Raw genomic sequence first — 56,521 nt, 5'->3', positions numbered from 1 at the left:
CAGCACGCCGCTCATCAGAACCGGCTCGGTCACATCGAGCTTCGACTGAATGAAGAAGTGCAGCGCCGCCAGCGGGGCGATGACATAGACCGCCTTGTGGAGAAGGTTCCAACGCCTAGCGCCCAGGCGCTGAATGGCGCCATCGGTGGAGGTGGCACCCAGGACCACCAGCAGGACCACCGCAACCGCGCCGATTGTCAGGTACGCGCGCAGCACAATCTCGGAAGCCGCCCTCAGGGGCCCCTGGTCGATGATGAAAAGCAGCAGGTGGAGCAGGCCATAGCCGAGGGCGGCCAGGCCCAGGATGCGCCGCCCGAAGAACAGCTTCGGTGCCGCGAACAGCCGCCGCAGGGGCGTGACCGCCAGCGTCAGAACCAGGAAGCGGATGGCCCACAGGCCCGTGAAGTGAATGGCTCCGGTCCAGGGGCGCGCGCCCAGCCCTCCGCTCAGCACCAGCCCGCAAAGCCATGCAGCAGGCAGGAGCGAGAGCAGCAGGAACCCCGTCTTTTCCCGGCTGAAGGCGCCGGAGCGTTCATGAAAGAGCGACATGCGCGGCCTTTTGCGTGGAGCGAGAGAGAGCCCCTCCCCCCGATACGCCGCGCAGTGCGCCAATGTTACGGCCCCTCGCACACGATGGCGTGAGGCCGCGCCCTCAGGCGGCCAGGACTTCGGCAGCCGGCTCGCGCTCGGGCGCCTCGGTCAGCAGCAGCGCGGCGCCCAGGCCCACCATGCAAATCGCCGGCAGAAGGCCGATGGCCATGCGGAACGCATGGGGGTCGAGGGCGGTGCCGCTACCCTCGCCGAAGACATCCAGCAGGACGCCGAAGCCCCACTCGCCAAGCCCGCCGAGCAGCATGATCATCATATTCGTGGCGGCGATCGCCGTGCCCGTCACCTCCGGCGGATTGTGCTCCACCGCGGAGGCGAAGCACACCACCTGGGAGGTGGAGGCCAGCCCCAGCAGCAGCATGAGGCCGTACATGCCGGTGATCGAGACATTGGTGATGAGGGCGATGGCCAGGGTGACGGCGCAGGTGGCGACCGCCGAGCCCAGCAGCAGCGCACGGCGCGAGCGATAGCGATCCGAAACGAAGCCCGCGATGGGCCCGCCCACCAGCCAGCCCACATACATGACCGAGACGGCGGCCGCCGCCTGGTCCGCATCCGCCCCGGTGACCGCGCGGATGTAGTCCTCGCCCCACAGCGCGCCGAGGATGGAGAGCGGCATGTAAAGCGCGGCGCCCACGATACCGAGATACCAGCTCTGTGGATTGGACCACACCACCTTCAGGGCATCCAGCACATGGGGCCGCTTGCGCGCCGCGTTGCGGGCCTCCGCCTCGGGATGCGAGCGGACGATCAGCAGGATGAGCAGCATGATGAAGAGGCCAAGCCCACCCGCCGCGAGCAGTGCGCCGCGCCAGCCGATGGTTTCCACCATGAAGGCCGTGCCGGAATTGCCGATGATGGCGCCGGCCATGCCCAGAGAGGTGGTGAGGCCCGCGAGCAGCGCCAGCATGGAGCGCGGGAACCAGTCCGCCGCAAGATACATGGTGCCGACGAAGGCGAAGGCGGAACCCAGCCCCTGCAGGAAGCGCGCGGAGGACAGCAGCATGGGATGGGTGCCCATCACCTCCACGAATGCGCCGAGAGTGCAGATCAGCGCCGCGACCACCAGCGTACGCTTGGCCCCGAAACGGTCGATGACCGTGCCGGAGAAGAGCTGCATGGGCGAATAGATGAAGTAATAGGCCCCGGCCGCCGCCCCGAGCGCTTCCGCCGAAAGGCGGAAATTTGCCTGAAGCTCCGGCTCCATGGCCGAGGGGGCAACGCGCACGAAGAACTCGTAGAGATAGAAGAGCGCCGCGGTGCCCCAGACGATCCACCCCGTGAGCGTTGCCCGTTCGACATCCCGCCCACCAACCTGCTCATCGACAATCATGCCACGCCCCCAGCCCACTGACGGTAAGTCTAGCTCCGGGGGCCGACCTCCGCCAAGGGCAGAGGCGCCGGCCGCTCAGACCGCCACGGGCGCCCGGATGGACGGATGGGGATCGTAGCCGGCGAAGTGCACGTCCTCGAAACGGAAGGCGAAGAGGTCACTCACCTCCGGGTTCAACTCCAGGCGCGGCAGGGCGCGGGGCTTGCGGGTGAGTTGCTCGCGGGCCTGGTCAAGGTGATTCAGGTAAAGGTGGGCATCCCCCAGCGTGTGGATGAAATCGCCCGCCTTCAGCCCGCACACCTGCGCCACCATGTGGGTAAGCAGCGCGTAGGAAGCGATGTTGAAGGGCACGCCAAGGAAAACATCCGCCGAACGCTGATAGAGCTGGCACGAAAGCTTGCCTTCGGCCACCGCGAACTGGAACAGGCAGTGGCAGGGCGGCAACGCCATCTTCGGCACATCCGCCGGATTCCACGCGGTGACGATGAGGCGGCGCGAATCGGGGTTCCTGCGAATGTCCGCCACCACCTGGGCGATCTGGTCGATCACCCCGCCCTCGGGATTGGGCCACGAGCGCCACTGATGGCCATAGACGGGGCCAAGGTCCCCATTGGCATCGGCCCACTCGTCCCAGATAGAAACGCCGTGGTCCTTCAGGTAGCGGATGTTGGTGTCGCCGGCGAGGAACCACAATAGCTCATGCACGATGGATTTCAGGTGCAGCTTCTTGGTGGTGACGAGCGGAAAGCCTTCGTCGAGCCGGAAGCGCATCTGGTGCCCGAACACGCTGAGCGTCCCCGTCCCCGTGCGGTCGTCCTTGCGCGCGCCCTCGTGGAGAATGTGCTTCAGAAGGTCGAGATACTGCTGCATGATTCCCCAGAGCGCTTGTCCTTGCGCGCTTCCTTCACGCGAAGCGGTTGCCACTTCGCCCGGAAGCGCCCTATCCCCAGGCCCCCGGCCGAGACGCGCCAGCTTTACACCAACTCGCCCGCATCGCCACTGCCCGGAGGTGGGCGGCCCACAAGCGCGGGCCGGCGACAGCCCCATGCATGCCCTGTGTATGCCCTGTGCACGACTCGCCAATCTTCCCGCTTCCCCCTCTTGCAATGTGTGAAGAGCTTGCGTAGGTTCCGCGCTCTCTTCGGCGCCCCGCGCTGAAGCGCGTGCAGGTGTAGCTCAGTTGGTTAGAGCGCCGGTCTGTGGAACCGGAGGTCGGTGGTTCGAGCCCACCCACCTGTACCACCGCAAAACACCCATTACATGTCTGCGCATTTACGATTCGGCTTGTCTGGATCCGCATGACCCCGCCGCCTTGCCAGCCGGTTTCGCTGCGGGCACCTGTCACACGGGATGCGCCAGCGAGTCGGGCGCCTAGCGCTGCGGCCCCCTGCCCTTCGCAGCCACGGCAGCGGCCTCGTGGCGGAAGATGGTCACGATCTGGCGGCCGATATCTTCCGGCGACAGGCCTCCGGGCCGATACCACAGGCCCACATTGTTCAAGAGCGTGAGCAGCAGCAGCCGGTAGACGCCGGGGTCGATTCCCTCCGCCAGCGGCAGGTCCGCCACCAGGGCCACGAAGATCTGCTCGAAGGCGTCGCGCTTGGCGATGAGGCTTTCCTGCACATGGCGCGGCACCGCCAGGAAATCATTCATCAGCGGCATGGTGATGGATTGCGGGTCCAGCTGGATGCCCAGCATGGTCACGCAGGCCGCCTCCAGCCGCGCCCAGGGGTCGCTCTCCTGCTCGATGGCGGCGCGAATGCGATCCTCCGCCACCTGCAAGGCGGTGTCGTGGATCTTGATGAACAAGAGCTCCTTGGATTTGATGTAGTGGTAGAGCGAGCCGCCCAGCAGCCCCACCCGCTCGCCAATGTCGCGCACCGAGGTGGCGGCATAGCCGCGCTCGGCGAAAAGGCTGGCGGCCGCCTCCAGAATGGCGCGATGCCGCTCGCTGATCTCCCCCGCGAACAGTTCGCCGCCAACCCTGGTCGGCACGTCGCCTGATGCCGCCGCGGCCTTGCCGGACGCCCGCTGGGCCTTGGCCGCCGCGCCGTGGGCCTTGCCCGATGCCGTGCTGTCGCTCACCCCACACCTCGTGCTGCGGCGCCCGGCCAGGCCGCGCCCACCGCTTTGCGAACTCGCCCCGGCCGTCGCAGGCCGGCGGGTCGATCATCCATCCGTCTCTTCCCTTACCCCGCCCCGGCGCCGGAACACCAGCGCCTCAACACATTCGACCATGGTTGCGAAAGCCGCGTCGCGCTCGCCTCTTGCGGAGTGTAACAATCGTTTGATACATAGCGGAAGAGCGGAGATCACCAAACGTGGCGAGACCTCTGGCAGGCCCAGGAACCAAGCATCGGCGCAGCGCACCCGCGCGGCACCGGATGGCTGGGACATTTTGCCGGCAATGGTCCGCGCGCCGTGCTCCGCCCTCCTCCCCGCCATTTCGCGCTGCCGCAGGGCGCCGCCCGAGTGCGTCGTACTTCCGCGCGCCCCTTCAACACCAAGGACATGCCCATGGCCGCTTACGTGCCGCCCGTCGATGACGTCGCCTTTCTGCTGGGGCACGTCTTCAGCTTCGATCAGGCCATGGCCGATCTGCCGAGCTATCCGGAGGTGAACACCGAGCTGGCGGTGAGCGTGCTGGAGGAAGGCGGCAAGTTCTGCGCCGGCGTGCTGGAGCCCCTCAACCGCCCCGGCGACGAAGAAGGCTGTACCCTTTCCGGCGACAAGGTGACCACGCCCAAGGGTGTCGCCGAGGCTTATCGCGCCTTTGCCGATGCCGGCTGGTGCAGCCTTTCGGGCGATGCGGAATTCGGCGGCCAGGGCCTGCCTCGCGTGCTGCAGATCCTGCTCGACGAGATGCTGTCATCGGCCAATTTGTCGTTCGGCCTGTTCCCCGGCCTCACCCGTGGCGCGGTGGAGGCCATCGGCCATCACGCCAGCGCCGAGCTGAAGGCCACCTACCTGCCGAAGATGATCTCCGGCGAGTGGACCGGCGCCATGGCCCTCACCGAGGCCTCGGCCGGCACGGATCTCGGCCTGCTCTCCACCCGCGCGGCGCCCAATGGCGATGGCTCTTTCGCCATCACCGGCACCAAGATCTTCATCTCCTCGGGTGACCAGGATTTCGGCGGCAACATCATCCACCTAGTGCTCGCCCGCCTGCCAGACGCGCCCAAGGGCGTGAAGGGCATCAGTCTGTTCCTGTGCCCCAAATTCCTGGTGGAGGCGGACGGGAGCCTGGGCAAGCGCAACGGCATGAGCGTGGGCGCGCTGGAACACAAGATGGGCATTCACGCCCAGCCCACCTGCGTGATGAACTATGACGGCGCCACCGGCTGGCTGGTGGGCGAACCCGGCCGCGGCCTCAACGCCATGTTCACCATGATGAATGCCGAGCGCCTGTTCGTGGGCATCCAGGGCCTGGGCATCGCGGAAGCCGCGAACCAGAAGGCCGTGGCCTACGCCCGCGAGCGCCTGCAGGGCCATGGGGCCGATGGCACGCCGGGGCCGGTCGCCATCATCAACCACCCCGACGTGCGCAAGATGCTGCTGAAGGGCCGCGCCTTCGCGGAAGCCGGCCGCGCGCTCGCGGTGTGGACCGCCCTTCAGATGGACGTCGCCACCCATCATCCCGACGCCGCCGCCCGCCAGGAGGCGGACGCGCTGGTGGCCCTGATGACGCCGGTGGTGAAGGCTGCCTTCACCGATTTCGGCTTCGAGACGGCGGTGGCCTCGCAGCAGGTGTTCGGCGGCCACGGCTACATTCGCGAATGGGGCATGGAGCAGTATGTGCGCGATGCCCGCATCGCGCAGATCTATGAGGGCACCAACGGCGTCCAGGCCATGGATCTGGTGGGCCGCAAGATCACCATGGATGGCGGCAAGCTGCCTTTGCACTTCTTTGCCCTGGTGGAGGCTGATCTCGATGCCGCCTTGCCCCTGGCCGGCGCCGAGCTGGTGCGGCCGGCGGTGGATGCGCTGGCGCGGCTGAAGAGCGCCACCGCCCGCCTCGCCGAGCATGGCGGCGCCATCGAGGCCGGCGCGGCCGCCACCGATTATCTGCGCCTGTTCGCCCTCGTCTCCTTCGGCTGGATGTGGGTGCGCATGGCCGCTGCCGCATCCGCCCTGAACGACCAGGCGACCCCGGTGGCCAAGCGTAAGCCGGCGCTGGCGCGCTTCTTCATGGAGCGCATGCTGCCGGAGACGCTCGGCCTGGAAGCCGCGCTGGCCCATGGCGCGCCGTCTCTCATGACCCTTCCGGCGGACGCCTTCTGAGCGCCCGCCGAACGACACTCAACGACAACACCGAACACAACAGCTTTCAAACGGAGGAAAACCATGCTCGGAACCATGATGGATGTCCCGCTGCTGCTCTCATCCATTCTGCGGCATGCGGAGGCCTATCACTCCGACGGGGAGGTGGTATCGGCGACGGTGGAGGGGGGCCTCCACCGTTACACCTATGGGGAGCTGTCCAAGCGCACCAAGAAGCTCGCCAACGCGCTCGCCCGCATGGGCCTTGAGCCGGGCGACCGGGTCGGCACCCTGGCATGGAACGGCTATCGCCACATGGAGCTCTATTTCGGCGTCTCCGGATCGGGCTTCGTGTGCCACACCATCAATCCGCGCCTGTTCCGCGAGCAGATCGCCTACATCATCCACAATGCCGCCGACAGCGTGCTGTTCTTCGACCTCACCTTCCTGCCCATCGTCGAGGAGTTGGCCGGGCAGTTGAAGGACCTCAAGGCCATCGTGGCCATGACGGACGAGGCGCACATGCCCAAGTCCGAGGCGCTGCCGGGCCTTTTGTGCTATGAAACGCTGATCGCCGACGAGCCGGACAGCTTCGAGTGGCCCGCCTTCGACGAAAATACAGCATCCAGTCTCTGCTACACGTCCGGCACCACGGGTGACCCGAAGGGCGTGCTCTACAGCCACCGCTCCTGCGTGCTGCACGCCATGGCCATCACCATGCCGGACGCCTTCGGCTTCTCCGCGGCGGACGTGATCGCGCCCATCGTGCCCATGTTCCATGTTAATGCGTGGGGCCTGCCCTTCGTTGGCGCCATGGTGGGCGCCAAGCTGGTGCTGCCCGGCGCTCACCTCGACGGCGCCAGCCTTTACCACCTGTTCGAAGGCGAGAAGGTTTCCTTCACCGCCGGCGTGCCCACCGTGTGGCTCGGTCTGCTGGATTGGATGGACACGCACGGCCGCAGCTTCACCTCCCTGAAGCGGGTGGTGATCGGCGGCTCTGCGACTCCGCCCATCATGATCTCGCGCTTCCACAATATGGGCGTGAAGGTGCGCCACGCCTGGGGCATGACGGAAACGAGCCCGGTGGGCCTCGCCGCCGCCCTGAAGCCCAAGCACGAGGCGTTGGAGCCCGAAGCCAAGCTGGCGCTGGAATGCAAGCAGGGCCGCCCGCTGTTCGGCATGGAGTTCCGCGTGGCCGGCGCCGACGGCCAGCAGGTGGCGCGCGACGGCAAGAGCTTCGGCGCCATGATGGTGCGCGGGCCGTGGGTGGCGGCCTCCTACTTCAACACGCCGCACAGCCCCGCCCATGAGGAGATGCCCGGCTGGTTCAACACCGGCGACGTGGTGACCCAGGACGAGGACGGCTTCATCCAGATCGTCGACCGCACCAAGGACGTGGTGAAGTCCGGCGGCGAATGGATCTCTTCCATCGAGCTGGAAAACATCGCCCAGGCCCATCCCGCCATCCAGGAAGCGGCCATCGTGGCGAAACCCGATGCCCGCTGGGGCGAGCGGCCGGTTCTGGTGGTGGTGCTGAAGCCCGGCGCCAGCTTCACCCGCGCCGACATGCGCGCCCATTACGAGGGCAAAATCGCAAAGTGGACCATTCCGGACGATGTGGTGATCGTGCCGGAACTGCCGCACACGGCCACCGGCAAGCTCTCCAAGAAGGCGGTGCGCCAGATCATCCTGGAGCAGATCTCCGGCAATGGTCCCGAGGCCTTCATGAGCTGAGCTCACGGCAAGCCGGCACGCCCCCACGGGCGGGCCGGCTCACCGGCCGTTGCTCACCAAGGGCTGATCCGCGCCGGGCAGATGGAAGCGCTCCGCCACCACGCGAGCCATCATGTCCGCGTCCGGATTGTCTGGCCCGTAGGGCCCATGGGGCTCGCCCACGTCCCACAGCAGCGAATAAAGCCACAGGCCGCCCGCCTTCAGCCGCATGGCCGCATTGGCGAAATCCACCACATCGGTGAGCGATCGCTTCACGTCCCCATGCCAGGGCGGACCGGAGCGCAGGCCCAGGAAAACCGATGCCTGGGGGAAGTGATACTGGTAGGCCTCCAGCGCCCGTACCGGGTCATAGCCCGGCTTCTCGTCGAACGACATGATGTTGATGATGTCGATGGCCGCGCGCGCCTTGGGGTCGCGCGCCAGGGCGGCCACATAGCCGTGATTCCAGCCCACCGGCTTCTGCTGCGAATAGGGGCCGAAATAGGCGCCCGTATTATAGGCATCGAAGGCGAGGCGATATTTCGGGCGCGGGAACTTGTCGCGGAAGGTCTTGATGACGCGCACCAATTCGCCGTCCGTGTAGCACCACACGTCCTTGTTGGGCTTTACGAGGCAGTGCTTGTCCCCCTCCATGGAGGCGGCGACGCATTCATAGTCCACGTCGATGTCGCGAATGCCCATCTGTTCGAGGAACAGGCTGAGCGCGCGGAAATGGGTGCCGTTCATGCCCGCCCAGCCCTCGCGGTCATAGGGCTCGAAGCCGAGCTTCCCGCCCTGCTGCACGGCGAGCGCGATGCGAATGCCGGGACGGCGCAGGCGCAGCAGGTCCAGCGCGTTCTTCAGCTGGTGGCCCGTGCCCTGGAACTGGAGGCCGGTGGTCATGAAGACATCGTCGTCCAACCCCTCATAGGTCACCTGCGGGCGGGCGAAGCACAGGGTCACCGTGGAGACGTAGGGCGGCAGATTGGTGAGGTAGAAGACCTCCGGATATGCGGGATCGGGCTTCTCGTACCAGGAGTCCCAATGCACGTGGAATTCCTGCCCCGACGGCTGCGGCAGCGACATCTTTCCCGCGAGAACCAGGCTCAGCGTGCCACCAGACCCCACCGCCATCTGGCCCGAGGTGATGTCCACCACCTGCCCATAGGCCAGCGCCGGCACGTCAAGCATCAGGTCCGAACCCACCTGCCCCGTCACCACCAGAGCGCCGTCCTCGGAGATCAGCCGGAAGCTCTTGGCCCGGCCATCCTGGCGCACGGTGCCGAACCACAGCCCGGCCACCTGCTGCGCGCCCGCCGCGCCAGCCTTGAACGGCTCCAGCGGCAGGCGCACCCGCGCCATCAGCGGCGATCCCGCCGATGCCGGCCCTAAGAGTTCGAGGGTTCCCAGAGCAAAACGCGCCGCCGCTGAAGCCGCGTCGGAAACCGGCCCGCCACTGACCACCGAGATCGTCACCCCATGCCCTCCGGCTCGCGCCCGCATCGGCCCGTCGAAATGCGAGACGAACATAGGCAGCGCCGCCGGGGCGCCGCAAGCCGAAGCGGAAGCATCGCCGTTCAGGTCACCGAAGCTAGGCAGATGGTTGCATGGCGCAGCACGCTCGCGCGACACGCGCCAGAGTGCTACATTCGGACGCTCTTCCAGCATGAGCGCGGGCGCACACCGGGCAGGTTCGCACATGGCTCACTCGGATTCATCACGGCCGAGCCCGGCGCGGCTCACCCTCTCGCCGGCCACCGACACCGCTCACGGCCACGGGCCACGGGAGCCCGGCTGGATCGCCCGGCTGTGGTCTCGGGCGCTGGATTTCGGGCTTATTCTTTGGGTGGTGCGCATCCCCCTCGCCAGCGCCGGCCTGGGCTTTCTCATGATGTTGGCGCTGACCCAGGCCCAGGACACCCTGGTGGATGTCGCCATGGCGGGGGCACCCCTGGCGGAGCGCGCCGGCCTTTCACCGGCTATCCTTCGTCTCGTCGCGGCGATCTTCCTGCTTTGGGCAGTGCCCGTTCATTACGCCGCCCGGCTGCTGCTGGAAACCGACGAAGGCATTGCCGCCCTTGTCCGCCGGCGAGACCGCGCCGCCGCGCCGCCGCGCCGCGCGCGCCAGGACCCCGGCGTGTCCCCCTCCCCGGCCGATCTCACCCCACGGGACAAGGACGACGCCGGAACATCCGCTGACGCTCCGGCATCGGCGCCCGCCGAGCTGCCGGGGCGGGACCGCTGGACGCATTTCGTCATACGCCAGGTGCCGCGGCTGCTGGGGGCGCTGACCTTCGTGGCGTTCGCCATTGGGGCGCAGAGGGCCATCATAAACCTGCCCACCCTCGCGGACGCGGCGGTGGCCCAGGCGGCGCGCGCCCAGCTGGAGCTCATTACCCAGGTGATGCTGGTGTGCGTGGTGCCTTTCTTCCTCTATGCCGTGCTGCGCAGCCGGCTGACGCAGATCGGCCCCTTCCATCGGTTCGATGCCGCCGTGGGGCGCAGACTTGCTTTCCTCTTCCGCTGGCTCGGCATCGCGCCGCGCGCCGAAGATCCGGACGGGGAGCTTCATGCCACGGGCCGCCTGTTGCTGCTGTTCTATGCGGTGCTGGTGTTCGCTGTCCTGATCGCCAATCCGCTGTGGCTGGCGCGCGCCTTGCCGCTGGCCATGGCGGTGCCGCTCATTCTCGGGGGCTGGGTGCCGCTGCTCGCCTATCTCTCCTCGCTGGGCAGGCGCCTGCGCTTTCCCATCATCACCGCGCTGCTGGGGCTGAGTGTCGTGGCCGTCTACCTTTATGGAGACAACCACCGCGTGCGGACCGTGATGGCGGAGGAGCCCTCCTACCGGCGCACCAGCCTCAACACGGCCCTGTTCCTCTGGATGCGGGCCAATGGTTGCGAGACCGATCCCGGCGCCTGCCCCCGCCCCATCATCATCGCGGCGGCCGGCGGCGCGAGCCGGGCGGGCTTCTTCACAGCCAGCGTGATCGGCCATTTCCTGGACCTGCCCAGGCTCGAGGAGCCTTTCACCCTCACGCGCGCGGACGGTTCGAAGCTGGTGCGCGCCGCTTTCGACGATCGGCGCATCAGCCCGCAGGCGGCGCGCACCCTGGCGGGCGTGGACGTGGCCAACCGCATCTTCGCCATCTCCGGCGTCTCCGGCGGCGCCTACGGAGCGGCGGTCGCCGCCGCCGCGCTCGGTTCACGGGACGGGCACGCGACGCCCTGCGCCGCCGGCCCGCAGCCCTATTGGTTCGGAGGCAATGTCGGCACCTGGCAGGACTGCCTGGAAAGCCTGACCAGCGGTGACTACCTGACGGCCACCTTCTTCGGCCTCGCCTTCCACGACCAGGTGCAGGCCTTTCTGCAAGACCGCGCGGCCCTGCTCGAGCAATCCTGGGAGCAGCGTTTCGCGGACATCGCGACGGCCGGCCCCGCCGCGGCGCCGCACCGCCTCGCCATTCCACTGCTGACGGCGGAGCGGGACCCCGCGGTGTGGGTGCCGTTCCTGGTGCTCAACGGAACCTCGGTGGAAACCGGCCAGCGGATCATCACCACCGACCTCCAGCCGGTCTATGCGGCCCGGGGCTCCTGCCCGAGCGGCGGAGAGCGGGTGGAATGCCCGCTCTTCACCCACGTCATCGACTTCCACGGCCTGTTACGTGCGGACCTGGACGTGCGCCTGTCCACGGCAGCGCTGAATTCCGCGCGCTTCCCGGTGATCTCGCCGCCGGGCTCCATCCATCAGGCCGGCGCCGATATCGTGGACCGGCTGGTGGACGGCGGCTATTTCGAGAATTTCGGGGCCGAGAGCGCGCTGGAGCTGGCCCAGGCGATCGTGGACGTGGAACCGCGACTGGCGCCCTTCATCCTCGTCATCTCCAACGACCCCCAAAGCGCCCTCACGGAGGAACGCACCGCCCGCGGCGTGGTGGTGCCCGATGCGGACGAGCATGTATGGCTGCCGGAGGTGACGGGCCCCATCGGCGCCATCTCCACCGTGCGGGGCGGTCGCGGACGGCTGGCCGTGGCATCCGCGGAAAGCTGGCTCCGGCAGCGCTTCGGCGCCCGCTGCGGCACCAATCTGGCGCACATCAAGGTGTGGCCCGAGGCGCTGGATGGCACATGCCCCATCGGCGCAGCCAGCCCACAGAAGATCCGCGAGGTTTCCATGAGCTGGTGGCTCTCCAAGCCGCTGCAGATGAACCTGCGCGAGCAGTTGGAGCGGACCCACGACCGCTGCAACAACGACGCGGCCGTCGCCGCCGTGTGGCAGGCGATGGTAACACCCTCCTCAAGCTGCCTCGCGCCCGGCGACTGAGCCGTCAGCCCTCATCCACCCGCTCGGCCTTGAAATGCCAGCGGCCATAGCGCCAGGGGCGATACCAGCGGCCCTCCGCCGGCAGCGTCGGCGGCACCGGATCATAGCCATGCCCGCCCCAGGGGTGGCAGCGGCACAGACGCGCGGTGGCCATGAACAGGCCCGGCCACGCGCCGTGGCGGGAAATGGCCTCGTCCGCATATTCCGAGCAGGTGGGCAGATAGCGGCACTGCCGCCCCATGAAGGACGACAGCGTGTAGCGATAGGCCAGAATGGGCAGCCGCAGCACCAGGCGCGGCAGCCGGCCGATCATCCGCAGAACGCCACGCCCCGCGCCCCGCGGGCTGGACCAGGGCAGGTCGTCGAGAGTGCCCCGCCGCTGCGGCCCCTCACTCTGCGGCACTGTTCGCCGCCCCGGCCCGCGCGGCCTCGATCTGGTCGATGCAATCCACCACCGCGTCGAAGGTGAGCATGGTGGACGCGTGCCGCGCCTTGTAGTCGCGGATGGGCTCCAGCACCTTGAATTCGTCGAACGCGCCCTCCGGCGGCGGGCCGTTCTCCTTCAGCATCTTGAGCATGGTCTGGCGCAGCGCGCGCAGGTCCGCCGCCTTGGCGCCGACCACGTGGCGGGCCATGAGCGAGGAAGAGGCCTGCCCCAGGGCGCAGGCCCGCACCTCATGGGCGAAATCGCTCACCGTGTCGCCGTCCATGGCGAGGTCCACCACCACTGTGGAGCCACACAGGCGCGAATGGGCCTTGGCGGTGGCCTGCGGGGCCTGAAGGCGCCCTAGCCGTGGAATCTCGGCCGCCAGGGCCAGGATGCGCGCATTGTAGATATCGTTGATCATGGGCTCGAACCCGCCGGCCATGCCGGTCCCGTACGCAAACGTGATCGGCGCGCGACACCGCTGCCCCCGCGCCGGATGCTCATGCGCTCTATATAGCGCTGCGTCGGGCGCCGGTAAGGCCCCCGCCCCGGCGGTGAGGCGCTTGTGTGGGGCACCGCTTGCGCGGAAGCCCGGGCGGCCCCATGATAAAGCTTCGCCTGGAAATGCTCCAGGCTGGAGGGTACGGACGGCATGGCCGCCGCCGCAAGGCGGGGCGCGGTTGAGGAAGGCACCCGCGCATGCGTAGCCGACGACCGGTGACACTCCTGCCATCCGGCGGATCGCCAAGGCAGGTCGAACGGAGTTGTGTACGTCATGGACGCGGTGGTGAAATTGTTCAAGGCGCAGGCGGAACACGAGGAACGCGAGCGCCAGTCCCGGGCGCGCCAGTCCCAGGCGCACCCGTCCCAGGGCCAGAAGGCGAAGAAGGCGACCGAGGATGGTCAGGCCGCGCCGCTCATGGCGTTTCCGCCCCTGCCCGACGGCAGCCCCCGCCCCTCCCGCGCGGAGGCCGAGGCGGCCGTGCGCACCCTGCTCGCTTACATGGGCGAGGACCCCGCCCGCGAAGGCCTGCTGGACACGCCCAAGCGCGTCATCAAGGCGTATGACGAGCTGTTCGCGGGCTATCGGGAAGGCAGCGACGATCTGCTCGACCGCACCTTCGGCGAGATCGGCACCTTCGACGACATGGTGCTGGTGAAGGATATTCCCTTCTATTCCCACTGCGAGCACCACATGGTGCCCTTCTACGGCAAGGCCCATGTGGCCTATTTCCCGGTGGAACGGGTGGTGGGCCTCTCCAAGATCGCACGGGTGGTGGACACCTTCGCCAAGCGCCTGCAGACCCAGGAGCACCTGACCTCCCAGATCGTCACCACCTTGGATGAGGGCCTGCGCCCCCGTGGCGTGGCGGTGATGATCGAGGCCGAGCACATGTGCATGTCCATGCGCGGCATCACCAAGGCCGGGGTCACCACCCTCACCAGCCAGTTCACGGGCGTCTTCCGCGACGACCCGGCCGAGCAGGTGCGCTTCATGACCATGGTGCGCGCCAACAAGGCCTGAAGCGCAAGACAGCCTTTGCTTTCATTCGGGGCCGCGCCGCAAGGGGCGGCCCCATTGCTTGAAGAGCCCTCCCCATGACCTCGCCCGCCGCCCGGCCCGCCGCCCCCTTCGCCGCCCCCGCCTCCGGCGCAGCCCTCGAGGAAGGCACGCAGCTCACCCCCAGGTTCGACGCCAACGGCCTCATCACCTGCGTGGCCGTGGATGCCGAGAGCGGCCAGGTGCTGATGCTCGCCCACATGAACGCGCAGGCCCTGGCGCTCACCATGGAGACCGGCGAAGCGCACTATTTCAGCCGCTCCCGCGGCCAGCTGTGGAAGAAGGGCGAGAGCTCCGGCCACACCCAGAAGGTGCTGGAAATGCTGGTGGACTGCGACCAGGACGCGGTGGTGATCAAGGTGGAGATGGGCGGCACGGGCGCGGCCTGCCACACCGGCCGGCGCTCCTGTTTCTATCGCACCGTCCCGCTGGGCACGGCGCCGGGGCCGGACACCCGGCTCGCCTTCACCGGCGACACCCCGCGCTTCGACCCCGCCCAGGTCTACGGCAAGCCGCACGACCACTGAGCGCTCAAGCGCCGCCACCGCGCCGGGAGCGGGAACCGCGCCGAACGACGCGAAGGCGCCCGGGCGGCGCGCCTCGCCCGCCATCACATCTGCGTGCCCCGCAGGCAGGGGCGCGGGGCCCACGCACCGGCGCCGTGGCGTGAAGCGGCAAGGGCAATGTTTGATCTTACGCTACGGCATAAGAACATCTCACAGCCACGGTTCCGACATCCACACGTAGTATTCTCTTGCCAATAGGTGGTGCGCGCCGGAACCGGCGTGGGGCTGGGGGCATTGCTAAGGCATAGTCCGCGTGTCGACGCGGACTGACTGCGAGGCGAGCATGTTTCATCCGTTCCATCGCCGCACTGAGGGGGCCTTCGAGCCCGCCGAGTCCAAGCTGGACGACATGGGGGCGGGCACCGCCGCCACACCTGATTCCACCCTGCGGCCCGACCTCGACGCGGCGCCCCCGCGCCGCCCCCAGCGGGAGCAGAAGCCCGCTTTGGGCCTTGCCCTGGGCGGCGGCGCCGCGCGCGGCTTCGCCCATATCGGGGTGCTGCGGGTGCTGGAGAAGAATGGCATTCGTCCGAGCATCGTCACCGGAACATCCATCGGCGCGGTGGTGGGCGGCCTGTGGGCGTGCGGCCGGCTGGACGAGTTGGAGGAATGGGCGCTCAGCCTCACCAAGCGGCGGGTGCTGGGCATGCTCGACTTCGCCTTGGGCGGCGCCGGGCTCATTGGCGGGCGCAGGCTGGTGGACCTGATGCGCGAGAAGGTCGGCAATGTGGCCATCGAGGACATGCCGATCATCTTCGGCGCCATCGCCACCGAACTCGGCTCCGGCCATGAGATCTGGCTCACGCGCGGCGATTTCGTGGACGCCCTGCGCGCCTCCTTCGCCCTGCCGGGCATCTTCACCCCCGCCCATGTGGGCGGCCGCTGGCTCATGGATGGCGCGTTGGTGAACCCCATTCCGGTCTCGCCGGCGCGGGCGCTCGGGGCGCGGCTGGTGGTGGCGGTGAACCTGAATTCGGACGTGTTCCGGCATGGCACCGTGGTGCAGGACCACGGCGGCGTGGTCGGCCATGTGGCCGATGCGGCGATCACCGGCAAGCGGCGAAACCTCATGTCGCGGCTGAGCCCGGACCGGCTGCGGCGCCATTTCTTCACCGCCCCGGCTGATGACGGGCCGCGCGGCCTGTCCACGGTGATGATCGACGCCTTCAACATCACCCAGGACCGCATCGCCCGCTCGCGCCTTGCGGGGGACCCGCCGGATTTCGCGCTGACACCAAAGCTCGCCGCCATCGGCCTGTTCGATTTCCAGCGCGCCTCCGAAGCCATCGCCGCCGGCGCCGAGGCCGCTGAGCGCAATCTGGAAGAGATCGCCGGCGCCATGGCGGCGCTGAAATAGCGCTTCCGAGCAGATGAACGCCGCCCGAAAAGGCTGATGCGGGCGGCGCGGGACGCTATCGGTCGTGCTCGGGGGTTTTCGAGCGACGCCATCGCGTGAAGAATGGGCTCCAACGCAGTACAGGTGAGCATGTCCCCGATTCCGTGAACCGGGGGCATGCTCTCATCCGGAAGATCTCATGTTCTACGAGCCCGCCCGCAATGACCACGGCCTGCCCCACTCGCCGCTGAAGGCCATCATCTCCCCGCGGCCCATCGGCTGGATTTCTTCCCTCTCCGCCAGCGGCACCGCGAACCTCGCGCCCTATTCCTTCTTCAACATGGTGAGCGAGCAGCCGGCGATGGTCATGTTCTCGTCGGTCGGGCGCAAGGACAGCGTGGCCAATATCGAGGCCACGGGCGAGTTCGTCTGCAACCTCGCCACGCTCGACCTCATCGATGCGGTCAACGCCACCTCCGCGCCGCTCCCGCCCGGCGAAAGCGAGTTTACCGCCTTCGCCATCGCCACCGCGCCGTCCCGCCTGGTGAAGCCGCCGCGTGTGGCCGCGAGCCCCTGCGCGCTCGAATGCGTCTATGTGGAGACCATCCGCCCGCGCGGGCGGGACGGGGTGGAAACGAACAATTACATGGTCATGGGCGAGATCATCGGCGTTCATATCGCCGACGAGGCGATCACCAATGGCCGGGTGGACACCGCGCAGCTGCAGGTGCTCGCCCGCTGCGGCTATCTGGACTATGCGCCCGTGGACCGGCTGCTGCCCCGCCCTCGCCCCAAGGCGTGATCTCACGCAGCGCGTCAGCCGCGCGCGCGGCGCGAGCCGGCCGGGAGCGCGGAGGCTGACGGCCGTTCAAGCGCCATGCTTCTGCCGCGCCCCAACGCGGCGGCTCCGCCGTTCCCGGCAACGGGCATGTCCGCGCGCCACGCGGCCGCATCCACTTTGCTTGAAAAGGCCTTAATACACGAACTGCTCGCGCAGGATCCGCTCTTCCAGCCCGTGGTCGGGATCGAACAGCATGTCGATGGAGGAGGAGGTGTCGAGCCGGGCGGAAACGGCGACGATGTCGCGGACCTCATAATGGTCGGCGGCCGCGCTCACCGGGCGCTTGTCTGCCTCCAGCACGGCGATGTCGATGCGCGCCTTGTCGGGCACCAGCGCGCCGCGCCAACGGCGGGGACGGAAGGGCGAGATGGGCGTGAGGGCGAGCAGCGCGGTGCCCAGCGGCAGGATCGGCCCGTGCGCGGACAGGTTATAGGCGGTGGAACCCGCCGGCGTTGCCACGATGACGCCATCGCAGATGAGCTGGTCGAGGCGCACCTTGCCGTCGATGGAAATGCGCAGCTTGGCCGCCTGATAGGTCTGGCGCAGCAGCGACACCTCATTGATGGCCGGCGCGCGGTGGCGCGTGCCGTGCCGGTCCATGGCCTCCATCACCAGCGGATGGATCCGCACGTGCTGGGCGGCGGCCAGCCGCTCCACCAGATCATCCTCGCGGAAGGTGTTCATGAGGAAGCCGACGGAGCCACGATGCATGCCATAGATGGGCAGGCCCCGATCCCGGAAGCGGTGCAGGGTCTGGAGCATGAGCCCGTCGCCGCCAAGCGCCACGATCACGTCCGCATCCGCCTCGGACACGCCGTTATAGCGCGCGTTCAGCCGCGCGCATGCGGCATCCGCTTCGGGTGACTGGCTGGAGACGAAGGCTATCCGGGCCATGGACGGAGAGGGAGTGTTCATCAGGACGGTCACGCCCGCTGATCCATGTCGCCGCGCCAAAGTGTGGCGCTTGGTCTTCGTAGCCGCCCGGGCCAGCCTTGTCGAGGTGCCGCAGGGGCGCCATCATCCGCCAACCGCCGGGGAATGCGATGGATCTCAAGCTCGTCTACACCACTCTGCCGTCCCTCGCCGTGGCCGAGGAGCTGGCCCGGACCCTGGTGGAGGAACGCCTTGCCGCATGCGGCAACATCCGCTCCGCCCAGGTGGCCATCTATGAATGGGAGGGGCGCATCGAGCGGGCGGAGGAGGTGATTCTCCTTCTGAAGACCACCGCCGAGCGCGCGCCAGCCCTCGTTGAGCGCGTGCGCGCACGCCACCCTTACGAGGTTCCGGCCATCCTGGTGCTGCCGGTGGAGGCCGCCGACGCGGCGTTTTCCACATGGGTGGGGCAGCAGACGGCGAATGCGGCCAAATAATGTTGCCCGCTTGACGCCAAGGGCTGCCATCCTGGGTACTCCTATGGGGACACCAAGGAAGGACGAGAGGACATGGGCGGCCCTTTTCCCGGCCTTGCGCGCTCACGGGCGGCGGGGACGTGCGCGTGTTTCGTCGTCGGCGTCATCTCCCTTGCGGCATTGAGCGCGCCCGCCCATGCGCAATCGCAATGGGATTCGGTCATCTCGAATTCCAATTGGTATGTGCCCGTCGGCAACATGCTGGCCTACGGCTCCTCCAGCACCAGCTTCGCCGACCCGTTCCCGGTGGGTGACCAGACGCTCTGGACCCTCGGCACCTCCACCAATGGCGTGTTCTCCGGCAGCAGCTCGGCGGAACTGGCGATCGGCCCGATCACCTCGGCATCATCGATGAACATCCAGGGCACGGTCTCCGCCTCCGGGCAGATCACCATGCTGTTCACGGACCCGACCACCGGCCTTGTCACGGTGGGGCTGGGCATGATGCGGGAAGAGGGCGGCGTCACCGCCATGGAAATGCAGATGATCACCGGCACCACCATGTTGGTGACCCATTGGGCCTACATGCTGCCCTACGACCCCTCCACATTCACCCCGCCCGCGCCGGCGCCCGTGCCCTCCAATGCCTCGCCCCAATGGACGTGGACGCAGGGGACGCCCTGGCGCATCGTCAGCCCCAGCCTGTTCGGCACGGCGGCGCCGGGCCGCCTCGTCATCACCAACTACCAGAGCGGCTATTTCTGGGGCCGGGGCGTGGCGGCGAATGGCGATGCCTTCACCTTCCTCGGCTCCATCACCCCCGAGGGCAAGGTGCTGCTCAGCACCCTGCCCGATGCCAGCGCCACCCTCACCAGCCTTTACGGCGACATCACCGGCGCCTCGACCGGCGCGCAGATGGATGTGGGGGTCTATGATTCCACCGGGGCCTGGACCGGCGAAGCCGCCGCCATCTCCCTGATCCAGCCCTATGTGCCGACATTGATCGCCACCGGCAATCCGGCACCCGTTGGGGCCGCCACCACCCTCTACCGGGTGGGCAGCACGCCCGCCGGCCTGTTCGGCCCCCTCGCCCCGGCCATCGCGGCGCTCGACAGCCTTTCCGGCCCGGCCCTCTCCGTCGCCCTGAGCCAGACCCTGCCCGTGCTCGCTGGAAATGCCGCCCGCGCCACCTATGACACCCAGCGGGGCCTGCAGCAGATCGTGACCGAGCGCCTCGCCGCAGACGGGTCGGCGGATGCCGTCAATGCCTGGCTGCAGCCCTTCGGCGCGGTGGCGAACCAGGCCACGCAGGCCGGCTATTCCGGCTTCAGCGCCAGCGGCGGCGGCTTCGCGGCCGGCGTGGACCGCGAGGTGGCCAATGGCCTGCGCGTGGGCGGGCTGTTCGCCTATTCGAGCACGTCCCTCTCCGGCAATGCAGTGGGGGCACCCGCCAGCCTCGACGTGTCGAGCTACGCCCTGGGCCTTTATGGCAGCTACGCCGCCCTGCCCGGCCTTACCCTGGACATGCAGCTAGATGGGGCCTTCAACGCGAATTCGGAAAACCGGCTGGTGAACATCGGCGGCGGCACCGCGTCCGCCGACTATGACGGCACCACCTTCCATGCCGGCGCCGGCCTGCGGCAGAGCATCGCCGCCAGTGCGGAGCTGGAACTGCAACCGGTGGCGCGGCTCGATTATGCGCGGGTGGACGCCCAGTCCTATACCGAGACCGGAGCGGGGGCGCTGAATCTTGCGGTCGCCTCCCAATCCTATGAAGAGCTGATGCTCAGCGGCGGGCTGCGCGGCCGCTACAAGCTGTCGAGCCCGGTGGGCCTCACCGCCTATGCGGGCGTCGGCTACAACCTGCTTGATACGGGCGCTCAGGTCACCGCCTCGTTCCTGGGCGGGGGCGGCGATTTCATCACCGAGGGCGCCTCGCTCTCGCCCTGGCTGTTCACCACCGGCGTGGCGCTGGTGAGCACGGCGCTGGCGGATTTCGACCTGCGCGTGGGCTACGATTTGCAGGCAAGCCCATCCGGCTTCGTGAACCAGATGGGCTCCTTCAGCCTGCGCATGCGGCTTTAGGAGTGACGCAGGCAGGCTTAAGACGAGCCCGCGCCCACGGCATCAGGACACCGGATCCCACAGCACCGGCACATAGCGGTAGCCCTCGCCTTCCTTGGCGAGGTGGGCGGCGCCCGGGAATGGGAAGTGATAACCCGCCACCTTCATGCGGTCGGCCACGAGGCGGTCATAGGTGCGCCGGCGCACATCGGCGGCCTTCGCCGGGTCCATGTCGAACATCACGTGCCAGGACGGATTAGCCACGAACAGCGCCGGGATGTTGGTGATGTCCGATTGGATGAAGAGCGCGTCGGCGCCCGACACCAGGTCGAACGAGGTATGGCCCGGCGTATGGCCTGCGGTGGCGACGCTGGTGAGGCCCGGCGCCACCTCCTTGCCCCAGGCATAGCGCTCCACCTTGCCCTCGAACGGCTTGAACACCCGCCGCGCATTCTGGAAGCTGCCCTTCAGCGCCTCCGGGGCACGGCTCGCCTGGCTATCATCCATCCAGAACGCCCATTCCGCCTCGGGCACGAACACCTGCGCCTTGGGAAAGGCCGGAATGCCATCGGCCGCCAGCAGGCCGTTGATATGGTCGCCGTGGAAGTGGGAAATCACCACTTGGTCGATGCTCTCCGGCGCCACGCCGATGGCGGCCAAGGTCGGGCTCAGCTTGCCCACCGGCCCACCGGCCGGGCCGTTGCCCGTATCCACCAGCACCCGCCGGCCACCGCTCTCCAGCAGGAGCACGGTGAAGGGAATGGAGACCTGATCGGGCGGCAGATAGGCCGCCTCCAGCGCGCGGTTCACCTCATCCTTCGGCGCATTGCGCACGAAGCCGGCGGGCATGGGAAAGGTGCGCACGCCGTCGCTGATGGCCGTTACCAGCACATCGCCCACCTTGTAGCGATAGGCGCTGGGCAGCGCGCGCGAAGTGGCCGGTGTCTCGTCCGCCGCGAGGACGGGCGCGGTGGTTCCCAGCAAACCTGCGGCGGCCGTTCCAGCCGTGCCGGCCATGAGGGTGCGTCGCGTCAGTTCGGTCATTGAGGGGTCACTCCCGGCATATCCTGGCCTGGCCGCCGACGGGCGGCGGCGCGTGCCGAAAGATAGCATCGCTGCCTTCCGCAAAGAAAAGGCGCCGCTCACAGATTTGCGAGCGGCGCCTTTCAGGATCGTGCTTTTGGAAAACTCAGCGGATCGGCGGGGCGTACTGGATGCCGCCCATGCTCCACAGCTGGTTGATGCCGCGCGGGATGCCCAGCTTGGAGGCCGCGCCCACGTTGCGCTCGAAGCTCTCGCCATAATTGCCAACGGTCTTCACCACCAGCACGACGAAGTCGTTGGGCAGGCCGAGGGAGGCGCCATTGTCGCCGTCAACGCCAAGCAGGTGCTTCACTTCCGCCTTCTGGGACTTCAGCGCCTCATCCATGTTGGCGGAGGTGACGCCCAGCTCCTCGGCATTGATCATGCCGTAGAGCACCCACTTCACCACGTTGAACCACTGGTCGTCGCCCTGGCGCACCACGGGGCCCAGGGGCTCCTTGGAGATCACGTCGGGCAGCACGATGTGGTCGGCGGGCTTCGCCATGTTGAGGCGCAGGGCATAGAGCTGGGACACGTCGGTGGTGAGCGTGTCGCACTTGCCCTCTTCATAGGCCTTCACGAGAGCTGCGGAGTCCGGCAGGGTAATGAGCTCCAGCTCCATGCCGTTGGCCTTGAAGTACTCCTGGGTATTGACCACCGCCGTGGTGCCAGCCTGCACGCACACCTTGGACTTGTCCAGCTCCAGGGCGGAGGTGACCTTGCGCGCGTCGCGCACCAGGAAGCCCTGGCCGTCATAATAGGAGATGCCGGCGAACAGCAGGCCCAGCTTGCCTTCGCGGTCCAGGGTCCAGGTGGAGTTGCGCGACAGCAGGTCCACCTCGCCCTTCTGCAAAGCGGGGAAGCGCTCGTCGGCGGTGAGCGGGACGAACTTCACCTTGTCGGCATTGCCGAGCACGGCGGCGGCGACGGCGCGGCACAGGTCCACGTCGAAGCCGGTCCACTGCCCCTTGGCATCGGCCGCGGAGAAGCCGGGCAGGCCCTTCGACACACCGCAGACGAGCTCGCCACGGTCCTTCACGGCCTTCAGGGTCTGGCCCGGCGCAGCGGTTTGCGCCGACGCGCCGGTGGCCACAAGCGCGGCTGCGCCGGCCAGAACGGCCAGTAACTTCTTCATGAATGCCCCCGGTTCAGGAGAAGGGAGAAATGAAAGGGCCACCCTCAGAGGGTGGCCTGCTGACGCACGATGACCTTGGTGCCCACGGGCACGCGCTGGTACAGGTCAATGATGTCGGAGTTCACCAGCCGGAAGCAGCCGGAGGAGACGGCATAGCCGATGGTCTGCGGCTGATTGGTGCCGTGGATGCGATACACGGTGCCGCCGATATAGAGGGCGCGCGCCCCCATGGGATTGCCGGGGCCGCCGGCCATGAAGCGCGGCAAATAGGGCTGGCGCTCGATCATCTCCGCCGGCGGGCGCCAATCGGGCCACTCGGCCTTGCGCACGATGCTCTTCAGGCCCTGCCACTGAAAGCCCTCGCGGCCGACACCGATGCCATAGCGCATGGCGCGGTTGTCGCCCTGCACCAGGTAGAGAAAACGCTCATTGGTATTGATGATGATGGTGCCCGGCGCCTCGGTGGTGCGGAAGTACACCGGCTGGCGGCGGAAGGCCGGGTCGAGCTGCGCCTCGTCGTCGTCCGGCGGCACCAGGCCCGGCTGGTCGCCGATATCCATGGTCGCGCCCGGGGTGCCACGCGGCGCGGTCTGCGCCTGGCTCGCGCTCACGCCGGCCAGAAGGCCCACCTGCAGCAGGGCGGCGAAGGTCAAGGTCTTGAACGTCGAAGAAATCATGCCCGCCTCATCTGTCGCGTCCCTTCGGGAGCGAATGTTTTTGCAGGGTCGCACTTAAGCGCGGCTTAACGCTGCGCGGCCCTTCTCTCACACACCCCCTCGTGCGCTCCATGCCGGCTGCGGGGCACCTCCCCCGAGCGATACGCGGACACATGCGGCATGAACAACCCACATCCCCATATTTCGATTAGCTGAGCCCCGGCCGAAGGGAAAGGGGCGAGAGCCCCGCCACAGTGCGCTTTCCCATCACAAGCGCCTCATCACGAGGCCGCGCCGGCATCTGGACGGCCCCGCCCTTCCCTCTTAAAAGGTGCGCCCCATATGGAAAGCAAGCCTACCTGCGTGGTCCGCAGGAGTGGGCAGGAGGAGTGACATGATTGCCTTGACCTTCCCCGACGGCGCCAAGCGCGAATATGCCGAGGGAACTTCCGGCGCCGATATCGCCGCCCAGATCTCCAAATCGCTGGCCAAGAAAGCGGTCGCCGTCACCCTCGATGGCGAGCTGACCGACCTTGCCGCCCCCATCAGCGCCGACGCGAAGTTCGAGATCGTCACCCGCGACGATCCGCGCGCGCTGGAGATGATCCGCCACGACTGCGCCCACGTGCTCGCGGAAGCGGTGCAGTCCATCTGGCCCGGCACCCAGGTCACCATCGGCCCGGTCATCGAGAACGGCTTCTATTACGATTTTGCCCGCAACGAGCCCTTCACCACGGAAGACCTTCCGGTGATCGAGGCCAAGATGCGCGAAATCATCGCCAGGGACCGCCCTTTCACCAAGGAAGTGTGGACCCGCGACGAGGCCAAGCGCGTCTTCGCGGCCATGGGCGAGAACTACAAGGTCGAGCTGGTGGACGCGATCCCCGCCGATCAGGATGTGAAGATCTACAAGCAGGGCGAATGGTTCGACCTCTGCCGCGGCCCGCATTTGCCCTCCACGGGCAAGGTGGGCAGCGCCTTCAAGCTCATGAAGGTGGCGGGCGCCTATTGGCGCGGCGACAGCAACAATCCCATGCTGACCCGTATCTACGGCACCGCCTGGCAGGACCAGAAGGAGCTCGACGCCTATCTCCACCGCCTGGAGGAAGCCGAGAAGCGCGACCATCGCCGCCTCGGCCGGGAAATGGACCTGTTCCACTTCCAGGAGGAGGGCCCCGGCACCGTCTTCTGGCACCCCAAGGGCTGGACCCTGTTCCAGGAGTTGGTGGCCTATATGCGCCGGCGCCTGAAGGCCGACTACCAGGAAGTCAACGCCCCGCAGGTGCTCGACGCCGAGCTGTGGCAGACTTCCGGCCACTGGGGCTGGTACAAGGAGAACATGTTCAAGGTGCAGTCCGCGGGCGATGAGACCAAGGACGAGCGCGTCTTCGCCCTGAAGCCCATGAACTGCCCTGGCCATGTGCAGATCTTCAAGCATGGTCTGAAGAGTTATCGTGACCTGCCCATGCGGCTTGCCGAATTCGGCGCGGTGCATCGCTACGAGCCTTCGGGCGCGCTGCACGGGCTCATGCGCGTGCGCGGCTTCACCCAGGATGACGCCCACATCTTCTGCACCGAGGAGCAGATGGCGGCCGAGTGCCTGAAGATCAACGACCTGATCTTGTCGACCTATGCCGATTTCGGCTTCGACGAGATCATCGTGAAGCTCTCCACCCGGCCTGAGAAGCGGGTGGGTTCGGACGCCGTGTGGGACCACGCCGAAGAGGTGATGACGCGCGTCCTCAAGCAGATCGAGGAGGCCTCCGGCGGGCGCATCAAGACCGGCATCCTGCCGGGCGAAGGCGCCTTCTACGGGCCGAAGTTCGAATACACCCTGCGTGACGCCATCGGCCGCGAGTGGCAGTGCGGCACCACCCAGGTGGACTTCAACCTGCCCGAGCGCTTCGGCGCCTTCTATGTGGACGCCGATGGGCAGAAGAAGACGCCGGTGATGATCCATCGCGCCATCTGCGGGTCCATGGAGCGCTTCACGGGCATCCTCATCGAGCACTTCGCGGGGCACTTCCCGCTGTGGCTCGCCCCGACGCAGGTGGTGGTGGCGACCATCACCTCCGACGCCGACGACTACGCCCAGGAAGTGGTGGCCAAGCTGAAGGCCGCGGGCCTGCGCGCCGAGATTGATCTGCGCAACGAGAAGATCAACCTCAAGGTGCGCGAGCATTCGCTGGCCAAGGTGCCGGTGCTGCTGGTGGCCGGCAAGAAGGAGGCGGCCGAACGCACGCTCTCCATCCGCCGCCTCGGCTCCAACGCCCAGGAGAGCGGCGGCCTCGACGCCGTGATCGCCAGCCTGACCGAGGAGGCCGTGCCGCCGGACGTGAAGCGCAAGGTGCTCGCGGCCGCCGGTCAGGCGGCCTGAGGCCAAGCCCGGCAAGAGTTAAAAAGGCGGCGGGAGCCCAAAGCTCCCGCCGCCTTTTTCATGGCCGGATGAGGACCCCGCTTTCGAGCACGACCCAGGCCGCCACGGCGCCGGGCCCGAGCACTCGCGTCAGTGCTCGCATCAGCGGAATCACAGAGAGTCGATTGAAGCCGCGCCTGAGTATCGGTCGACACGCGGTGTCGGAAGCGCGGCTTCCGCCGGACCACCGATGCCGGGTGATGTCGCGGCCTTCCCCCTTGCTTGCAGACGAAGGCGTGAAAGGGAAACCTTGAGAATATCGAGCGGCCAATGCCGCGACGGTTCGCGTTTCTGAAAGCAACACAGACGCGACGCTTTAGCTGTCTTCCTCCGCGCCGCCGAGGCGGTCTTGCCATTCCCTCGCCGCAGGCAGGCAAGCAGGTCGGGAAACGAGGCCCCTGCCCGCCGATGTTTCCTGATCATCGATCAAAACCGGGCGCGGCCTGACCCGCCGTTACCCCCTGCCCGGCAGTGCGTCTGCGGGCGCGCGCCGTTATTTCAGGCTGCGGAAATAGGCGGCCAATTCCTTCGCTTCCATCTGGGTCAGCGAGACCTGCGGCATCAGTGGGTGGGGCGTCAGAAGCTCGAAGGCGATCCACTCAGCGGTCGGATTGACCGTTTCCCGAGCGATGGCCGGGAAGGTGGGCGCATCGCTCTGCCCCAGGTCCTGGCCGGGGCTCACCACATGGCAGCTGGAGCACCAGAGCTTGGCCAGCGCCAGGCCCGCCGCCCCGTCACTGGCGGCGTGGGCGGCGTGCGTGCCGCAAGACAAGGCCACAAAAGCGAGAGCAGCCAGAAGCGGCGCAGTGGAACGACGCAAGAAATGGTGCACGGGCCGGGCCTTTCGCTGGGGATGACATTTTGCGGAGTGATGATGCGCCTATTGCATCAGCACATCCAGTTCCTGGTCCTTGCCGGCTTCCACCTTGAAATCGCGGCTGTAATTCTTGCCGTCGTGGCGGCCGATGGCGGTGTAATCCCCCTCCGAGAGCACGAAGGTGGGAAACGCGCCGATGGACTCCTTGATGGTGTCGCCACCGGGCGTGATGACCGTCCATTGGGTATCGCCCTGGGCCTCGCCGCCCTTTACCTTCACCAGCTTCAGCATCACCTGTGCGGCGCGATGGTGCATGGTGGCGTCGGTGAGCTTGCCGGGCACCACGTTCACGTCCGCGCGCACCACCGCATTGGCGTCGCCATAGGTGGAAACCACGTGGTAGGTCCCCTCGGGCAGCAGGATCACCTCGCCGGCGCCGGCGCCGCGATAATAGGGCTGGCTGGAGGTGCGGCCCTGCAGGAACGAACCCTCGAAGATGTCGAAGGTCAGCTTCTGCGGTGAAATCGCGTGGTTCTCCACATCAGCCTGCAGGCGCAGGCCGCCGGCGGGAAGGGTGAACGCCTCGCGCCGGGAGACGGTGCCCACCACCACGCGCTGGGCAGTGGTGGCGAGCCCATAGGTCACATGCACGATGTAGCCGCCGGGCGTGAGAAAGAAGACGGGTGCGGAATCGGAACTCTCCGCCACCAGGGGAAAAGCGCCCGTGCTCTCCGGCTGATCGGCGAACACGCGCCACACCAAGCCACGCTGAATGGGCGTGCCCTCGCTGCCGAAACGGGCGAAAACCCCCAGCGCCGCCTTGCCGGGCGGCGCATTGGGCAGCACCGAATGGGGCTCGCGCGGGCCCGCCGAAGATGAGCCCCCCGCTCCGGGGGCCAGCACCGGGGCCCTGAGGCCGCCACCGGAGGGCGGCGCGGCGAACGGGCCCGCAGGTGGCGGGGTCGCGGGCGAACCCAGGAACTGCAAGCTCTGGGCGCCAGCTCCGGAAGTCCAGGAGAAGGCGGCCACGAGCGCCAGCGCCACCACCGGCAGCCGCCGGCCCAACAGGTCGAGAAGGTGGATGGAACGCCCGAACAGGCGTGCGAAGCAGGTCATCGCACTGAGGTGCACAAAATTCAGGGCGGTTTCAAGTCGCCGCTGCGGTCCGATCCCCTTGCCCCTGGGTGATCGAAGCCCCGGTGAGAGGCCGGGGGCACGCGGCGATCGGCGCGCTTTCAAAACCCCTCGGCGGGCCTTTATAGGTCTGCCCTCTGCCCGCCGGCCCCGCCGGCCCTCATCAGCGAAGGCCCTGCCCCATGCCCGACGCCATCGAGCTCCTGCGCACCCGCCGTTCCTCCCGCATCATGGATCTCCAGGAGCCGGCCCCCTCGCCGGAGGAGCTGGAAACCATCCTGACCATCGCCGCGCGGGTGCCGGACCACGGGAAGCTCGCGCCCTGGCGCTTCATCGTGTTCGAGGGCGAAGGTCGCGCCCGGGCGGGCGAGGCCTTCGCCAAAGTGCTCGCCGCCAAGGACCAGGAGGTGACCGAGAAGCGCCTGGAGGACGAGCGCCAGCGCTTCCTGCGCGTGCCGCTGGTGGTGGGCGTGGTCTCCAGCGCCGCGCCCCATGTGAAGATCCCGGAATGGGAGCAGCTTCTTTCGGCCGCCGCATGCTGCCAGAACATGCTCCTGGCCACCCTGGCCCTCGGCTATGGGGCCACGTGGATCAGCGAATGGCCGACCTACGATGCCGATGCCCGCGCCGCCCTGGGCCTGGCCGAGCACGAGCGCGTCGCCGGCTTCATCTATATCGGCACCCCGGCCCAGAAGATGGAGGATCGGCCCCGGCCGGAGCTCGCCCGCATCGTCACGCGGTTTTGAACCGCGCCGCGCTCAGGCGCGGTGGGCGCAATGGCAGTCGGCCAGGTGGTCATCCACCAGGCCGCAGGCCTGCATGGCGGCATAGACGATGGTCGGGCCGCAGAACTTGAAGCCCAGCCCCTTCAGCCGCTTGGACAAGGCGAGCGAAGCCGGCGTCTGGGCCGGCACGTCGGCCAGACGCCGGGGGCGGTTCACCACCGGCTCTCCGTTCACCGTTTCCCACATGAGGTCGGAAAAGGAGATGCCCTTTTCCCGCAGGTCCAGATAGCCGCGCGCGGAGAGCACCGCGCCTTCGATCTTGGCGCGGTTCCGCACGATGCCTGCATCCTGCATCAGCGCCTCGACCTTGGCGGTGTCGTAGCGGGCGATGATCTCCGGCTCGAAGCCATCGAAGGCGCGGCGGAAATTCTCCCGCTTGCGCAGGATGGTGATCCAGGCAAGGCCCGCCTGGAAGCCATCGAGCAGGAGCTTCTCGAACAGCGCCCGGCTGTCGCGCTCCGGCACGCCCCATTCGTGGTCGTGATAGGCCATGTAGAACGGATCGGTGCCGCACCATGGGCACCGCATCCGCCCATCCTCATGGGCCAAGGCCTCGCCATTCGCCATCAGGCACCTCAGGTCTTTGCGGCTTTGAACTTTTTGTCCAGATCGCTCACCTTGCGTTCCCATTCCAGCGGAAACTGGGCCCAGTCGGGCGCCTTCAGCTCCACTTCCGCCCCGCCGATGGTGAGGGGCACGCCCTCCGCCTTGGCATCGGTGGCGCGATCGAGGCGCACGGTGGCGATGGCCTTGTTGCCGGCCACCGACGAGAGCCGCCCGATGCTCTTGTCACCGGCCATGATCTCGGCCCCCACCTCGGCCGGCGCCGGCAAAAGGGCTTCCACCAGACGGTTGCGGGCCGTGGTGCGGTGCTCCATGCGGCTCACCACCTCCTGGCCCACATAACAACCCTTCTTGAAGTCCACGCCGCCCAGCTGGTCCATGTCGGCCTCGTGGGGGAAGGTGTCGCCATAGGCGAAATCGGCGCCCCCCTTGGGAATGCCCAGGGCAATGCGGTGGGCCTCGTAAACATCGAGATCACCCGAGAGCGCCGCGGCCGCCGCCTTGGGCAGCACCACCCGCTGCCCCAGCGCCGCGAGGCGCGGATCGGCGAACGAGGCGCCCTCCGGCGCGGCCTCGCCGGCGCCGAACACGGCGGCCACCGCCATGTCGTCCGCCTTTTCGAAGGCCACCTTGGCCCGCAGGCGATGGAAGGTGAGGCGCTTCAGCAGATCGTCCACCTGCGCGGCCGGCGCATCGAACAGGAAGCTGTCCTCCCCGTCACGGTAGAGGAGAAAGTCGGAGAGAATCTTACCTTGCGGAAACAGCAGCGCACCATAGCGCGCCTCGCCCACCGCCATGGTGGCGATGTTGCAGGTGACGACGCCGTGGAGGAACTTGGACGCCTCCGCGCCGGACGCACGAATGAGAGCACGATCAGTCAAATGAATGACGGGCATGGGACCGTCCTTTCTGAAGCAATCCGCAAGATGTAAGCCCAGCGCCGCGCCCTCTCAAGTGCGCAAGAGCGCCCATGCCGCGATGCAACGCATCCCGCATGGCGCGGTTGCGGGCAACCGGGTGCGCGCGCAACATCCTGGGAACGATTCGCCGGGCGGCGCGGGGACAGCACGGGGCGGGAACCACATGACTTCCTGGATGGTGGCGCCGGTCGCCTTCGCCGCGATGATCGCAGGCGCCTTCCTGGCGATTTTCCTCGCCCGCCGGGCGCCGGACGACTTCTTTTCCGAGAAGACCCAGGACACTTTCAAGGTGACGGTCGGCCTCACGGCCACCATGACGTCCCTGCTGCTGGGCCTGATGACCAATTCCATGCGCTACAGCTATGCCAGTACCGAGGAGGATGTGCAGCAATACGCCGTCGCCCTCATCACGACTGACCTGGAGCTGCGGCATTTCGGTGAGGACGCCTGCGCCGCCCGCCAGGAATTGTTCAAATTTGTCCGCCTCGTCATCAGCGAAACCTGGAGTTCCGACAAGCATCCGCCCCAGACCGGGTTCGAAACCGATGCCACCAACCAGCTGTTGAAGCTCGATGCCAGCGTACGCGCGCTCACGGCGGTCTCGGACGACCAGAGGGTGAGCCGCAGCAACGCCAAGGCCAGCGTGAAGGCCCTGCTCACCCACCGCTGGAAGCTCAGCGGAGATGCCGAAAACCGCATTCCGCCCCTGTTCATCTTCGTGGTGGTGTGCTGGCTCACCCTCATTTTCACCAGTTTCGGCTGGTTCTCCTCCACCAACCTGCCGAGCATTCTGGCCCTGACGCTCTCCGCCGGCGCCATCTCGGGGGCATTGTTCCTGGTGGTGGAGATGGGCGAGCCCTTCAGCGGCCCCATGCGCGTCGCGTCGGCGCCGCTGCGCAACACGCTGCAAGCCATGGAGGCCCATCCCTGCGCCTTGGACACCACGCCCGCCGCCACAGCACAATGACGCTGCCGCGGCTTCAAGGCTTGCCATGGAGCCGCCCAGGCGCTTGAGTGGGGCCCCCTGATTTCACAGTCGTGTCATGGCCCCGCTTCCTCCCCGCACCCTTCAAGCCCGTGATCGCGCCATCCCGCTCGGTCCGCGCACCCTCGTCATGGGCATCTTGAACGTGACGCCCGATTCGTTCTCCGACGGTGGACGCAGCGCCCGGCCCGATGACGCGCTCATCAACGCCCGCCGGCTGGTGGCCGAGGGCGCCGACCTGCTCGACGTGGGCGGCGAATCCACCCGTCCCGGCCACACCCCGGTGCCGGCGGAGCAGGAATGGGCGCGCCTCGCCCCCGTGCTCGCCGCTCTGACCGCGGAGGTCAGCGTCCCGATCTCGGTGGACACCTACAAGGCCGAGGTGGCCGACAAGGCGCTCAAAGCCGGCGCCCACATCGTCAACGACGTCTGGGGCTTCGCCCACGACCCGGACATGGCGCGGGTGGTGGCCGCCCACGATGCCGCGGCGGTGGTGATGCACAATCGCGCCGAAGTCGACGAGACGCTGGATATCGTGCAGGACATGCTCGCCTTCTTCGAAATCGCGCTGGAGAAGGCCGAGCGGGCGGGCGTGAAGCGCGAGCGCATTGTGCTCGACCCCGGCATCGGCTTCGGCAAGACCTTCCCGCAGAACCTCGCCGCCATCCGCCGGCTGGACGAATTGCGGGTGCTGGGCCTGCCCATCCTGCTCGGCACCTCGCGCAAGTCCCTCATCGGCAAGGTGATCGAGACCACCCCGGCCGAGCGCCTGCCGGGCACCATCGCCTCGAACGTCATCGGCATCATGGCGGGCGTGGAGATCATCCGCGTGCACGACGTGGCGGCCCATGTGCAGGCGGCGCGCGTCGCCGAAGCCATCCGGGACGCCTCATGACAATGGAAACGGCCTATCTCTGCCTGGGCTCCAATGTGGGCGACCGGGCAGGGACGCTCGGGCTCGCCATCGGTGTGCTTGCGCGAGCCGGGCTGACCATCCGCGCGCGCTCGTCGCTCTATGAAACGCCGCCCTGGGGGCCGATCCCGCAGGGGCCCTACCTCAACCAGGTGGTGGAGGTGGAAAGCCCCGTCAATGCGCGCAGCCTTCTCTTCCTCGGGCTGCTGGTGGAACTGATGCTGGGCCGCAACCGCGCCCGCGAGGTGCGCTTCGGTCCCCGGCGCATCGACATCGACATTCTGCTGTTCGGCCAACAGGCCATCGCCGAGCCGGATCTGGAGATCCCCCATCCGCGCATGCTGGAACGGGCATTCGCGCTGGTGCCCCTGGTGGAGATCGCGCCCGAGCTCATCATCCAGGGCACGCGCGCGGCCGACGCGCTGGCACGCCTCGACGCGACGGACATCCGGGCGGTCGCCGGCTGAGAGGCCCCGCCCCCGCGCCGCCGGGAGCGACAACCCGAACGGGCGCGCTAATTCAGGCTCTTGGAGAAGCGGTCCACCTGCCGGCGCACCTCGTCCTTAGCCAGGCCGTAGCGGTCCTGGATCTTGCCTTCCAGCATCTCCCTGCGGCCGGCGATCTGCGCCAGGTCGTCGTCGGTCAGGCGGCCCCACTGGGCCTTCACCTGCCCGCACACCTGCTTCCAATGTCCCTCGATGCGATCCCAGGTCATCGCAATCACCTCCCTTGACTGCGGAACGCCTTTGCTGCGCCGGGGCCCGCTCGCCCGCCGGTGGTCCGGAGGCTTGGGGCACGGCGCTGCAATTGGCTGCCTTGCGGAAATTTGCCCTGGACAACGCCCGCCGGGCATGCCGAGTTCCCGTTAGATATGAAGATGACGCCGGAGGCGGTCCGGCCGCATGGGGGATGAAGAGTGATGAGCGCTGCGCGAGAGGTGGATGATGCAAAGCTCGCCGAAGGAGTCGTGAGGGGCGAGCGCGCGGCCCTGGCGCGGGCCATCACCCTTGTCGAATCCCGGCGCAGCGACCATCGCGCCCGCGCCCAGGCCCTGCTGCAATCCCTGCTGCCGCGCACCGGTGGCGCCTATCGCGTGGGCATCACCGGCGTGCCGGGCGTGGGCAAATCCACCACCATCGACGCGCTCGGCACCTATCTCACGGAGCAGGGCCTCAAGGTGGCGGTGCTGGCGGTCGACCCCTCCTCCAGTCGCACCGGCGGCTCCATCCTGGGTGACAAGACGCGCATGGCGCGGCTTTCGGTGGACCCGCGCGCCTTCATCCGCCCCTCGCCATCGGGCGGCACGCTGGGCGGCATCGCCGCCAAGACCCGTGAGACCATGCTGCTGTGCGAGGCCGCCGGCTTCGACGTGGTGCTGGTGGAAACGGTGGGCGTCGGCCAATCGGAAACGGCGGTGGCCGACCTGACCGACACCTTCCTGGTGCTGATGCTTCCCGGTGCCGGTGACGAGCTGCAGGGCATCAAGAAGGGCGTGCTGGAGCTGGCCGACATCGTCGCCGTGAACAAGGCCGACGGCGACAACATTCCCCGCGCCCGCGCCGCCGCCAGCGAATACCGGGCGGCGCTGCATCTTCTGGGCGCGCGGCAGGCCCATTGGTCGCCGCCCGTGCTCACCTATTCCGCGCTTACGGGGGATGGAATCGCGCAGGTGTGGGAGCAGGTCATCCTGCATCGCCAGAAGTGCGAGGCCGCCGGCGCCTTCGCCGCCACCCGCCAGGCCCAGCAGGTGCGCTGGATGTGGACCCTGCTGAACGAGCGCCTGGCCGAAAAGGTCGCCTCCGATCCGGGGGTGAAGGCCCGCCTGCCCGCCCTGGAAAGCGAGGTTTCCGCCGGCACCCTCGCCCCCGCTCTGGCGGCGGCGGAGATCGCCCACCTCATCGGCCTTTGAGCCGGCGGGCGGCCCGTGCGCGCGCAGCCTGGCATGAGCAGCCCGCGGGCGCGCATCCTGGTCTGTGCCTTCGGGCCGTTTCCGGGCGTGCCGGTGAACCCTTCCGCCCGCCTCGCACGGCGGATCGTCCACGCGCGGCGGCCGGCGCTCGCGGATATCGAGCTCATCCTCGAAATCCTGCCGACCCGCTGGGATGCGCTGGACATTCTCCGGCACCACCTCACCCGCCATAGGCCCGACGGGGTGCTGTTGCTGGGGGTGGCGCCCCGGCGGCGAACGTTGTGCGTGGAGACCCGCGCGGTGAACCTCTGCGCCGACCGCCCCGATGTCGCCCGCCACCATCCGCCCGGGCGAAGGGTGGATCCACGTGCGCCTCATGTCCTGGGCTGTACGGCGGATGTTCCCGCCCTGCTCGCCGCCGCCCGTTCCGCCTGCGGCGACGTTCGCGCCTCGCGCGATGCCGGCCGCTATCTATGCAATGCCAGCTATTTCACCGCCCTTTCCGGTGCGAACGGACGCCCCGTGGTCTTCGTGCACGTGCCTGGACGCACGGGCCGCCGCGCGAGCGCGCCCGACGCGCTGGCCACCGCCCTGGGCGCCGTGCTGGTCGCGCTCGCGGCCCAGGCGGAGCGCGACCGGCTCCGCTCATGAGCGCTCCATTGAATCTGTGTTCAAACTCAGCAAAGCCGCCGTGGGGGCGCCGGAAGCGAAAAAGGTTGCCGGAGCATGGCAAAAGGCCGTTTGCGCACCTTCTCATGGCGGTCCCGATAGCGTAAAGCCGCCCCATCTGCCGTGATCCGAAACGGACGATCCCCCGTGACCATTTATCTGCCCATTGCCGAACTGCCGGTGGCCATCTTCACCGTGTTCGCCATGGGGCTCGCCGTCGGCTTCATTTCTGGAATGTTCGGGGTCGGCGGCGGCTTTCTGATGACGCCGCTGCTCATCTTCACCGGTGTTCCGGCGGCGGTGGCTGTGGCCAGCGTCTCGCCCTACATGGCGGCGTCCTCCTTCTCCGGCGCGCTCTCCTACCTGCGCAAGGGCATGGTGGACCTCTCTCTGGCGGCGGTGCTGATTGCCGGCGGCCTGGTCGGCACGGCGGCGGGCGTCGCCCTGTTCCTCTGGCTGCGGATGATTGGGCAAGTCGACCTGTTCATCCGCATCGCCTACACCCTGCTGCTGGGCGCCATCGGCATCATGATGCTGGTGGAAAGCGTGCGCGCCATCCGCCGCACCCATCGGGGCGAGGCCGCCCAGGTGCGCCGCCCCGGCACTCATGCATGGTTCATGCGGCTGCCGCTGAAGATGCGCTTCCGCCGTTCCCGCATCTATGTCTCCGCCATTCCGGTGGCGGGCATCGGCTTCGTGATCGGCCTCTTGGGCGCGGTGCTGGGTGTGGGCGGCGGGTTTCTGCTGGTGCCCGCGCTCATCTACATGCTGCGGGTGCCCACCACCACGTCGGTCGGCACCTCGCTGGTGCTGACGCTGGTGACCATGGCGGCGGCGACCATCCTGCATGCCGAAGCCAACGGCACGGTGGATGCCGTGCTCGCCTTCGTGCTGATGATCGGCGGCACCATGGGGGCCCAGTTCGGCGCCCGCACGGGGCAGACCATGCGCCCCGAAAACCTGCGTTTCCTCTTGGGGCTGCTGGTGCTCTCCGTTGGAATTCGCGTTGCCGTCGACCTGGTGCGCCAGCCCGCTGACCTCTACGCGCTCCACCCCATCGAGGCGCGGCAATGAGTGCCCCTCCCGCCCGCCGGGCGCGCTCGCGCCTGCCCTTCGCGGCGGGATTGCTTGCCGCGGCGTGGGCGCTCACAGCCGCGATGCCCGCCGCGGCGCAGGAGAAGAAGCAGGCCCCGCTCGTCATCTCCGTCTCGCAGCCGCAGGTGCGCATCACCTCGTCCTTCACCGGCGCCGAGCTGGTGGTGTTCGGCGCCGCCGAGACAACCGCCACGGCGCCCGACGTGGTGGTGACGGTGCGGGGACCCAAGCAGAGCTTCGTCACCTGGCGCAAATCGCGCGTTCTCGGCCTTTGGGTGAACACCGACAGCCGCACCTTCGTCGACGTGCCGGCCTTTCTCAGCGTGCAGGCCAACCGGCCGCCGGAGGAGATGGCCCCGCCCGAGGTGCTGCGGCTGGAGCAGATCGGCCTGTCGCGCAACCTGCTGATCCAGCGGGTGGGCACCGATTATGCCGATGTGGTGCCCACGGACCCGTTCCGCCTCGCCTTCCTGCGGACCCAGCAGGCCGAGGACCTTTACCAGGACAATGCCCACGGCGTGACGTTCCTGGCGCCGGGCGTTTTCCGCGCGAACATCGTCATCCCCGGGCGGGCGCCCATTGGTCGCTATGATGTTACCGCCACTCTGCTTCGAGACGGCCATGTGATCGCGCGAGCGACGGAGCATTTCGAAGTAAACAAAAGTGGCTTTGAGCAGCAGGTGGCATCATTCTCGCAAAATGACGCCACCATCTACGGCATTGCCGTTGCCATTGGCAGCCTCATTGTCGGCTTTATAGGAAACTTCCTTTTCAGGAAGGAATAGGTGGCGACCAACGACAGATTGTGATCTTCGGCCACGGAAAGCGGAAAGTTGCGCCCAGCGATCTTTCGCACCAAGCGCTCCGGTATAATTGTTTCAGCATTCGCTTTTCGCTTGAGATTCAAGCCTACTCGCGTCAAACAGTCACCCATCAGGTGATTTTCGAGCCACTCAGCTCAAGTGGCTTCGGGTGCCAAGCCCTGACCGGCGCCCGTCGGGACGGGGCGGTGCCCACAAGCACCGTCCCGTATCCCTTGCGCATTTCCCGCCCCTGATACCTCTGGGCGTGTGACCTTCCCCACATTTTGCGCCGCTGGCTGAAAGCCACGGCCCGTTGAGCCCCAAGGCCTGATGCCACCCTCGGGCGCCCCTTCGAACGGGCCGTGAGCAGGCCGGCGCGCATTTTCGCGTTTCAAAGCCGTGTGAAAATGCTCTAGACGCGGAGACGGATCACCGCTCGCGCCACGTTTTCACTGGAGGCCGAAGTTGGCTGGCAGCATCGCCATTACCATCGAGGACGGCATCGCCCGCCTCGTCCTGTCGAATCCCGAACGGCGCAACGCCATTTCCTGCGGCATGTGGCAAGCCCTCGCCGGTTTCGCCTCCGAGGCGGCGCGCCGCCACGATATCCGCGTCGCCATCCTGCGTGGCGAGGGGGCTCTCGCATTTTCCGGCGGAGCCGACATTTCGGACTTCGACGGGGCGCGTTCCGATGCCTCGGGCGCGCAGAGCTATGACGACATCGTGGAAGGCGCCTGCGCCGCCATTGAGGGGCTGCCCTTCCCCACCCTCGCCCTCATTCACGGCGCCTGTGTCGGCGCCGGTGCCGCCCTCGCGTCGAGCTGCGACCTGCGCATTGCCGCGGACAATGCCTTCTTCGCCATCCCGGCGGCGCGCCTCGGCCTGGGCTATGATCCGCGCGGCCTGCACCGGCTGCTGCGGGTGTTCGGAAGTCAGGGCACGCGCCAGCTCTTCTTCACCGCCGACCGCCTCGCGGCCGCGCGGGCCTATGAGATGGGCGCCATCGACGTCATCGCCCCCCCCGAGGAGGTGGATGCCACGGCCGATCGCCTGGCCTTGCGCATGGCCGAGAATGCACCGTTGACGCTGAAGGCCGCCAAGCTCTCCATCCGCGCGGCGGAAGGTGGGCATGGCAGCCTGCTGGCGGAGGCCAAGCGCGCAACCAGCGCCGCCAATGCCAGCGCCGACTACCGCGAAGGCCGGCTCGCTTTCTCCGAAAAGCGGGCACCGCGCTTCACCGGGGCCTGATAGCGCGCCGCTCCTGCCCCCCGGCGACGGCGGGGCAGGACGCTTTGGATATGTCGCACGCCGCATTGGACATGATGCCGCCCCGACGATATGTTCCGCGCCCACCGCAGTTGCATGGCCATTTGGGGCGTAGCCAAGAGGTAAGGCAGCGGATTTTGATTCCGCCATTCCCTGGTTCGAATCCAGGCGCCCCAGCCACGCTCCCCATACCCCCTCAATAAGACCGCGACGGCCCGAAGGTCGCGAAACGCCCCGCGCATTCTTAATGCGCGGTGGACGGCCCAAAATCCCCGCCTGAAGCTTCCGAGTTGCGACACGCCGCTGCCCTCGGCAGCCCCACGCGCCGCGTTTGGCGATGACGAAACTGGCTTCATCGGCCCGCGATGCGCCCGACGGTCTGTTCCACGATCAGCAGCACAGCCCAGGCCCCACTGGAACCGGAGGGTCACGCCTGCCTGATGTGTTGAGGGCACAACCCAAGGGCAGTGACGTATTCCCCATGGGATTTAGGCCGAACTCACTGCCGCAGCGCAGCCGCCATCACCGCCGGCCCTAAGGCGAGTTTCAAGCCGGACGGATACCAGCGCACATAAAGACAGCGCATGAACTCAATGAGTTAGCCCATTTCCTCGATTCCGCGAGAGCGGAAAATGCTCTAGATAGAGCAGCGTTCTGCGCGAAGTTTTCCCTCCAAGGTGGAGGGAAGACCGTCAGCGACGAGGAGGCCGCGATTGATGCGGGCGCCTATTTATGTATTCCCTAGTTCGCTACCGATTGGCCGGAAAGCCACCTCGGGCACGACCTCTTTTCGCGTGACGTCCGATCCTGAATATGCCCCGCATCAAGCTCGATACAGAAAAAGGATTGGCCGTTGCCGCGCTGTTGATTGTCGGCCTGTTTTTCAGTGCCTGGCTCCATCTGGAGCAGTCATTCTCGAAAAGCCGCCAGGATTCCGTGAACGCGGGACTGCTCCGCGCCACCCAGGTGGCGGAGGTGATCAGCCAGGAACTCGACACGACCCTTCATGTCATCTCCTTCCTCCTCCAGGAGATCGCCGACGACCACCTAGGCGAGGCTCAGGATTTCGCCTCCGCGGCCCGGCACGCCCTTTCGGTGCTGCCCAACCAGCAAGGCGTGAGCGTCAGCCTTTATGACATCAATGGTATCCTGGTCGTCTCCAGCGGCACCGAGGGCTTGAGAGACATTTCCAAAACGACACTTTTTTCTGCCTTGAAGGAGAGCAGCCCACCCGCGGTCGCCATTGGGGATCCGGACCAGGGCCCCTACAGCATGCGGTGGCATGTCGCCTTGGGACAATCGATCGTGCATGGCGGCCAGCATGCAGGCTATCTGGTCGCCGACGTTCCGATCTCCCTGTTCAGCGAAAAGCTCTCACAGATCGGCCTGGGGCCGGGTGACATCGCAGCCATTGTCCGGCAATCGGACCAGGAGGTCATTGCGAGCACGGCCGACCCCATTGTGACCGGCGCCGTTCTCGACAGCAGCCGGTACGATCTTGCCCCATCCGGCCCCACCTGTGGTGCCGTGTTGCAGGACGCCTCAGCGGCGGGCCCGGCGCGGATCGTCGCCTGGAACGAGGTGCCAACCCACGGTCTCGTGGTTTTCGTCACCTTCCTGCAAGGCGGGCTGCTCACGGACGTCGACCGCAACATCGCCTCGGACCGCAGCTACTTTGCCATCAGCGCGCTGCTGCTGCTGGCGCTGATGGCCGTGGTCGCCAGCCTGCTGATGCGCAATGCGCGCCAGGGCCGCGCGCTCGCCCAGCAGGAGGAGATGTATCACAACCTTTTCGAGCAGAACCATTCCATCAAGCTGATCTCCGATCCCGCCAACGGGCGTATCATTGCCGCCAACCGGTCCGCCGCCGAGTTCTACGGCTACAGCCGCGAGCAGCTCGAGCACATGCGCCTCGACCAGATCAACTGCCTGCCACCGGACCAGATCAAGGCCGCTCTCACCGAAGCCATGGTGGGCAAGCGGCCCTATTTCCTGTTCCCCCACCGCCTGGCCTCGGGTGAGATCCGGCGGGTGGAAGTCTATTCCGGCCCGGTGAAATTTGGCGGCCACACGGTGCTTTACTCCATCGTGCACGACGTCACGGACCGCTTCGAGCTTGAGGCCCAGCTCAAGGATAGCGAGGAGCGTTACCGCACCCTGTTCCAGGTCGTGCCGACCGGCATCGTCATGCTGAACGCAAAGGCCGAGTTCACCGCCTTCAACGGGCCCGCCTTGGACATGCTGCTGACCGACGAGGACGGCCTGAAGAGCCGCTCGCGCCCGCTGTTTGATCCCCTCGGCCGCCCCATTGCCGAAGCCGAGCGCCCCAGCCGCCGTGCTTTGGTGCAGGATCTCAACCACGAGCTGTTCTACGTCCAGAACGAGGATGGCAGCCGCACCTGGCTTTCCTTCATTTCCCGCCGGCTGGCGCCGGGAGCGGACGGCTCGCCCCAGGGCGCGGTCATCGCCTTCTCGAACGTCACCGATTTCATGCGGCAGGAGGAACAGCGCCTGGTGAGCCAGCTCGTGTTCGATTCCACAGCCGAGGGCATCATGGTCACCGATGCCGACAATCGGATCGTGGCGGTCAACCGGGCCTTCAGCGCCATCACCGGCTACACGTCGCAGGAAGCCATAGGCCAGACCCCGGCGCTGCTCGAGTCGGGGCTGCATGATGAGCCGTTCTACCGCTCCATGTATGAAAGCCTGCGCACGAAGGGCTCCTGGGAAGGCGAGATCACAAACCGGCACAAGAGCGGCCACCTGTTCACCGAGCGGCTGGTCATCAGCACGGTACGCCGCCCCAATGGCCTGGCCTCGGGCCACGTCGCGGTGTTCTCGGACATCACCGCCCGCAAGGAGAAGGAGCAGCTGCTCTGGCACCAGGCCAATTTCGATCCGCTGACCGGCCTGCCCAACCGCACGCTGCTGCTGGACCGCGCGACCCAGGCGCTGGTGCAGGCGCATCGCCGCAACCAGCCGGTGGCCCTGCTTTTCATCGACCTCGATCGCTTCAAGCCGGTCAATGACCAGTTCGGCCATTCGGTGGGTGATGACGTGCTGAGGGCGGTGGCGCTACGCATTCAGAGCTGGGTGCGCGCGGAAGACACGGTCGCGCGCCTCGGCGGCGACGAGTTCGTGGTGCTGCTGCCCATGGCCAGCGACCTCGACGGCGCCAGCGCGGTGGCAAACAAGATCCTGAGCGCCATCAACGAGCCGTTCGTGATCGGCGGACGCATCATCTCCATCGGCTGCTGCGTGGGTGTCGCCGTCTCGCAGCATGGCGAGGAGGAGGCCGAGATGCTCCTCAAGCGCGCAGATGCGGCCATGTATCAGGCCAAGGAAGCCGGCCGCGGGCGGGTTTCCATCGCCGCGTGAGGCTGGGGCCGGCGCCCCGCCCGTCCTGCTGCCCGAGACTCACGTGGTCCTGGGGCGGTTCACTTCGAAAGCGTGCTTTCCAGCCGGTCCGCCACGGTGCGCAGCACCTTCACCCGCGCGAAGTGCTTGTCTTCCGCCTCCACCAGCGTCCAGGGCGCGTCGCGGGTGGAGGTGCGGTCCACCATCTCGGTGACGGCGGCCTCGTAGAGCGGCCACTTCTCCCGGTTCCGCCAGTCTTCCGGGGTCAGCTTGAAGCGCTTGTAGGGAATAGCCTCGCGCTGCGCGAAGCGGCGCATCTGCTCGTCCTGGCTGATGGCCAGCCAGAACTTCACGACCACATAGCCGCTCTCCGCCAACTGCGCCTCGAAATCATTGATCTCGCCATAGGCGCGGCCCCATTGGTCGGGCTCCAACAGGTTCTCCACCCGCTCCACCAGCACCCGCCCATACCAGGAGCGGTCGAAGATGGCGGTGTGCCCGCGCGCGGGAATGTGGCGCCAGAAGCGCCACAGATAGGGCCGCGCGCGCTCCTCATCGGTTGGCTCCGCGATGGGGTGGACGCGAAACCGCCGCGGATCCAGCGCCCGCCGCAGCCGCATGATGGTGGAGCTCTTGCCCGCCGCGTCGCTGCCCTCGAAGGCGAGGATCAGACCTTGGCCGGCGAAGGCGGCGGACTGGGTGGCCCGGGTGATGCGGCTCTGCTCGTGGGCCATCTGCCGCTCATAGTCCTCCTTCTCCAGCTTCTGGCTCAGGTCCAGGGTGGAGAGAATGGAGAAGGTCGGCAGCGCCTTGGGCACCTGGGTTGGGCTCGGCGTGGGGCGTGGCGTTCCCCCGCCACCATTGGCGGTCATCGCCCGCAGCTTTTCCAGCAGCACACTGCCTACGGTGGCATCCCGATAGGCTTCGTCAGACGCGGGAACCACCTGCCAGGGCGCGAAATCCGTGGAGGTGAGGCGGGCCGCATCCTCGGCGGCCTGGGCCAGCCGCACCCGCTCCTTGTGGCTCTCCAGCTCCGCCCATTCGCGCACCACGGGGCGCTGATAGGCGCCCTTGGTCAGCCCCTGAAGGCGCAGGTGGGCCTCTGCCGGATCAAGATAAAGCCAAATCTTCAGCAGGCTCACGCCCTCGGCGTGGAGCATCGCCTCCAGCCGGCGGATGTCCTCCATGGTGCTGACGAAGGCGGAGCGGCCCATTTCCCCCAGCGCACGCCCGCACATGGGGCGGTGATACCAGGAGCCGAGCATCATGCCGATGTCGCCATAGGACGGCAGGCCGCGCCAATATTTCCACATGGGCGGGTGGCCGCGATCGTCCCGGCAGGGCGCCTCATAGGTGAGGGTTTCCAGCTTGCGAACGTCCAGCCACTCATAAAGCCGGTTGAGCACGGCGCCCTTGCCGGCGCCGTCGGGCCCGTGGATCAGCACCAGGAGGCTACGGCGCTTCTGATCGATGAGCTGGAACTGCACATTCAGCAGATCCTCGCGCAAGCTGGGCTCCAGCGCCTTGAAAGCGCTCTTCTCCAGCTTGTGCTCCACCTTCGCCGACTCGAACACCGCCGCCCCCTCAGCAAACCGCGCAACGCAACCGAGAAACGGACGCCGTCCTCAGGCCGAGGCCTTCTGCGCGTTGGAGGGAACCTTCACCCAGGCCTCGCCGTCCAGCACGATCTCACCCTTCACCGAGCAGGTGCAGGACAAGCGGGCGCGGCAGCGCTCGGGGATCAGCTCCACCACCTGCACCTCGACGTCCACCGTGTCGTCGATGCGCACGGGCGCGCGGAAATGCAGGGTCTGCGAGATATAGACCGCGCCCGGGCCCGGAAGGCGCGTGCCGAGCACCGCGGAAATCAGGCTCGCCGTGTAGAGGCCATGGGCGATGCGGCCGCCGAAGGGGGTCTTGGCCGCGAAGTGCTGGGACAGGTGGATCGGATTGCGATCCCCGGTCAGCTCGGCAAAACCCACGATGTCGGAAGACGAAACGGTCTTCGACATGCGCTCGGTCCGACCCACGGTCAGGTCTTCGAAATAAAGGTTCTGCAGTTCAAGAAACATGGGGGGCACCCGTGCAGGTCCAATGGGGCGCGGACTGTAGATCATTTCCGCGCGCGGAGGGAACCAACCCGCGACAAGAAAATGCGGCAGCGACGCTGCCGCATTTTCTGTCCCATCTCAGCCGGCGGGGTGCCGGAGGCCCTGCCAGTGCCTCAGCCGGCGGTGGAGCGAAGCTTCTGCATCAAGGCTTCCAGCTCCGAATCCTTCACCCGCGGCAACACGATATTGACCCGCACCAGCATGTCGCCATGACCGCCCGTGGTGTTGGGCAGGCCCTTGCCGCGCAGGCGGAACACACGCCCCCCGGAGGTCCAGGCGGGAACCGAAAGCTCCACCTCGCCGGAGAGGGTCGGCACCCGCACCTTCGTGCCCAGCACGGAATCCGGCAACGTCACGTCCACGCTCTGGCGCAGGTCGTCCCCGTCGCGCTCGAACACCGGGTGCGGCGCATAGGAAATGGTGACATAGGCGTCGCCCGGCTCGCCACCGGTGGCGCTGGCCTCGCCCTGCCCCTTCAGGCGCATGCGGTGGCCTTCCCGCGTGCCGGCGGCGATCTTGATGTCGATCTGCTTGCCGTTGGGCAGGCCCACGCGCTTGCTGGCGCCGTGGGTGGCCTCCTCATAGGTCACCGGCAGGGTGATCTCCATGTCGGCGCCGGGAGCCGGGGTGAAGCCGCCGCCGGCGCTGCGCCGCTGGCGGCCGAAGCCGAACAGGTCGCCCAGGTCGTCGAAGCTGGAGCCACCGCCCTGCCCCGCGCTGCCGGCGCCGCCGCCGCGACGGGTATTCCGCCGCGCGCCTTCGGGGCCGAATGAGAAGCTCTCGAAAATGGTGTCGCCGTCGAAGCCGGAGAAGCCGCCGGGGCCCTGACGCCGCCCGCCGCTGAACCCGGAGAATTCGGGCGCGCGCGGCTTGCCCTCGGCGTCGATCTCGCCGCGGTCATATTGCGCGCGCTTCTCCTTGTCCGACAGGATTTCGTGGGCCGTATTCAGCTCCGCGAACTTATCCTGAGCCTTGGGGTCGTCGGCATTGGCGTCGGGATGCAGCTTTTTCGCCAGCCTACGATAAGCGCGCTTGATCTCGGCTTCGTCGGCGGTCCGGGAAACGCCGAGGACGTCGTATGGATCACGCATGAAATCTCACCTCGCCGGCCGGCGCTAAAGCGGCCAGCCGCGTTCAAGATGTGGGTCCATGCCAGCTAAATTGCAACACCTATGCCGGCCTGCCCCCGAGATTCCGTCGCATTCAGGCCCGACCGAGCACCCGCACCTGGGATAATACCGTTGCACCGCGCGCCCGACAGGCCTCGCCCTGGACCCACCGGTCCGCGGACTTGCCGTCAACGACCGCGATCATAAAGTCGCGGCACCCGCCGGCGCGGGTCTCGCCGATGGGAGTCGCAGTGCCGCGCGCGCCGGTCTCGGCATTCTCCCAGGGTACGCTGATATCCTTCTCGCCGGAGACCAGGGCCTGGTCGAGGGCGAGCTTCGCCGCAATCCAGTCGGCGCCGGCAATGCCCTTGGGGGCGTCGCCTTCCGGAAGCTGAAGCGAGGCGGGGCGCGGCTTGATGGAGCCCGTCACCAGGTCGTCATCCCCCTGCGGAAGGGAGCTGCAACCCGCACACGTCGCCGCAGTGAGGAGGAGCGCTGCGGCCAATCCCCTGCGGAGGACTTCGCGCAGACGCGCGGCGCTCCTATAAGGAGGCGTCCCGCCAACGAGCGGGGCGACCAGGATTCGGCGAGGCACAGGGGACTCCACATGACGACGAGCGACACCATGGAACCCCAGAACCCCTTAACAACTGGTGATTTTACTCAGTCCGACGAACCTTTCCGCCTGTTTGGTGAATGGTACGCCGATGCCGAGAAGAGCGAGCCCAACGATCCCAACGCCATGGCCCTTGCCACCGTGGACCCGGACGGGCTGCCAGACGTGCGCATGGTGCTGCTGAAGGGTGTGGACGAACACGGCTTCGTCTTCTTCACCAATACCGGCAGCGCCAAGGGCCAGGAGCTTGCCGCAACACCGAAGGCCGCGCTGGTGTTCCACTGGAAGTCGCTGCGCCGGCAGGTGCGGGTGCGCGGGCCGGTCGCCCGCGTCAGCGACGCCGAGGCGGATGCCTATTTTGCCACCCGGCCGCGCCTGTCGCAGATCGGTGCCTGGGCGAGCCGGCAGTCCCAGCCCCTCGAGGGGCGCTTCGCCCTGGAGGCCGCGGTTGCCAGCGCCACGGCGAAATACGCCCTTGGAACGGTGCCGCGCCCGCCCCATTGGACCGGCTTCCGCATTTCCCCGGTGCAGATGGAGTTCTGGCACGATCGCCCCTTCCGCCTGCACGACCGCGTTGTGTTTCGCCGGGCGGACGAGGGGCAGCCATGGACCAAGACCCGCCTGTTCCCCTGAGAGGTGGAAATTTCCACTCGCACGCCGGAGGTAAAGCTCTTTGCTTTCCTCCGGCGACGTGACAAGAATTGCGATCGGTAACAGGCAGTTAAGCGTATTATTTTACCGTCGAGAAGAACTCCAGCCGGCTTGGTCCCTGAAATTCCACACAGCAACATTGGCAAACGCGACCTGCGTCAGGCCAATGGGGAGTTTGGGACAGTGTCCGGCCAGATGATGAGCTTAAGATGCGCCCCGACGAGGCTCCCGCGACTGAACCTGGTGGTGCTTCCACCAAGGCAGCGGGCTCTGCACTTGACCTGGCCGCGGATACGCCCCTGTCCGCCATTCTGACGCCCTCCGCCGGGGATGCCCCTCGCGCGGCGCGCATCAGCTTGGGCGAAATCGTCCTGTTTGCCTCGTTCTATCTTTGCCTCATCTTCACGCTGCTCTCGGTGCTGCGCGGCCTCCACCTGGATTTTGCCCTGTGGCCGGCGAATGCTCTCGCGGCGGGCATTTTCCTTCTCGCCATCAAGGCCGCGCCACGCTGGTGCACGCTGGCGCTCACCGCGGCGAGCCTCGTGGCCCATCTGCTGGTTGGTGATTCCCAGCTTCAGGCGAGTGCGGCAGCGATTGCCGCCGGCACCAGCTTCTACCTGATCGTGGAGGGTTGCCGGCATGCGGACCTGCGCCCCGGCGGTCCGTTCGATGTGCGGCATGTGGCGTGGCTTCTGGTGGTGGCGCTCTGTGCCGGCATCCCCGGCGCGCTCATCGGCGCCGCCGCGACCATCAGTGAGCATGGCGGCCCCTTCTGGCCCACCATGCTGCGGTGGTGGCTGCCGGACATGGCAGCGGTCATCCTTCTGCTCCCCCTGTTCCTCCTGTGGCCCCAGCGGGGTGGCGCGGCCCCGCCCGCCAGAGCGGCGTCGCTCGGACGTCGCCTGCCGTGCGTGACGCTTGAATGCGCTGTGGCAGGTGTGGCCCTCGTCGGTGCCGCGGGCCTCGCAGCCGCGACGCAGGAACCCCTGCTGGTGGACCTGGGGGCGTGCATCCTGCTGTGGTTCGCGTTCCGCCTGGGCCCCTTCCTTACCGCCCTCGCGGCCAGCGTTTTCGGCGCCATGGTGCTGGCCCTCACCATTGCGGGCACCTGGGGCGCGCCCGGCGCGGACCGCTCCCTCGATATGCTGAAGGCCCAGGGCCGGCTGGTTCTGGCCGCGTGTCCCGCACTCATCATCGCCGCCATCATGGCGCAGCGCGACCGCCAGCAGCGGGCGCTGGTGGAGGATAAGCGCCGGCTTGCCTATGCCCTGGAAGGCGCCAATGACGGCATCTGGGACTGGCACCTGCCCACGGATGTCATCTTCTTCAGTACCCGCGCCTATCGCATGCTGGGCTACAATCCGGACACCGATGCGGAGATCGTTCGCAACTTTCGCGAGCTGATCCACCCGGAAGACATGCCCCAGGTCAAGCGCGCCTTTCGCGAGCACATGGTGGGCCGCCACCGGCTCTACCAGATCGAGCTGAGGGCGCGGCACCGCAGCGGCTCCTATGTCTGGCTGCTCTCCCGCGGCAAGGTGGTGGAGCGCAACGATGCGGGAGGGCCTATCCGCGCGGTCGGTACCATCACCGACATCTCGCAGAAAAAGCACCTGGAAGCGGCGCTGGAGCATGCAGCGAGCCACGATCCGCTGACCGGCCTCGCCAACCGCGCCACATTCGACCGCGCGCTGGAGCAGGCCCACCGTCGCCTCAACCGTGACCTGGCGCCGTTCGCGGTGCTGCTGATCGATGTGGATCACTTCAAGGGCGTCAACGACGTGCACGGCCATGTGGCGGGGGATGTGCTGTTGACCACCACCGCGCGCCGGCTGCAATCCGCCCTGCGGGCGGGCGACATCGCAGCACGTTTCGGGGGCGACGAGTTCGCGGTCATTGCCCTGGGCAAGAGCCCCGAGGAATTCGTGAACCTGGCCAACCGGCTGCACCGCCATCTGTCGCGCCAGGTGGAAACCGAGGGCCTCATCCTTCCCGCCTCTTTCTCCATCGGCATGGCGGTCGCGCGCCGGCCCGATGTGAACCCGGTGACCCTGGTTTCCGATGCCGATGGAGCGCTCTACCTGGCCAAGGCGTCGGGGCGCGGCACTTGGCGGGCTGTCGGGTTGCGCACGGACGCGGACGGCGTTTCCGCTTCCGAGGCTTAGGCGGAAACGCCCCTTGCGCGTAGCTCGTGGGCGGAAACGCCCATTGGGCTGAGCTTGCGCGCCGGCGCCGCCCCCGAGCGGACCGGTGCGCAGCCATGCGCTCCGGCGGCCGGAAAATAGACGCTCCAACGAACACGACAGCGCGCGCGTATCTCCGAGGGCACGCGTCACGCCTCGATGCCTTTCGCTTCCGGAAAGCCGGGCCGCCAGATGTGGAAAGGCCCGCGACATGGCATCAGCCAAGACCGCGGGCCTTTCCGTTGCAGCCTTCGTCAGGGCTCCCCGGCCCGGCTCCATGCGAGGCCGGGGAACACCACAACGCGTCAGTCCAGGGTCAGCACACTCTCAGCCTCGAGCAGGCTGGCGTGGCCGCCCTCCACCACCTCTTCGAGGCCCTTGGCCAGCGGGCAAAGGTTCTCCGCGAAGAAGCGGGCGATGGCGATGCGTGCTTCAAGCCGGGGATCGGTGCCGCCCGCCGAGCGCTCGCGATGGGCCGCAAGAGCGGCCTTGGCGAGGTAGGCGCCGCCGGCCGCCAGGGCGAACAGGCGCAGATAAGGGGTGGCACCGGCGAGGGCCTTCTGATTTTCCTCGCCCAGCCGGTCGAGCTGCTTGCGGGTGGCGCGGCCGAGGGCGTCCACCGCCTCCGCCAGCTTCTCGCCGGCGCGGCCGAACTCCGGCAGCTCCAGAGCGTGCACTTCGTCGGCGATGTCGCGGAAGTCGGCGATCAGGGTCGTGGCCACGTCGCCGCCTTCCAGCGGCAGCTTGCGGGTCACGAGGTCGATGGCCTGAATGCCGTTGGTGCCCTCATAGATGGCGAAGATACGGGCGTCGCGATAGTGCTGGGCGGCGCCGGTCTCCTCGATGAAGCCCATGCCACCGTGCACCTGCACGCCCAGCGAGGCCACCTCGATGCCGGTGTCGGTGGAGAAGGCCTTCGCCACCGGGGTGAGCACGCTGGCCTCGGCGTGGGCGGAGGCGCGGGCCATGGGGTCCGCCAGCCGGCGCGAGCGGTCGATGGCGTCGGCGGTCATCAGGCAGATGGCGCGGGCGGCGTCGGTGGAAGCGCGCATGGTCAGCAGCATGCGCTTCACGTCCGGATGGAAGATGATGGGCGCCATGCCCTCGCCGGTATAGCCCACGGCCTTGCCCTGGCGGCGCTCCTTGGCATAGGCGAAGGCGCGCTGGGTGGCGCGCTCGGCCACCGACACACCCTGGATGCCGACCGCGAGGCGGGCGTTGTTCATCATGGTGAACATGCAGGCGAGGCCGCGATTTTCCTCACCCACCAGATAGCCGATGGCGCCCTCGCCCTTGTCACCGAAGGTCATGGTACAGGTGGGCGAACCGTGCAGGCCCAGCTTGTGCTCGATGCCAGTGCAGAAGACATCGTTGCGCGCGCCCAGCGAGCCATCGGCGTTCACCAAGAACTTGGGCACCACGAACAGCGAGATGCCCTTGGTGCCGGCCGGCGCATCGGGAAGGCGCGCCAGCACTAGGTGCACGATGTTCTCAACCAGGTCGTTCTCACCATAGGTGATGAAGATCTTGGTGCCGAAGATGCGATAGGTGCCGTCGGCCTGCTTCACCGCCTTGGCGCGCAGGGCCGCGAGGTCCGAGCCCGCCTGCGGCTCGGTGAGGTTCATGGTGCCGGTCCACACGCCGGAGACCATCTTTTCCAGATAGATCTTCTGCAGCTCGGCGGAGCCGTGGGCGGTGAGCGCCTCGATGGCGCCCTGGGTCAGCACGCCGCCGATGCCGAACGAGGGGGAGGCGGTGTTCCAGAACTCGGTGAGTGCGGAGGTCACGGTCGTGGGCAGGTGCTGGCCGCCGAAATCCTCCTCGGCCGCCACGGAGTTCCATCCGGCCTCGATCCACGACTCATAAGCGGCCTTCCAGCCGGTGGGCGTGGTCACGGCGCCGTCCTTGAGGACGCAGCCTTCCTTGTCCGCGCCGCGATCGAGGGGCTCGATGACGGAGGAGGCGAATTTGCCGGCCTCTTCCAGAACCGGTTCCACCACGTCGAAGGAGAGATCAACGAGGCCCTGCTCCATCAGCTTGGGCAGCGAGGTGCAGGTCTTCAGGAAAAACGATACGTCCTCGACCGGCGCACGATAGGCCATCACTGTCTCCTTAAGATGCGCGGGCACCCCATCCCCTCGGGCACTCCGCGGCTTGACCGGACCCTTCACCCGCGCTCTAAGCGCTGGCGCCGGCCGGCCCCCAATTCGCGGCGATGGCCCCCGTTCGTCAAGTCGCGTCTGTCGACCATTGGTCGCAGCCGCCGTCTCGCATGAAGGCACGCATGGTCCATTCCACAGGATCCCAGGGCCAAGCGCCCGATACCCGCACCCTTGCGGCGGATGCGGCAGGCATCGCGGAAGCCGCGCGCCTGCTGAAGGCGGGCGGTCTGGTGGCCTTTCCCACAGAAACCGTCTACGGCCTGGGCGCCGATGCGGCCAATCCGCACGCCGTGGCCGCCCTCTACGCCGCCAAGGGGCGGCCGGCCTTCAATCCACTGATCTCCCATCTCGCCAGCGCCGACTCGGCCGTCGCCTTCGGCCGTTTCAACGCGACTGCCCGCAAGCTGGCGGACGCCTTCTGGCCCGGCCCGCTGACGCTGGTCGTGCCCTATGCCGGCGGCGCGCGCGCCTGCGACCTTGCCCGCGCCGGGCTCGACACCATTGCCCTGCGGGTGCCCTCCCATCCGGTGGCGCGGGAGCTGATCGAGGCCTTCGGCGGCGCCGTGGTGGCGCCCAGCGCCAACCGCTCGGGCCATGTCTCGCCCACCACGCCGGAGCATGTGCGCGGCGATCTTTCCGGGCTCATCGACCTGATCCTGAATGGGGGGCCGACGGAGGTGGGCGTTGAATCCACCATTGTCGACGTCACCGGCGAAGCGCCGCGCCTGCTGCGGCCGGGCGGAGTGACGCGCGAGGACATTGAGGCCCTGATCGGCGCGCCCTTGGCCGACGCCGGCGCGCAGGATGCCGCCCGGCCCGCCTCCCCCGGCCGCCTCGCCTCCCACTATGCGCCGCGCGCCCGGGTGCGGCTGGAGGCCGGGAGGATCGAGCCCGGGGAGGCGCTGCTCACCTTCGCCGGGGCCCGCCCGCCGGGCAGCGAAAAGGCCGGTGTCATTCTCGACCTCAGCCCCTCGGGCGACCTCACCGAGGCCGCCGCCCACCTTTACGGTGCCCTGCGCAGCCTGGATGCGTCGGGCGCCCCCTCCATCGCCGTGGTGCCGCTGCCGCGCTCGGGCCTCGGCGAAGCCATCGCCGACCGCCTGGGCCGTGCCGCGGCCCCGCGCCCCACTTCTCACCCCGAGGCTCAGCCATGACCACCCAGCCCACCTGCGAAGCCCCGATTCTCGACTCCTCCATCAATCATGCCGACGATGGCGACATCGCCGCCATCGTCGCGCTGTGGGAGCGGGCCGGTCTCACCCGGCCGTGGAACGATCCCCACGCGGACATCGCCCTGGCCCGGCGCGGCCCCCATTCCACGATCCTGGTGGCGAAGGAGGGCGGCGCGCTGCTGGGCACGGTGATGGTGGGCCACGATGGGCACCGGGGCTGGGTCTATTACCTCGCGGTCGAGCCGGCGCGGCAGCGCCAGGGCCTGGGCAGCATCCTGCTCACCGCCGCCGAGGACTGGCTGCGCGCCCGCGCGGTGCCGAAGCTGATGCTGCTGGTGCGCCCCGACAATGCGGAAGTTCGCGCCTTTTACCATGCGGAAGGCTTCATCGAGGAGCCGCGGATCATCTTCTCCAAGCGGCTCGACGAGAAATAGCATCCGGAACTTTGAGCCGTCTCAAAGCTGTGCTCCCGACCGCGAAATATGCTATGAGTTCATTAAAAATAAAGCTCATAGGGAGGTCGGACGTTTCATGTCCACGCTGCTCGTCACTCATCCGGCCGGGCTCAATCATCTCACCCCGCTCGGCCATCCCGAGCGCGCGGACCGGCTCAGGGTGCTGGATCGGATCTTCGAGCAGGAGAAATTCTCCCTGCTCATGCGGGACAGCGCGCCGCGGGGCGAGCGGGAAGACATCATCCGGGTCCATCCGGCCGATTTCTTCGACGCCATGGGCGGCGCCGTGCCCACGGAAGGGCTGGTGCGCATCGATTCCGACACGGTGATGTCACCGGGCAGCTGGGAAGCCGCCCTGCGCGGGGTGGGCGGCGCCTGCTTCGCGGTGGACGAGGTGCTGGAGGGCAAGGTTGCGAACGCCTTCGTGGCCATGCGCCCGCCGGGCCACCATTGCGAAGTGCGCAAGCCCATGGGCTTCTGCCTGCTCAACCAGGTGGCGGTCGCCGCGCGCCACGCCCAGGCGAAATATGGCCTGGAGCGGGTCGCCATCGTGGATTTCGACGTGCACCATGGCAACGGAACCCAGCAGATCTTCTGGGATGATCCGACTGTGATGTATTGCTCCACCCATGAGATGCCGCTGTTTCCCGGCACCGGCGAGGCGAGCGAGACCGGCAGCGCGGACACCATCGTGAACGCCCCGCTCCATGCCGGCGACGACGGCACCCAGTTCAAGGAGGCCATGGAAAGCCGGGTGCTGCCGCGCCTGGAGGCCTTCCATCCGGACCTGATCCTCATCTCCGCCGGGTTCGACGCCCATGTGCGCGACCCCATGGCCTCGCTGCGCCTGGTGGATACCGACTTCGCCTGGATCACCCGCCGCCTCATGGAGACGGCGGACCGGGTCTGCGGCGGCCGCGTCGTCTCCCTCCTGGAAGGGGGATATGACCTGGAGGCGCTGGCCTCCTCCGCCTCCGCCCACGTCTCCGCGCTCATGCACGGCTGAGCGGCGCATGCCCCTGGGGTTGCGGCAACCACCAGGGGCGGCGGGCTCAGCGGCGCTTCACCTCACTGCCGCTGCGTCGGCAGATAGGGCGCGAGCGCGTGGGCCAGCTTGGAGGGCGTGAGCGTCTGCAGCCAGACATTGCCGGGGCCGCGCAGCCGCGCCAGGAACAGGCCATCGCCGCCGAACAGCATGTTCTTGACCCCGGAAATGGTCGTGATCTCGAACGACACGCTTTCCTCGAACATGCCCACATGGCCGGGATGAACCAGCAGTTCCTGGCCCGGCTGAAGGGTGTAGCTGACGATTTCGCCGCCCAGCTCCACATAGGCGCTGCCGGTGCCGGTGAGGTGCTGGAGCACGAAGCCATTGCCGCCGAACACGCCGGCCCCCAGGCTCTGCTGCACGCCCACCGCCAGGGACAGCCCCAGTGTGCCCGCCAGAAAGCCATGGCGGTGGATGAGGAAGCCCCGGCCCGGCTCCACCTTCGCCTCGATGATGTTGCCGGGAACGCTGGCGGCCAGCGCCAGCAGCCCCTCACCCCCCTGGGCCACGAACTCGGTCATGAACAGGCCGCCGCCGGAAATGGCGCGCCCGATGGCGGAAAACAGCCCGCTGGCCCCGCCGGTGGCGGCAGTGGTGTTCATGGCAATGTTGGATGTCATCCAGGACAGGCGGTCCGGCTCGGCCAGCACGCCTTCACCCGGCTCCAGGGTGAATGTCAGAACGGGAAGGGTCGTGCCTGTGATCTCGCTGCGCATCGAAACCTCGTCGGCGTCAGGTCACGGCGGTCCGGGCTCGGACATCCGCCGGCCACAGACAAGCAGCATCGGCGCACCACCGCAACGCTCGTCCCCGGGCCCGCTCAGGGAAAATGGGCGGGGAGCAGCGGGACGACGGCGCCTTCGCGGGCGGGTCCGACCTCTTCGCGGATCTTGTGAGGCAAGGACATGCGCCCCCGCATGCGGTCTCCTGCCACGGGCGGCCGCCAAGCGAATCTGGACTGGAACCGCCAGAATGACTGCAATCGACGAGGAGCGAGGACATCCATGCGCTTCATCCGCCCGCGGGCCGCTACGCGACTTCCCTGCCTTGCCGCCCTGGTGCTGGCGCTCGGCGGCGGCACCGGGATGAGTGCGATGGCCGATGCCGCCTCCCCCGCTTCGGCGCGGCCGGTGGTGCTGCGCTTTCTGAATGCCCCGCGCGACGGCGGGCCGTTGGTGCATCCGCCGAGGCTTGGCATCGCCATCGGTGGTCCCGCGCGCCCGGCGGTCCTGGACACCGGCTCCACCGGCATCGTTATCAGCGCCAGCTCAATTCCCAATCTCGCCGCTCTGCCGGACCTGGGAGAGGGGCGCCTCACCTATTCCAGCTCCGGCCGCATCATGATCGGCCGCTATGTGCGCACTCCGGTGACCCTTTCGGGGGCGGACGGCGGCGCGCTCACCACCCGGCCGCTCCCGGTGCTGGCCGTCACCCGCATCGCGTGCCTGCGCACGGCCCGCAACTGCCGGCCCAACGACGCCCCGCGCGGCGTCGCCATGCTAGGCGTGGGCTTCGCGCGGGAGAAGGACGGACAGGCGGGCGGTACGCCGGACAAGAACCCCTTCCTCAACCTGCCCGGCATGGCTGACCCGACGCAGCATGCGCCTGGCACGCGCGGCGCGCTCGGTCGGGGCTACATCCTCAGCCGGTCGCAGGTGCAGGTGGGCCTGGGCGAACGGGATGGGGACGCCTTCGCCCGCATGGCCCTCGCGGCCTCCCCCATCGCCGGAGAGTGGCAGCCCCCCGCCGCCTGCTTCGCCCTGAATCATCGCGCCCCCGCCGCCTGCGGCAGCCTGCTGGTGGATACCGGCGTCACGCGCAGCTTTCTCACCGTTCCGGAAGCCCAGTTTTCCGGCCTCCTGGCGCCGGATGGGCGGCTCTTGCTCGCAGATGGCGTGCGCGTCGACATCCTGCCCGCTCCGGACAAAGACGAGCCGCGCTACAGCTTCGTCGCCGGTGATCGCGCAGACCCTCTCGCGCCGGATGAGGTGGTGCTCGTGCCACGGCCCGGCCGCTCGGCCTTCCTCAACACCTCCGTGCGCCTGCTGAACGGCTTCGATTATCTTTTCGACGCCGATGGGGGCGCAGTGGGCCTGCGCCGCATCCCGCGCTGAGGCGATAGCGGAATTCGCGGTGTCTGGACTTCAGGAACGGAAGCGATCACCCTGACTTTCCATTCCCGGGGCTGCCCCATTTTTCCCGGGGGAGATTGCATTGCCATGGCCACGACGCTCTCTATTCCTTTCGACAATTCCTATGCCCGGCTGCCCGAAAGCTTTTTCGCCCCCGCCCAGCCGACCCCCGTTTCCGCCCCCCGCCTTGTGAAGCTGAACACCGCGCTGGCGGAGGAGCTGGGGCTTGACCCCGCCGCCCTCTCCACGCCCGAGGCGGTGGAAGTGTTCGCCGGCGTGCGCGTGCCCGAGGGGGCTCTGCCCATCGCCCTGGCCTATGCCGGCCACCAGTTCGGACAGTTCGTGCCGCAGCTGGGCGACGGGCGGGCCATTCTCCTGGGTGAGGTGATCGACCGGCAGGGCCGGCGGCGGGACATTCAGCTCAAGGGGTCCGGCCCCACCTTCTTTTCTCGCCGGGGCGACGGGCGCGCCGCCATCGGGCCGGTGCTGCGCGAATATCTGGTGAGCGAGGCCATGGCCGCCATGGGCGTACCCACCACCCGCACGCTGGCCGCCGTCACCACTGGCGACCCGGTCTGGCGCGAGCGGGCGCTGCCCGGCGGCGTGCTGGTGCGGGTCGCGGCGAGCCATATCCGCATCGGCACCTTCCAGTTCTTCGCCGCCCGCAAGGATCTCGAAGGCCTGCGCGCCCTCGCAAACTACACCATCGCCCGCCACTATCCGGAGCTGGCTGGCGCCGACCAGCCCTATGCCGCCCTGCTCGAGGCGGTGATGGACCGCCAGGCGGCGCTGGTCGCGCGCTGGCAGCTCATCGGCTTCATCCATGGCGTGATGAACACGGACAACATGTCCATTGCCGGCGAAACCATCGACTATGGGCCGTGCGCCTTCATGGACGCCTACCACCCCTCCACGGTGTTCTCGTCCATCGATTACATGGGCCGCTACGCCTACAAGAACCAGCCGCAGATCGCCCATTGGAACCTCGCGCGCCTTGCCGAGACGCTGATCCCCCTTCTTCATGCCGAGCGCGAGCCGGCCGTGGAAGTGGCCAACACCCTGCTTGGCACCTTTCCCCAGCGCTTCGAGGCCACCTACCATGCGGGCCTGCGCGCCAAGATCGGCCTTCCCGACGGGACGGCACAGGATGTGGCGCTGGCCCTGGAGCTGCTCCAGGTGATGCAGGCGCAAAAGGCGGACTTCACCCTCACCTTCCGGCGCCTGGGCGCCGCCGCCGAGAGCGCGGAGGGCCTTTCTCCCGTGCGCGACCTGTTCCTGGACCGCGCCGCCTTCGACGCCTGGGCCGAGCGCTGGCGCGCCCGCCTCGCCGAGACCGGCCGCGAAGGCGCCGCCATCCGCGCCGAGATGGACCGGGTGAACCCCAAATTCATTCCCCGAAACCACCAGGTGGAATGGGCCCTGGAGGCCGCCGCCGAGCAGGGCGATTACGGCCCGTTCGAGGAACTGCTGGGCGTGATCCAGTACCCCTTCGAGGAACAACCCCGCTTCGAAGCCTATGCCGAGCTGCCGCCAGAAATGAAGGACTACCAGACCTTCTGCGGGACGTGAGAGGGCGCGCACAGAGCTGACGGAGCACCGAAACGGATGAACGCGAGCGCCGGGCGGCTCCGGCCGCTCCTCCGCTTCCCCTCCTCTGTCGGACGCACGGCCACCGCGCAATATGTTCCGCCTTTCCGCTGCGGGCAGCGCGGGCTGGCGGCTACGGCCTCGCGGCTTTGGGGTCGGCGTTGCCCGTGCATCGGACCAACTTCCGCCCGGAGACGCGTTCCTTGACGCGCATCTGAACGCCCGCTCGGCATCAGCGTATCAGCCGCCAGCCTGAAGCACGGCCCACGGCGGCCCGGCAAGGCGCGAACGGCCACGCCACCGTGGGCCGGACCTGGAACCCTCGCGACCCTAATGCCCCGCGAAGGGGAGGCAGAGCCGAGCCCGCTGGAGTTGCGGGCGAGAGCGGGGGACAGTCCCGGCGGCGCC

The 56,521-nt window shown here is 67.8% G+C and carries 49 protein-coding genes and 2 tRNA genes (1 of these 51 cut by a window edge); 29 read left to right on the top strand and 22 right to left on the bottom strand.

Annotated elements, in window-relative coordinates:
- The 3 genes from L0966_RS01050 to L0966_RS01040 form a co-directional block, all read right to left on the bottom strand.
- On the bottom strand, positions 1-549 hold the 5' portion of the coding sequence (locus tag L0966_RS01050) for a sulfite oxidase heme-binding subunit YedZ (RefSeq protein ID WP_234049993.1). The gene continues 303 nt to the left of window position 1, outside the view; 549 of the gene's 852 nt are visible here — the first part of the coding sequence; its start codon is at positions 547-549; the stop codon falls past the left edge of the window.
- Positions 550-652: 103 nt separating this feature from the next.
- Entirely contained in the window at positions 653-1,942 is a 1,290-nt protein-coding gene (locus L0966_RS01045) for an MFS transporter (RefSeq protein ID WP_234049992.1), read from the bottom strand.
- Positions 1,943-2,017: 75 nt separating this feature from the next.
- Positions 2,018-2,812, bottom strand: coding sequence for a thymidylate synthase (locus L0966_RS01040; RefSeq protein ID WP_234049991.1), 795 nt, complete (start codon positions 2,810-2,812; stop codon positions 2,018-2,020).
- 295 nt (positions 2,813-3,107) lie between these two features.
- Here L0966_RS01040 and L0966_RS01035 point away from each other — a divergent pair.
- Positions 3,108-3,184, top strand: a tRNA-His gene (locus tag L0966_RS01035).
- A 129-nt stretch (positions 3,185-3,313) separates the two neighbouring features.
- Here L0966_RS01035 and L0966_RS01030 read toward each other — a convergent pair.
- Complete coding sequence (locus tag L0966_RS01030; protein WP_234049990.1) at positions 3,314-4,027, bottom strand: TetR/AcrR family transcriptional regulator; 714 nt, start codon at positions 4,025-4,027, stop codon at positions 3,314-3,316.
- Positions 4,028-4,459: 432 nt separating this feature from the next.
- Between L0966_RS01030 and L0966_RS01025 the strand changes: the two genes are divergently transcribed.
- Both L0966_RS01025 and L0966_RS01020 read left to right on the top strand, forming a co-directional pair.
- Positions 4,460-6,223: an acyl-CoA dehydrogenase gene (locus L0966_RS01025; protein WP_234050789.1), complete on the top strand. Its 1,764-nt coding sequence runs from the start codon at positions 4,460-4,462 to the stop codon at positions 6,221-6,223.
- Positions 6,224-6,286: 63 nt separating this feature from the next.
- Entirely contained in the window at positions 6,287-7,936 is a 1,650-nt protein-coding gene (locus tag L0966_RS01020) for a long-chain-fatty-acid--CoA ligase (protein ID WP_234049989.1), read from the top strand.
- Between the two features lie 39 nt (positions 7,937-7,975).
- On the opposite strand, the gene L0966_RS01015 is transcribed toward L0966_RS01020, so the two are convergent.
- Positions 7,976-9,277, bottom strand: coding sequence for a hypothetical protein (locus L0966_RS01015; RefSeq protein ID WP_234049988.1), 1,302 nt, complete (start codon positions 9,275-9,277; stop codon positions 7,976-7,978).
- 337 nt (positions 9,278-9,614) lie between these two features.
- Between L0966_RS01015 and L0966_RS01010 the strand changes: the two genes are divergently transcribed.
- The gene (locus L0966_RS01010; RefSeq protein ID WP_234049987.1) at positions 9,615-12,236 is read left to right on the top strand and encodes a hypothetical protein; all 2,622 of its coding nucleotides are present in this window, start codon (positions 9,615-9,617) and stop codon (positions 12,234-12,236) included.
- Between the two features lie 4 nt (positions 12,237-12,240).
- Here L0966_RS01010 and yidD read toward each other — a convergent pair whose 3' ends face one another.
- A complete protein-coding gene (gene yidD, locus L0966_RS01005; protein WP_370640590.1) occupies positions 12,241-12,639 on the bottom strand; it encodes a membrane protein insertion efficiency factor YidD in 399 nt (132 codons plus the stop codon).
- Positions 12,626-13,084, bottom strand: a complete 459-nt coding sequence (locus L0966_RS01000) for an iron-sulfur cluster assembly scaffold protein (RefSeq protein ID WP_234049986.1) — start codon at positions 13,082-13,084, stop codon at positions 12,626-12,628. The genes yidD and L0966_RS01000 overlap by 14 nt, the downstream gene beginning before the upstream one ends.
- Positions 13,085-13,438: 354 nt before the next feature.
- Here L0966_RS01000 and folE point away from each other — a divergent pair, with 354 nt between their 5' ends.
- From folE to L0966_RS00980, 4 genes are all read left to right on the top strand, one after another.
- Entirely contained in the window at positions 13,439-14,188 is a 750-nt protein-coding gene (gene folE, locus L0966_RS00995; RefSeq protein ID WP_370640589.1) for a GTP cyclohydrolase I FolE, read from the top strand.
- Between the two features lie 74 nt (positions 14,189-14,262).
- Positions 14,263-14,751 carry a phosphoribosyl-AMP cyclohydrolase gene (gene hisI / locus L0966_RS00990; RefSeq protein ID WP_234049985.1) on the top strand — a complete coding sequence of 163 codons (489 nt, stop codon included), beginning with the start codon at positions 14,263-14,265 and terminating at the stop codon, positions 14,749-14,751.
- Between the two features lie 322 nt (positions 14,752-15,073).
- Complete coding sequence (locus L0966_RS00985) at positions 15,074-16,147, top strand: patatin-like phospholipase family protein (protein WP_234049984.1); 1,074 nt, start codon at positions 15,074-15,076, stop codon at positions 16,145-16,147.
- Between the two features lie 178 nt (positions 16,148-16,325).
- Entirely contained in the window at positions 16,326-16,928 is a 603-nt protein-coding gene (locus L0966_RS00980) for a flavin reductase family protein (protein WP_234049983.1), read from the top strand.
- Positions 16,929-17,099: 171 nt separating this feature from the next.
- On the opposite strand, the gene L0966_RS00975 is transcribed toward L0966_RS00980, so the two are convergent.
- Positions 17,100-17,894: an NAD kinase gene (locus L0966_RS00975; protein WP_370640588.1), complete on the bottom strand. Its 795-nt coding sequence runs from the start codon at positions 17,892-17,894 to the stop codon at positions 17,100-17,102.
- Between the two features lie 116 nt (positions 17,895-18,010).
- Here L0966_RS00975 and cutA point away from each other — a divergent pair, with 116 nt between their 5' ends.
- On the top strand, positions 18,011-18,337 hold the full coding sequence (gene cutA, locus L0966_RS00970; protein WP_234049982.1) for a divalent-cation tolerance protein CutA: 327 nt from the start codon (positions 18,011-18,013) through the stop codon (positions 18,335-18,337).
- A gap of 72 nt (positions 18,338-18,409) precedes the next feature.
- Positions 18,410-20,401 carry an autotransporter outer membrane beta-barrel domain-containing protein gene (locus L0966_RS00965; protein ID WP_234049981.1) on the top strand — a complete coding sequence of 664 codons (1,992 nt, stop codon included), beginning with the start codon at positions 18,410-18,412 and terminating at the stop codon, positions 20,399-20,401.
- Positions 20,402-20,443: 42 nt separating this feature from the next.
- Here L0966_RS00965 and L0966_RS00960 read toward each other — a convergent pair whose 3' ends face one another.
- From L0966_RS00960 to L0966_RS00950, 3 genes are all read right to left on the bottom strand, one after another.
- Positions 20,444-21,424 carry an MBL fold metallo-hydrolase gene (locus L0966_RS00960; protein ID WP_234049980.1) on the bottom strand — a complete coding sequence of 327 codons (981 nt, stop codon included), beginning with the start codon at positions 21,422-21,424 and terminating at the stop codon, positions 20,444-20,446.
- 145 nt (positions 21,425-21,569) lie between these two features.
- Positions 21,570-22,598, bottom strand: coding sequence for an amino acid ABC transporter substrate-binding protein (locus tag L0966_RS00955; protein WP_234049979.1), 1,029 nt, complete (start codon positions 22,596-22,598; stop codon positions 21,570-21,572).
- 44 nt (positions 22,599-22,642) lie between these two features.
- Entirely contained in the window at positions 22,643-23,275 is a 633-nt protein-coding gene (locus L0966_RS00950) for a L,D-transpeptidase (protein ID WP_234049978.1), read from the bottom strand.
- 373 nt (positions 23,276-23,648) lie between these two features.
- Here L0966_RS00950 and thrS point away from each other — a divergent pair, with 373 nt between their 5' ends.
- Positions 23,649-25,631 (top strand): threonine--tRNA ligase, encoded by a 1,983-nt coding sequence (gene thrS / locus L0966_RS00945; protein ID WP_234049977.1) that lies wholly within the window; start codon positions 23,649-23,651, stop codon positions 25,629-25,631.
- A gap of 532 nt (positions 25,632-26,163) precedes the next feature.
- Here the strand turns inward: thrS and L0966_RS00940 are convergent.
- Both L0966_RS00940 and L0966_RS00935 read right to left on the bottom strand, forming a co-directional pair.
- Complete coding sequence (locus L0966_RS00940; protein WP_234049976.1) at positions 26,164-26,502, bottom strand: cytochrome c; 339 nt, start codon at positions 26,500-26,502, stop codon at positions 26,164-26,166.
- A 48-nt stretch (positions 26,503-26,550) separates the two neighbouring features.
- A complete protein-coding gene (locus L0966_RS00935; RefSeq protein WP_234049975.1) occupies positions 26,551-27,603 on the bottom strand; it encodes a hypothetical protein in 1,053 nt (350 codons plus the stop codon).
- A 200-nt stretch (positions 27,604-27,803) separates the two neighbouring features.
- On the opposite strand from L0966_RS00935, the gene L0966_RS00930 reads away from it, so the two are divergent.
- Positions 27,804-28,367, top strand: coding sequence for a nitroreductase (locus tag L0966_RS00930; RefSeq protein WP_234049974.1), 564 nt, complete (start codon positions 27,804-27,806; stop codon positions 28,365-28,367).
- Positions 28,368-28,379: 12 nt separating this feature from the next.
- Here the strand turns inward: L0966_RS00930 and L0966_RS00925 are convergent, their stop codons facing one another.
- Both L0966_RS00925 and L0966_RS00920 read right to left on the bottom strand, forming a co-directional pair.
- A complete protein-coding gene (locus L0966_RS00925) occupies positions 28,380-28,973 on the bottom strand; it encodes a DNA-3-methyladenine glycosylase I (RefSeq protein ID WP_234049973.1) in 594 nt (197 codons plus the stop codon).
- 8 nt (positions 28,974-28,981) lie between these two features.
- The gene (locus L0966_RS00920; protein ID WP_234049972.1) at positions 28,982-29,866 is read right to left on the bottom strand and encodes a folate-binding protein YgfZ; all 885 of its coding nucleotides are present in this window, start codon (positions 29,864-29,866) and stop codon (positions 28,982-28,984) included.
- A gap of 187 nt (positions 29,867-30,053) precedes the next feature.
- Between L0966_RS00920 and L0966_RS00915 the strand changes: the two genes are divergently transcribed.
- From L0966_RS00915 to folK, 3 genes are all read left to right on the top strand, one after another.
- Positions 30,054-30,857: a DUF4239 domain-containing protein gene (locus tag L0966_RS00915; protein WP_234049971.1), complete on the top strand. Its 804-nt coding sequence runs from the start codon at positions 30,054-30,056 to the stop codon at positions 30,855-30,857.
- A 76-nt stretch (positions 30,858-30,933) separates the two neighbouring features.
- Positions 30,934-31,770 (top strand): dihydropteroate synthase, encoded by an 837-nt coding sequence (gene folP / locus L0966_RS00910; protein ID WP_234049970.1) that lies wholly within the window; start codon positions 30,934-30,936, stop codon positions 31,768-31,770.
- Positions 31,767-32,255, top strand: coding sequence for a 2-amino-4-hydroxy-6-hydroxymethyldihydropteridine diphosphokinase (gene folK / locus L0966_RS00905; RefSeq protein ID WP_234049969.1), 489 nt, complete (start codon positions 31,767-31,769; stop codon positions 32,253-32,255). The genes folP and folK overlap by 4 nt, the downstream gene beginning before the upstream one ends.
- A gap of 47 nt (positions 32,256-32,302) precedes the next feature.
- On the opposite strand, the gene L0966_RS00900 is transcribed toward folK, so the two are convergent.
- Positions 32,303-32,503, bottom strand: a complete 201-nt coding sequence (locus L0966_RS00900) for a CsbD family protein (protein WP_234049968.1) — start codon at positions 32,501-32,503, stop codon at positions 32,303-32,305.
- Positions 32,504-32,707: 204 nt separating this feature from the next.
- Between L0966_RS00900 and meaB the strand changes: the two genes are divergently transcribed.
- The 7 genes from meaB (at position 32,708) to L0966_RS00865 (ending at position 40,908) form a co-directional block, all read left to right on the top strand.
- Complete coding sequence (gene meaB, locus L0966_RS00895) at positions 32,708-33,697, top strand: methylmalonyl Co-A mutase-associated GTPase MeaB (protein WP_234049967.1); 990 nt, start codon at positions 32,708-32,710, stop codon at positions 33,695-33,697.
- A 33-nt stretch (positions 33,698-33,730) separates the two neighbouring features.
- Positions 33,731-34,348 (top strand): peptidase C15, encoded by a 618-nt coding sequence (locus L0966_RS00890; protein ID WP_234049966.1) that lies wholly within the window; start codon positions 33,731-33,733, stop codon positions 34,346-34,348.
- A gap of 165 nt (positions 34,349-34,513) precedes the next feature.
- Positions 34,514-35,440 (top strand): sulfite exporter TauE/SafE family protein, encoded by a 927-nt coding sequence (locus L0966_RS00885; RefSeq protein ID WP_234049965.1) that lies wholly within the window; start codon positions 34,514-34,516, stop codon positions 35,438-35,440.
- A complete protein-coding gene (locus L0966_RS00880) occupies positions 35,437-36,246 on the top strand; it encodes a TIGR02186 family protein (protein ID WP_234049964.1) in 810 nt (269 codons plus the stop codon). The genes L0966_RS00885 and L0966_RS00880 overlap by 4 nt, the downstream gene beginning before the upstream one ends.
- Before the next feature lie 483 nt (positions 36,247-36,729).
- Positions 36,730-37,512 carry an enoyl-CoA hydratase-related protein gene (locus L0966_RS00875; protein WP_234049963.1) on the top strand — a complete coding sequence of 261 codons (783 nt, stop codon included), beginning with the start codon at positions 36,730-36,732 and terminating at the stop codon, positions 37,510-37,512.
- A 123-nt stretch (positions 37,513-37,635) separates the two neighbouring features.
- Positions 37,636-37,710 (top strand) — tRNA-Gln (locus L0966_RS00870).
- A 756-nt stretch (positions 37,711-38,466) separates the two neighbouring features.
- Entirely contained in the window at positions 38,467-40,908 is a 2,442-nt protein-coding gene (locus L0966_RS00865) for a diguanylate cyclase domain-containing protein (RefSeq protein WP_234049962.1), read from the top strand.
- A gap of 59 nt (positions 40,909-40,967) precedes the next feature.
- On the opposite strand, the gene pap is transcribed toward L0966_RS00865, so the two are convergent.
- From pap to L0966_RS00845, 4 genes are all read right to left on the bottom strand, one after another.
- Positions 40,968-42,461, bottom strand: a complete 1,494-nt coding sequence (gene pap / locus L0966_RS00860; RefSeq protein WP_234049961.1) for a polyphosphate:AMP phosphotransferase — start codon at positions 42,459-42,461, stop codon at positions 40,968-40,970.
- Between the two features lie 51 nt (positions 42,462-42,512).
- The gene (locus tag L0966_RS00855) at positions 42,513-42,959 is read right to left on the bottom strand and encodes a MaoC family dehydratase (RefSeq protein WP_234049960.1); all 447 of its coding nucleotides are present in this window, start codon (positions 42,957-42,959) and stop codon (positions 42,513-42,515) included.
- 152 nt (positions 42,960-43,111) lie between these two features.
- Positions 43,112-44,089 carry a DnaJ C-terminal domain-containing protein gene (locus L0966_RS00850; RefSeq protein WP_234049959.1) on the bottom strand — a complete coding sequence of 326 codons (978 nt, stop codon included), beginning with the start codon at positions 44,087-44,089 and terminating at the stop codon, positions 43,112-43,114.
- Between the two features lie 112 nt (positions 44,090-44,201).
- Positions 44,202-44,702 (bottom strand): RT0821/Lpp0805 family surface protein, encoded by a 501-nt coding sequence (locus L0966_RS00845; RefSeq protein ID WP_370640587.1) that lies wholly within the window; start codon positions 44,700-44,702, stop codon positions 44,202-44,204.
- A gap of 12 nt (positions 44,703-44,714) precedes the next feature.
- Here L0966_RS00845 and pdxH point away from each other — a divergent pair, with 12 nt between their 5' ends.
- Complete coding sequence (pdxH, locus tag L0966_RS00840) at positions 44,715-45,356, top strand: pyridoxamine 5'-phosphate oxidase (protein ID WP_234049957.1); 642 nt, start codon at positions 44,715-44,717, stop codon at positions 45,354-45,356.
- 227 nt (positions 45,357-45,583) lie between these two features.
- Positions 45,584-47,539 (top strand): diguanylate cyclase, encoded by a 1,956-nt coding sequence (locus L0966_RS00835; protein ID WP_234049956.1) that lies wholly within the window; start codon positions 45,584-45,586, stop codon positions 47,537-47,539.
- Between the two features lie 323 nt (positions 47,540-47,862).
- Here the strand turns inward: L0966_RS00835 and L0966_RS00830 are convergent, their stop codons facing one another.
- Complete coding sequence (locus L0966_RS00830) at positions 47,863-49,659, bottom strand: acyl-CoA dehydrogenase (RefSeq protein WP_234049955.1); 1,797 nt, start codon at positions 49,657-49,659, stop codon at positions 47,863-47,865.
- Between the two features lie 182 nt (positions 49,660-49,841).
- On the opposite strand from L0966_RS00830, the gene L0966_RS00825 reads away from it, so the two are divergent.
- From L0966_RS00825 to L0966_RS00815, 3 genes are all read left to right on the top strand, one after another.
- The gene (locus tag L0966_RS00825) at positions 49,842-50,873 is read left to right on the top strand and encodes an L-threonylcarbamoyladenylate synthase (protein ID WP_234049954.1); all 1,032 of its coding nucleotides are present in this window, start codon (positions 49,842-49,844) and stop codon (positions 50,871-50,873) included.
- On the top strand, positions 50,870-51,325 hold the full coding sequence (locus tag L0966_RS00820; protein ID WP_234049953.1) for a GNAT family acetyltransferase: 456 nt from the start codon (positions 50,870-50,872) through the stop codon (positions 51,323-51,325). The genes L0966_RS00825 and L0966_RS00820 overlap by 4 nt, the downstream gene beginning before the upstream one ends.
- A gap of 97 nt (positions 51,326-51,422) precedes the next feature.
- On the top strand, positions 51,423-52,352 hold the full coding sequence (locus L0966_RS00815; RefSeq protein ID WP_234049952.1) for a histone deacetylase family protein: 930 nt from the start codon (positions 51,423-51,425) through the stop codon (positions 52,350-52,352).
- Positions 52,353-52,414: 62 nt separating this feature from the next.
- On the opposite strand, the gene L0966_RS00810 is transcribed toward L0966_RS00815, so the two are convergent.
- Positions 52,415-53,110 (bottom strand): TIGR00266 family protein, encoded by a 696-nt coding sequence (locus tag L0966_RS00810; RefSeq protein WP_234049951.1) that lies wholly within the window; start codon positions 53,108-53,110, stop codon positions 52,415-52,417.
- A 288-nt stretch (positions 53,111-53,398) separates the two neighbouring features.
- Here L0966_RS00810 and L0966_RS00805 point away from each other — a divergent pair, with 288 nt between their 5' ends.
- Together L0966_RS00805 and L0966_RS00800 are read left to right on the top strand one after the other, a co-directional pair.
- Positions 53,399-54,508, top strand: a complete 1,110-nt coding sequence (locus L0966_RS00805; protein ID WP_234049950.1) for a hypothetical protein — start codon at positions 53,399-53,401, stop codon at positions 54,506-54,508.
- A gap of 105 nt (positions 54,509-54,613) precedes the next feature.
- Positions 54,614-56,095, top strand: a complete 1,482-nt coding sequence (locus L0966_RS00800; protein ID WP_234049949.1) for a YdiU family protein — start codon at positions 54,614-54,616, stop codon at positions 56,093-56,095.
- Positions 56,096-56,521: the final 426 nt, after the last annotated feature.

This window comes from Xanthobacter sp. NM-59 (genome assembly GCF_021401125.1).
GTDB lineage: Bacteria > Pseudomonadota > Alphaproteobacteria > Rhizobiales > Xanthobacteraceae > Xanthobacter.
The sequence above is the reverse complement of the archived record's forward strand: the minus strand, read 5'-3'. Positions and strand labels throughout refer to the sequence as shown.

Bases quoted from the DNA above. Each gene is read 5' to 3' on its own strand.
- L0966_RS01045 (WP_234049992.1), bottom strand. From the start codon at position 1,942: ATGATTGTCGATGAGCAGGTTGGTGGGCGGGATGTCGAACGGGCAACG.
- L0966_RS01040 (WP_234049991.1), bottom strand. From the start codon at position 2,812: ATGCAGCAGTATCTCGACCTTCTGAAGCACATTCTCCACGAGGGCGCG.
- L0966_RS01025 (WP_234050789.1), top strand. From the start codon at position 4,460: ATGGCCGCTTACGTGCCGCCCGTCGATGACGTCGCCTTTCTGCTGGGG.
- L0966_RS01020 (WP_234049989.1), top strand. From the start codon at position 6,287: ATGCTCGGAACCATGATGGATGTCCCGCTGCTGCTCTCATCCATTCTG.
- L0966_RS01015 (WP_234049988.1), bottom strand. From the start codon at position 9,277: ATGGCGCGGGTGCGCCTGCCGCTGGAGCCGTTCAAGGCTGGCGCGGCG.
- L0966_RS01010 (WP_234049987.1), top strand. From the start codon at position 9,615: ATGGCTCACTCGGATTCATCACGGCCGAGCCCGGCGCGGCTCACCCTC.
- L0966_RS01000 (WP_234049986.1), bottom strand. From the start codon at position 13,084: ATGATCAACGATATCTACAATGCGCGCATCCTGGCCCTGGCGGCCGAG.
- folE (WP_370640589.1), top strand. From the start codon at position 13,439: ATGGACGCGGTGGTGAAATTGTTCAAGGCGCAGGCGGAACACGAGGAA.
- hisI (WP_234049985.1), top strand. From the start codon at position 14,263: ATGACCTCGCCCGCCGCCCGGCCCGCCGCCCCCTTCGCCGCCCCCGCC.
- L0966_RS00985 (WP_234049984.1), top strand. From the start codon at position 15,074: ATGTTTCATCCGTTCCATCGCCGCACTGAGGGGGCCTTCGAGCCCGCC.
- L0966_RS00980 (WP_234049983.1), top strand. From the start codon at position 16,326: ATGTTCTACGAGCCCGCCCGCAATGACCACGGCCTGCCCCACTCGCCG.
- cutA (WP_234049982.1), top strand. From the start codon at position 18,011: ATGGATCTCAAGCTCGTCTACACCACTCTGCCGTCCCTCGCCGTGGCC.
- L0966_RS00965 (WP_234049981.1), top strand. From the start codon at position 18,410: ATGGGCGGCCCTTTTCCCGGCCTTGCGCGCTCACGGGCGGCGGGGACG.
- L0966_RS00960 (WP_234049980.1), bottom strand. From the start codon at position 21,424: ATGACCGAACTGACGCGACGCACCCTCATGGCCGGCACGGCTGGAACG.
- L0966_RS00955 (WP_234049979.1), bottom strand. From the start codon at position 22,598: ATGAAGAAGTTACTGGCCGTTCTGGCCGGCGCAGCCGCGCTTGTGGCC.
- L0966_RS00950 (WP_234049978.1), bottom strand. From the start codon at position 23,275: ATGATTTCTTCGACGTTCAAGACCTTGACCTTCGCCGCCCTGCTGCAG.
- thrS (WP_234049977.1), top strand. From the start codon at position 23,649: ATGATTGCCTTGACCTTCCCCGACGGCGCCAAGCGCGAATATGCCGAG.
- L0966_RS00935 (WP_234049975.1), bottom strand. From the start codon at position 27,603: ATGACCTGCTTCGCACGCCTGTTCGGGCGTTCCATCCACCTTCTCGAC.
- L0966_RS00930 (WP_234049974.1), top strand. From the start codon at position 27,804: ATGCCCGACGCCATCGAGCTCCTGCGCACCCGCCGTTCCTCCCGCATC.
- L0966_RS00925 (WP_234049973.1), bottom strand. From the start codon at position 28,973: ATGGCGAATGGCGAGGCCTTGGCCCATGAGGATGGGCGGATGCGGTGC.
- L0966_RS00920 (WP_234049972.1), bottom strand. From the start codon at position 29,866: ATGCCCGTCATTCATTTGACTGATCGTGCTCTCATTCGTGCGTCCGGC.
- L0966_RS00915 (WP_234049971.1), top strand. From the start codon at position 30,054: ATGACTTCCTGGATGGTGGCGCCGGTCGCCTTCGCCGCGATGATCGCA.
- folP (WP_234049970.1), top strand. From the start codon at position 30,934: ATGGCCCCGCTTCCTCCCCGCACCCTTCAAGCCCGTGATCGCGCCATC.
- folK (WP_234049969.1), top strand. From the start codon at position 31,767: ATGACAATGGAAACGGCCTATCTCTGCCTGGGCTCCAATGTGGGCGAC.
- L0966_RS00900 (WP_234049968.1), bottom strand. From the start codon at position 32,503: ATGACCTGGGATCGCATCGAGGGACATTGGAAGCAGGTGTGCGGGCAG.
- meaB (WP_234049967.1), top strand. From the start codon at position 32,708: ATGAGCGCTGCGCGAGAGGTGGATGATGCAAAGCTCGCCGAAGGAGTC.
- L0966_RS00890 (WP_234049966.1), top strand. From the start codon at position 33,731: ATGAGCAGCCCGCGGGCGCGCATCCTGGTCTGTGCCTTCGGGCCGTTT.
- L0966_RS00880 (WP_234049964.1), top strand. From the start codon at position 35,437: ATGAGTGCCCCTCCCGCCCGCCGGGCGCGCTCGCGCCTGCCCTTCGCG.
- L0966_RS00855 (WP_234049960.1), bottom strand. From the start codon at position 42,959: ATGTTTCTTGAACTGCAGAACCTTTATTTCGAAGACCTGACCGTGGGT.
- L0966_RS00850 (WP_234049959.1), bottom strand. From the start codon at position 44,089: ATGCGTGATCCATACGACGTCCTCGGCGTTTCCCGGACCGCCGACGAA.
- pdxH (WP_234049957.1), top strand. From the start codon at position 44,715: ATGACGACGAGCGACACCATGGAACCCCAGAACCCCTTAACAACTGGT.
- L0966_RS00835 (WP_234049956.1), top strand. From the start codon at position 45,584: ATGCGCCCCGACGAGGCTCCCGCGACTGAACCTGGTGGTGCTTCCACC.
- L0966_RS00830 (WP_234049955.1), bottom strand. From the start codon at position 49,659: ATGGCCTATCGTGCGCCGGTCGAGGACGTATCGTTTTTCCTGAAGACC.
- L0966_RS00825 (WP_234049954.1), top strand. From the start codon at position 49,842: ATGGTCCATTCCACAGGATCCCAGGGCCAAGCGCCCGATACCCGCACC.
- L0966_RS00820 (WP_234049953.1), top strand. From the start codon at position 50,870: ATGACCACCCAGCCCACCTGCGAAGCCCCGATTCTCGACTCCTCCATC.
- L0966_RS00815 (WP_234049952.1), top strand. From the start codon at position 51,423: ATGTCCACGCTGCTCGTCACTCATCCGGCCGGGCTCAATCATCTCACC.
- L0966_RS00810 (WP_234049951.1), bottom strand. From the start codon at position 53,110: ATGCGCAGCGAGATCACAGGCACGACCCTTCCCGTTCTGACATTCACC.
- L0966_RS00805 (WP_234049950.1), top strand. From the start codon at position 53,399: ATGCGCTTCATCCGCCCGCGGGCCGCTACGCGACTTCCCTGCCTTGCC.
- L0966_RS00800 (WP_234049949.1), top strand. From the start codon at position 54,614: ATGGCCACGACGCTCTCTATTCCTTTCGACAATTCCTATGCCCGGCTG.